54 protein-coding genes (2 of these 54 running past the window's edge) are annotated in these 56,805 nt (G+C 62.7%); 30 read left to right on the forward strand and 24 right to left on the reverse strand.

The features are described 5' to 3' along the window. The 4 genes in view from BLU35_RS14210 to dnaQ are tightly spaced (each overlapping or abutting the next) and all read left to right on the forward strand, a layout consistent with a single transcriptional unit that may run on beyond the window. A protein-coding gene (locus BLU35_RS14210) for a Maf-like protein (protein ID WP_093233512.1) crosses the window boundary here: on the forward strand, positions 1-474 show its 3' portion. The gene continues 126 nt to the left of window position 1, outside the view; the window shows 474 of its 600 coding nt (coding positions 127-600); its start codon lies beyond the left edge, outside the window; the stop codon is at positions 472-474. Next, on the forward strand, positions 467-1,324 hold the full coding sequence (locus BLU35_RS14215; protein ID WP_093233481.1) for a shikimate dehydrogenase: 858 nt from the start codon (positions 467-469) through the stop codon (positions 1,322-1,324). The genes BLU35_RS14210 and BLU35_RS14215 overlap by 8 nt, the downstream gene beginning before the upstream one ends. Further along, complete coding sequence (gene coaE / locus BLU35_RS14220) at positions 1,324-1,926, forward strand: dephospho-CoA kinase (protein ID WP_057252023.1); 603 nt, start codon at positions 1,324-1,326, stop codon at positions 1,924-1,926. Before BLU35_RS14215 ends, coaE begins: the two co-directional genes overlap by 1 nt. Beyond that, a complete protein-coding gene (gene dnaQ / locus BLU35_RS14225; protein WP_093233482.1) occupies positions 1,919-2,623 on the forward strand; it encodes a DNA polymerase III subunit epsilon in 705 nt (234 codons plus the stop codon). Before coaE ends, dnaQ begins: the two co-directional genes overlap by 8 nt. Before the next feature lie 61 nt (positions 2,624-2,684). On the opposite strand, the gene secB is transcribed toward dnaQ, so the two are convergent. Together secB and BLU35_RS14235 are read right to left on the reverse strand one after the other, a co-directional pair. Further along, the gene (secB, locus tag BLU35_RS14230) at positions 2,685-3,188 is read right to left on the reverse strand and encodes a protein-export chaperone SecB (RefSeq protein ID WP_057252025.1); all 504 of its coding nucleotides are present in this window, start codon (positions 3,186-3,188) and stop codon (positions 2,685-2,687) included. Between the two features lie 182 nt (positions 3,189-3,370). After that, on the reverse strand, positions 3,371-3,877 hold the full coding sequence (locus tag BLU35_RS14235) for an FxsA family protein (protein WP_093233483.1): 507 nt from the start codon (positions 3,875-3,877) through the stop codon (positions 3,371-3,373). A gap of 211 nt (positions 3,878-4,088) precedes the next feature. Between BLU35_RS14235 and BLU35_RS14240 the strand changes: the two genes are divergently transcribed. From BLU35_RS14240 to gyrB, 5 genes are all read left to right on the forward strand, one after another. After that, a complete protein-coding gene (locus tag BLU35_RS14240) occupies positions 4,089-4,793 on the forward strand; it encodes a Tim44/TimA family putative adaptor protein (protein WP_057252027.1) in 705 nt (234 codons plus the stop codon). Positions 4,794-4,808: 15 nt separating this feature from the next. Then, entirely contained in the window at positions 4,809-5,909 is a 1,101-nt protein-coding gene (gene mltA / locus BLU35_RS14245) for a murein transglycosylase A (protein ID WP_093233484.1), read from the forward strand. Next, entirely contained in the window at positions 5,902-6,468 is a 567-nt protein-coding gene (locus BLU35_RS14250) for a Smr/MutS family protein (protein ID WP_058327487.1), read from the forward strand. Before mltA ends, BLU35_RS14250 begins: the two co-directional genes overlap by 8 nt. Beyond that, positions 6,465-6,842, forward strand: coding sequence for a helix-turn-helix domain-containing protein (locus tag BLU35_RS14255; protein WP_093233485.1), 378 nt, complete (start codon positions 6,465-6,467; stop codon positions 6,840-6,842). The genes BLU35_RS14250 and BLU35_RS14255 overlap by 4 nt, the downstream gene beginning before the upstream one ends. A 135-nt stretch (positions 6,843-6,977) precedes the next feature. Beyond that, entirely contained in the window at positions 6,978-9,413 is a 2,436-nt protein-coding gene (gene gyrB, locus BLU35_RS14260; RefSeq protein ID WP_058321613.1) for a DNA topoisomerase (ATP-hydrolyzing) subunit B, read from the forward strand. A gap of 59 nt (positions 9,414-9,472) precedes the next feature. Here the strand turns inward: gyrB and BLU35_RS14265 are convergent, their stop codons facing one another. Then, positions 9,473-10,069: a nitroreductase family protein gene (locus BLU35_RS14265; protein WP_093233513.1), complete on the reverse strand. Its 597-nt coding sequence runs from the start codon at positions 10,067-10,069 to the stop codon at positions 9,473-9,475. 256 nt (positions 10,070-10,325) lie between these two features. Here BLU35_RS14265 and gabD point away from each other — a divergent pair, with 256 nt between their 5' ends. Together gabD and BLU35_RS14275 are read left to right on the forward strand one after the other, a co-directional pair. Next, positions 10,326-11,780 carry an NADP-dependent succinate-semialdehyde dehydrogenase gene (gabD, locus tag BLU35_RS14270; protein WP_093233486.1) on the forward strand — a complete coding sequence of 485 codons (1,455 nt, stop codon included), beginning with the start codon at positions 10,326-10,328 and terminating at the stop codon, positions 11,778-11,780. 254 nt (positions 11,781-12,034) lie between these two features. Then, the gene (locus tag BLU35_RS14275) at positions 12,035-12,841 is read left to right on the forward strand and encodes an aldolase/citrate lyase family protein (RefSeq protein WP_093233487.1); all 807 of its coding nucleotides are present in this window, start codon (positions 12,035-12,037) and stop codon (positions 12,839-12,841) included. Here BLU35_RS14275 and BLU35_RS14280 read toward each other — a convergent pair. Then, on the reverse strand, positions 12,835-13,923 hold the full coding sequence (locus tag BLU35_RS14280) for a mannitol dehydrogenase family protein (RefSeq protein WP_058321611.1): 1,089 nt from the start codon (positions 13,921-13,923) through the stop codon (positions 12,835-12,837). The two genes, BLU35_RS14275 and BLU35_RS14280, sit on opposite strands and share 7 nt — an antisense overlap. Before the next feature lie 19 nt (positions 13,924-13,942). Next, positions 13,943-14,821, reverse strand: coding sequence for a GntR family transcriptional regulator (locus BLU35_RS14285; RefSeq protein ID WP_058321610.1), 879 nt, complete (start codon positions 14,819-14,821; stop codon positions 13,943-13,945). A 204-nt stretch (positions 14,822-15,025) separates the two neighbouring features. Between BLU35_RS14285 and BLU35_RS14290 the strand changes: the two genes are divergently transcribed. The 9 genes from BLU35_RS14290 (at position 15,026) to BLU35_RS14330 (ending at position 25,510) form a co-directional block, all read left to right on the forward strand. Continuing rightward, the gene (locus BLU35_RS14290) at positions 15,026-16,543 is read left to right on the forward strand and encodes a UxaA family hydrolase (RefSeq protein WP_502688155.1); all 1,518 of its coding nucleotides are present in this window, start codon (positions 15,026-15,028) and stop codon (positions 16,541-16,543) included. A 40-nt stretch (positions 16,544-16,583) separates the two neighbouring features. Then, a complete protein-coding gene (locus BLU35_RS14295; RefSeq protein ID WP_093233488.1) occupies positions 16,584-17,603 on the forward strand; it encodes an aldo/keto reductase in 1,020 nt (339 codons plus the stop codon). Positions 17,604-17,770: 167 nt separating this feature from the next. After that, positions 17,771-18,760, forward strand: coding sequence for an ABC transporter substrate-binding protein (locus tag BLU35_RS14300; RefSeq protein WP_058327480.1), 990 nt, complete (start codon positions 17,771-17,773; stop codon positions 18,758-18,760). Positions 18,761-18,852: 92 nt separating this feature from the next. Further along, positions 18,853-20,406 carry a sugar ABC transporter ATP-binding protein gene (locus BLU35_RS14305; protein ID WP_093233515.1) on the forward strand — a complete coding sequence of 518 codons (1,554 nt, stop codon included), beginning with the start codon at positions 18,853-18,855 and terminating at the stop codon, positions 20,404-20,406. Positions 20,407-20,446: 40 nt separating this feature from the next. Beyond that, positions 20,447-21,424 carry an ABC transporter permease gene (locus BLU35_RS14310; RefSeq protein WP_093233489.1) on the forward strand — a complete coding sequence of 326 codons (978 nt, stop codon included), beginning with the start codon at positions 20,447-20,449 and terminating at the stop codon, positions 21,422-21,424. A 32-nt stretch (positions 21,425-21,456) separates the two neighbouring features. Next, complete coding sequence (locus tag BLU35_RS14315) at positions 21,457-22,479, forward strand: zinc-binding alcohol dehydrogenase family protein (RefSeq protein WP_093233490.1); 1,023 nt, start codon at positions 21,457-21,459, stop codon at positions 22,477-22,479. 333 nt (positions 22,480-22,812) lie between these two features. Beyond that, positions 22,813-24,087 carry a polyhydroxyalkanoate depolymerase gene (phaZ, locus tag BLU35_RS14320; protein WP_093233491.1) on the forward strand — a complete coding sequence of 425 codons (1,275 nt, stop codon included), beginning with the start codon at positions 22,813-22,815 and terminating at the stop codon, positions 24,085-24,087. A gap of 146 nt (positions 24,088-24,233) precedes the next feature. After that, complete coding sequence (locus BLU35_RS14325) at positions 24,234-24,653, forward strand: DUF2852 domain-containing protein (protein WP_057252042.1); 420 nt, start codon at positions 24,234-24,236, stop codon at positions 24,651-24,653. Between the two features lie 104 nt (positions 24,654-24,757). Continuing rightward, the gene (locus BLU35_RS14330) at positions 24,758-25,510 is read left to right on the forward strand and encodes a M48 family metallopeptidase (protein ID WP_093233492.1); all 753 of its coding nucleotides are present in this window, start codon (positions 24,758-24,760) and stop codon (positions 25,508-25,510) included. 28 nt (positions 25,511-25,538) lie between these two features. Here the strand turns inward: BLU35_RS14330 and BLU35_RS14335 are convergent, their stop codons facing one another. After that, positions 25,539-25,733, reverse strand: a complete 195-nt coding sequence (locus tag BLU35_RS14335) for a YqaE/Pmp3 family membrane protein (protein WP_065376351.1) — start codon at positions 25,731-25,733, stop codon at positions 25,539-25,541. A 158-nt stretch (positions 25,734-25,891) separates the two neighbouring features. Between BLU35_RS14335 and BLU35_RS14340 the strand changes: the two genes are divergently transcribed. The 5 genes from BLU35_RS14340 to BLU35_RS14360 all read left to right on the forward strand — a co-directional run bounded on the left by BLU35_RS14340 (position 25,892) and on the right by BLU35_RS14360 (position 31,051). Beyond that, positions 25,892-26,566, forward strand: coding sequence for a phosphoribosylanthranilate isomerase (locus BLU35_RS14340; RefSeq protein WP_093233493.1), 675 nt, complete (start codon positions 25,892-25,894; stop codon positions 26,564-26,566). Further along, on the forward strand, positions 26,563-27,783 hold the full coding sequence (trpB, locus tag BLU35_RS14345) for a tryptophan synthase subunit beta (RefSeq protein WP_093233494.1): 1,221 nt from the start codon (positions 26,563-26,565) through the stop codon (positions 27,781-27,783). The genes BLU35_RS14340 and trpB overlap by 4 nt, the downstream gene beginning before the upstream one ends. Before the next feature lie 4 nt (positions 27,784-27,787). Further along, on the forward strand, positions 27,788-28,627 hold the full coding sequence (gene trpA, locus BLU35_RS14350) for a tryptophan synthase subunit alpha (protein WP_058327475.1): 840 nt from the start codon (positions 27,788-27,790) through the stop codon (positions 28,625-28,627). A 50-nt stretch (positions 28,628-28,677) separates the two neighbouring features. Further along, complete coding sequence (gene accD, locus BLU35_RS14355) at positions 28,678-29,592, forward strand: acetyl-CoA carboxylase, carboxyltransferase subunit beta (RefSeq protein WP_093233495.1); 915 nt, start codon at positions 28,678-28,680, stop codon at positions 29,590-29,592. Between the two features lie 115 nt (positions 29,593-29,707). Then, on the forward strand, positions 29,708-31,051 hold the full coding sequence (locus tag BLU35_RS14360) for a bifunctional folylpolyglutamate synthase/dihydrofolate synthase (RefSeq protein WP_093233496.1): 1,344 nt from the start codon (positions 29,708-29,710) through the stop codon (positions 31,049-31,051). A gap of 96 nt (positions 31,052-31,147) precedes the next feature. On the opposite strand, the gene trxA is transcribed toward BLU35_RS14360, so the two are convergent. The 12 genes from trxA to chvI all read right to left on the reverse strand — a co-directional run bounded on the left by trxA (position 31,148) and on the right by chvI (position 48,926). Beyond that, positions 31,148-31,471, reverse strand: coding sequence for a thioredoxin (gene trxA, locus BLU35_RS14365; protein WP_057252049.1), 324 nt, complete (start codon positions 31,469-31,471; stop codon positions 31,148-31,150). Between the two features lie 86 nt (positions 31,472-31,557). Next, a complete protein-coding gene (gene addA, locus BLU35_RS14370; RefSeq protein ID WP_093233497.1) occupies positions 31,558-35,124 on the reverse strand; it encodes a double-strand break repair helicase AddA in 3,567 nt (1,188 codons plus the stop codon). After that, on the reverse strand, positions 35,114-38,296 hold the full coding sequence (gene addB / locus BLU35_RS14375) for a double-strand break repair protein AddB (protein ID WP_286161522.1): 3,183 nt from the start codon (positions 38,294-38,296) through the stop codon (positions 35,114-35,116). The genes addA and addB overlap by 11 nt, the downstream gene beginning before the upstream one ends. Before the next feature lie 2 nt (positions 38,297-38,298). Further along, a complete protein-coding gene (locus BLU35_RS14380; protein ID WP_057252052.1) occupies positions 38,299-39,030 on the reverse strand; it encodes a nucleotidyltransferase family protein in 732 nt (243 codons plus the stop codon). Between the two features lie 10 nt (positions 39,031-39,040). Continuing rightward, positions 39,041-40,552, reverse strand: a complete 1,512-nt coding sequence (gene tsaE, locus BLU35_RS14385) for a tRNA (adenosine(37)-N6)-threonylcarbamoyltransferase complex ATPase subunit type 1 TsaE (RefSeq protein ID WP_057252126.1) — start codon at positions 40,550-40,552, stop codon at positions 39,041-39,043. Further along, positions 40,552-43,032 (reverse strand): PAS domain-containing sensor histidine kinase, encoded by a 2,481-nt coding sequence (locus BLU35_RS14390; protein WP_057252053.1) that lies wholly within the window; start codon positions 43,030-43,032, stop codon positions 40,552-40,554. Before BLU35_RS14390 ends, tsaE begins: the two co-directional genes overlap by 1 nt. 305 nt (positions 43,033-43,337) lie before the next feature. Continuing rightward, positions 43,338-44,738, reverse strand: coding sequence for an adenosylhomocysteinase (gene ahcY / locus BLU35_RS14395; protein WP_057252127.1), 1,401 nt, complete (start codon positions 44,736-44,738; stop codon positions 43,338-43,340). Positions 44,739-44,903: 165 nt separating this feature from the next. Further along, positions 44,904-45,194: an HPr family phosphocarrier protein gene (locus BLU35_RS14400; protein ID WP_057252054.1), complete on the reverse strand. Its 291-nt coding sequence runs from the start codon at positions 45,192-45,194 to the stop codon at positions 44,904-44,906. Next, positions 45,194-45,595 carry a PTS sugar transporter subunit IIA gene (locus tag BLU35_RS14405; protein WP_057252055.1) on the reverse strand — a complete coding sequence of 134 codons (402 nt, stop codon included), beginning with the start codon at positions 45,593-45,595 and terminating at the stop codon, positions 45,194-45,196. The genes BLU35_RS14400 and BLU35_RS14405 overlap by 1 nt, the downstream gene beginning before the upstream one ends. Before the next feature lie 156 nt (positions 45,596-45,751). Further along, positions 45,752-46,207, reverse strand: coding sequence for an HPr kinase/phosphorylase (locus BLU35_RS14410; protein WP_093233499.1), 456 nt, complete (start codon positions 46,205-46,207; stop codon positions 45,752-45,754). Further along, entirely contained in the window at positions 46,204-47,934 is a 1,731-nt protein-coding gene (locus BLU35_RS14415; protein WP_286161524.1) for a sensor histidine kinase, read from the reverse strand. The genes BLU35_RS14410 and BLU35_RS14415 overlap by 4 nt, the downstream gene beginning before the upstream one ends. Before the next feature lie 266 nt (positions 47,935-48,200). Beyond that, a complete protein-coding gene (gene chvI / locus BLU35_RS14420; RefSeq protein ID WP_093233501.1) occupies positions 48,201-48,926 on the reverse strand; it encodes a two-component system response regulator ChvI in 726 nt (241 codons plus the stop codon). 324 nt (positions 48,927-49,250) lie between these two features. Between chvI and BLU35_RS14425 the strand changes: the two genes are divergently transcribed. The 5 genes from BLU35_RS14425 (at position 49,251) to BLU35_RS14445 (ending at position 53,024) form a co-directional block, all read left to right on the forward strand. Then, a complete protein-coding gene (locus BLU35_RS14425; RefSeq protein WP_093233516.1) occupies positions 49,251-50,861 on the forward strand; it encodes a phosphoenolpyruvate carboxykinase in 1,611 nt (536 codons plus the stop codon). Positions 50,862-50,976: 115 nt separating this feature from the next. Continuing rightward, complete coding sequence (gene arfB, locus BLU35_RS14430) at positions 50,977-51,411, forward strand: alternative ribosome rescue aminoacyl-tRNA hydrolase ArfB (protein WP_058327468.1); 435 nt, start codon at positions 50,977-50,979, stop codon at positions 51,409-51,411. A gap of 78 nt (positions 51,412-51,489) precedes the next feature. Next, positions 51,490-51,963, forward strand: coding sequence for a peptidoglycan-binding protein LysM (gene lysM, locus BLU35_RS14435; RefSeq protein WP_093233502.1), 474 nt, complete (start codon positions 51,490-51,492; stop codon positions 51,961-51,963). Positions 51,964-51,965: 2 nt separating this feature from the next. Further along, on the forward strand, positions 51,966-52,403 hold the full coding sequence (locus tag BLU35_RS14440; protein ID WP_286161523.1) for a hypothetical protein: 438 nt from the start codon (positions 51,966-51,968) through the stop codon (positions 52,401-52,403). A 9-nt stretch (positions 52,404-52,412) separates the two neighbouring features. Beyond that, positions 52,413-53,024: an alpha-ketoglutarate-dependent dioxygenase AlkB gene (locus BLU35_RS14445; RefSeq protein ID WP_093233503.1), complete on the forward strand. Its 612-nt coding sequence runs from the start codon at positions 52,413-52,415 to the stop codon at positions 53,022-53,024. A gap of 16 nt (positions 53,025-53,040) precedes the next feature. Here the strand turns inward: BLU35_RS14445 and coaA are convergent, their stop codons facing one another. The 6 genes in view from coaA to BLU35_RS14475 are tightly spaced (at most 29 nt apart) and all read right to left on the reverse strand, a layout consistent with a single transcriptional unit that may run on beyond the window. Continuing rightward, positions 53,041-54,033 (reverse strand): type I pantothenate kinase, encoded by a 993-nt coding sequence (coaA, locus tag BLU35_RS14450; protein WP_058321592.1) that lies wholly within the window; start codon positions 54,031-54,033, stop codon positions 53,041-53,043. Beyond that, entirely contained in the window at positions 54,030-54,353 is a 324-nt protein-coding gene (locus BLU35_RS14455) for a phosphoribosyl-ATP diphosphatase (RefSeq protein ID WP_057252063.1), read from the reverse strand. Before BLU35_RS14455 ends, coaA begins: the two co-directional genes overlap by 4 nt. Positions 54,354-54,368: 15 nt before the next feature. Continuing rightward, positions 54,369-55,145, reverse strand: a complete 777-nt coding sequence (gene hisF / locus BLU35_RS14460; RefSeq protein ID WP_058321591.1) for an imidazole glycerol phosphate synthase subunit HisF — start codon at positions 55,143-55,145, stop codon at positions 54,369-54,371. 2 nt (positions 55,146-55,147) lie between these two features. Next, positions 55,148-55,885 carry a 1-(5-phosphoribosyl)-5-[(5-phosphoribosylamino)methylideneamino]imidazole-4-carboxamide isomerase gene (gene hisA / locus BLU35_RS14465; RefSeq protein ID WP_058321590.1) on the reverse strand — a complete coding sequence of 246 codons (738 nt, stop codon included), beginning with the start codon at positions 55,883-55,885 and terminating at the stop codon, positions 55,148-55,150. Between the two features lie 29 nt (positions 55,886-55,914). Next, complete coding sequence (gene hisH, locus BLU35_RS14470) at positions 55,915-56,565, reverse strand: imidazole glycerol phosphate synthase subunit HisH (RefSeq protein ID WP_058321589.1); 651 nt, start codon at positions 56,563-56,565, stop codon at positions 55,915-55,917. Beyond that, positions 56,565-56,805 carry the 3' portion of a DUF2628 domain-containing protein gene (locus tag BLU35_RS14475; RefSeq protein ID WP_057252067.1) on the reverse strand. It continues 230 nt past the right edge of the window, so 241 of the gene's 471 nt are visible here — the last part of the coding sequence; its start codon lies off the right edge, out of view; it ends in the stop codon at positions 56,565-56,567. Before BLU35_RS14475 ends, hisH begins: the two co-directional genes overlap by 1 nt.

The raw sequence follows: 56,805 nt of genomic DNA on the forward strand, positions 1-56,805 counted from the left end.
GAAGCCGGTGCTGCACCCGAAACCGTAGCGCTCGCGCTGGCAGAGGCAAAGGCGCGCGACGTCGCCCGACATTTTGGCGACGCGTTGGTGATCGGCTCCGACCAGACCATGTCTCTGGAAGCACGGGTCTATCATAAGCCGAAGGACATGGCGGAAGCGGCTCGGCACTTGCTGTCGCTGTCCGGCAAGACCCATCGCTTGAACAGCGCCATCGTGCTTTTGCGCGGTGAAGAGGTTGTCTGGCGGCACGTTTCTTCCGCCCACATGACCGTGCGGCCGCTGACGGCAAGTTTCGTCGATCGCCACTTGCAATGTGTGGGCGAAAAGGCGCTTTCGAGCGTCGGCGCCTATCAGCTGGAGGGCGAGGGGATCCAGCTCTTCGAAAAGATCGAAGGCGACTACTTCACCATCCTCGGTCTTCCGATGCTGCCGCTGCTCGCCAAACTTCGCGAACTGGGAACGATCGATGCGTGATTCACGTGAAACATTTGTTAACCACGCCTTCGTCACCGGCTATCCGATCAAGCACTCCCGGTCGCCTCTGATCCATGGCTATTGGCTGAATGAGCTCGGTCTACCCGGCAGCTATCGCGCGTATGAGGTCAGGCCGGAAGATTTTTCCGCTTTCATCGAAAGCCTCAAGGACGGAACGTCCGGCTTCTGCGGCGGCAATGTCACCATCCCGCACAAGGAGCTCGCCTGTCGCCTGGCGGATCGGCCGGATGAGCTGAGCCAGGAGCTCGGCGCCGCCAACACGCTTTGGCTCAGGGATGGAGAGGTGCACGCCACCAACACCGATGGCCGCGGCTTCGTTGCCAATCTCGATGAGCGGGCGGCTGGCTGGGACAAGACGTCGACCGCAGTCATCCTCGGCGCAGGCGGCGCCAGCCGTGCGATCATTCAGGCCGTCCGTGATCGCGGCATCAAGACGATCCACGTCATCAATCGGACGGTCGAGCGGGCGAAGGAACTCGCCGATCGTTTCGGTCCGGCGGTCGAAGCGCATCCGATGGGCGCGCTCAAAGACGTGATGGCGGGTGCCGGCCTGTTCATCAACACCACGTCACTAGGCATGGATGGCAGCGAAGCGCCCTCGCTCGATTTCGGCGTCATGGCTTCCAGCGCCGTCGTCACGGACATTGTCTATGTTCCCCTGAAGACGCCGATCCTTGCGCAGGCAGAGGCGCAAGGTTTTGCGATCGTCGACGGTTTGGGCATGCTCCTGCACCAGGCCGTGCCCGGCTTCGAGCTCTGGTTCGGCTGTCGGCCGACGGTCGACGCCACGCTTCGACAACGCATCATCGATGACATGGAAAGACACTGATGATTGTCCTTGGGCTCACGGGATCGATCGCCATGGGCAAGTCGACGACGGCCCAGATGTTCCGTGATTTCGGCGTTCCGGTGAACGATGCCGACGAGGTCGTGCACCAACTTTATCGCGGCGAGGCGGTTGCAGCGGTTGAAGCGGCTTTTCCCGGAACGACGAAAGACGGCGAGATTGACCGAGCCGAACTGTCGCGCCAGCTCATGGAGGCGCCGGGACGGCTGTCCGAACTCGAGGCGATCGTACATCCGCTCGTGCGCAAGAAGGAACAGGAATTCCTTGCAAAGTACGCGGCCACGGCTGCGCCTTTTGTCGTCCTGGATATCCCGCTGCTGTTTGAAACGGAAGCGGAAAAACGGGTCGACCGCGTCGTCGTGGTGACCTGCTCGGCCGAGCTCCAGCGCGAAAGGGCGCTGAAGCGCCCGGGAATGACAGAGGAAAAACTCGCAATGATCCTTGCGCGGCAGGTGCCGGACAGCGAAAAGCGTAAACGCGCCGACTACATCATCGATACCAGCGACAGTTTCGACGTCACCCGCGGCCAGGTGAAGGCCGTCGTCGACGAACTCGCAGCCAGAAACGGAGACGCGGATGCGTGAGATCATCTTCGATACGGAAACGACGGGCCTCGACAATCGCGAGGACCGGGTGATCGAAATCGGCGGTGTCGAACTCGAGAACCAGTTTCCGACCGGCCGCACGCTGCATATCTTCATCAATCCCGGCAGCCGCAAGGTTCATCCGGATGCGCTCGCCATCCACGGGATCAGCGACGACTTCCTGAAGGACAAGCCGCCCTTCGCCGATGTCGTCGATGAGATCCTAGATTTCTTCGGTGATGCGCGTTGGGTCGCCCACAACGCCACCTTCGACATGGGCTTCGTCAACGCCGAGTTCGCGCGTCTGGGACTGCCGCCGATCGCCATCGATCGGGTGACGGACACATTGGCGCTTGCTCGCCGCAAGCACCCGATGGGGCCGAACTCGCTCGATGCGCTTTGCCGTCGTTACGGCATCGACAATTCGCACCGCGCGAAGCACGGCGCTCTTCTCGACTCCGAACTGCTCGCCGAAGTCTATATCGAGATGATTGGTGGTCGGCAGGCAGCGCTCGGCCTTGTCTCGACGAAATCGGCGGGGCAGTCGATCGATCTCGATGATGTGCCGATCGTCATCGGCCAGCGTCCGCGTCCGTTGCCGAGCCGGCTGTCGGAGGACGATCATGCGGCTCACGCTGCGCTGATTGCCAAGATCGGCGCTAAGGCGATCTGGGCAAAATACGATCCCCAGGAATAACCAGGCATCAAAAAAGCCCGGCGCGAGCCGGGCTTCATCGTTTCAGCGTTCTGATTTTCGATCAGTTCGCGGTTTCGTTCGAGTTCGAAACCTGAGCACGGACCTTTTCTTCAGCCATGCGCTGCGCGAACATCTGCGCGAAGTCGATCGGGTCGATCATCAGCGGCGGGAAGCCACCGTTGCGGGTCGCGTCGGCAACGATCTGGCGCGCGAACGGGAACAGCAGGCGCGGGCACTCGATGAAGAGCAGCGGCAGCATGTGCTCCTGCGGGAAGCCTGCAACGCGGAAGACGCCGCCATAAGCGAGCTCGACGTTGAAGAGAACGCGGTCGCCGTCCTTGGCTTCGGCGTTCAGTGACAGAACGACGTCGAAATCGTTCTCTGCGAGCGGGTTGGCGTTGACATTGACGTTGATGTTGATCGACGGCGCCTTGTCACGAGCCTGCAGCGAACGCGGTGCGCCCGGGTTTTCGAAGGAAAGGTCCTTGATATACTGGGCGAGGATGTTCAGCGACGGGCTCTGCTGCGCGCTGCCGTTGCCGTTGGATGCGGTATCAGTCGTCATAAGGGTTCCTCGACATCAATTCGGTGAGGCCATCTAGCATTTCGGCCTAGGGCTTACAACCCTGCGAACCCGGCGCTTTCAGGCGGATGCGCGTACCTTTGCTCCAAACCGCCAAGCCGAGATTACGCTCCGGAATGTGGGCGACAGAGTGCCGGATGCGCATTCCGCCAAACGCTCCTCGTCTAGGGGCGATCGCGGTCCCCACCTTGCGGCGGATCCTCGTCGTCCGTCCGCGAGAATTCGCCGTCGTTAAGGTCGATGACGCGCGTCGAGGGTCGTGGCTGCCGCGGGTCGTCTTGTGGGCACCAGTTCGTCCCGGATGCCGCCGTCACGATCGTCATCCTCTTGCGCAGATAGGCGGCCACGGCGTTGCGGACAAAGGGCAGAAACAGGAGGAGACCGATCACGTCGCTGACGAAGCCCGGTACGACGAGCAGGATCGCCGCGACGAACAGCAAGGCGCCGCCGATCACCTCCCGGCCTGGGTCACTGCCTGTGCGGGTGGCATCCTGCATCCTGCGGATGACGGTAAATCCCTGGACTCGGAGCAGGATCACACCCACAAATGCGCTTGCAAGCACCAGAAGCAGCGTCATCAAAAGTCCGATCTCTCGGCCGACGATGACGAAACCGGCGATCTCGGCGAGCGGAAGCCCGAAGATGACAAGGGGAATAAGAAATGAGCGCATCAATCTGCCCGAAAATGAATCCTGGTGTTCCCTTAAATCGTCTCCGACTTAAGAGCAAAAACATGCAGCAACTCTAAAGCGCCACAGCGACCTTTGTGCGTCTTAAAAGACGTTCGGCGCTGTAAGGGTGCGACATCGCCATTTGAATGATCTATTCTTGCGGACTATATGGAATAGCCACGAGAAATTCTAACAGCGGTTCCGGGTGGAAATGGGCTCTTTTGACTTTATCACGTTTTTTTTCCTGATCGCCGCGGTGGTCATCTTCCTGCAACTGCGCAGCGTTTTGGGCCGCCGGACAGGAAGCGAACGGCCGCCATTCGATCCCTATTCGCCGCGTGACATGAGCCAAGGGCCGGAAAACGGCGACAAGGGCAAGGTCGTGCAATTGCCGCGACGCGAGAGCGCGGAAGAAGAAGCGGGTCGTTACGAATCGATCGATGCCTTCGCCAAGGCTGGCACAACACTGAACACCCAGCTTCGGGCGCTGAGCGACGCTGATCCGAGCTTCGATCCCAAGGAATTCGTCAACGGCGCCAAGATGGCCTACGAGATGATCGTCATGGCCTTTGCTGACGGTGACCGCAAGACGCTGAAGAACCTGTTGTCCCGCGAGGTCTATGAAGGCTTCGACGCGGCGATCACCGACCGCGAGCGCAAGGGCGAAGTCGTCAAGTCCACCTTCGTCGGCATCGACAAGGCCGACATCATTCACGCCGAAGTGAAGGACAGCGAAGAGAACATCACAGTCCGTATCGTCAGCCAGCTGATTTCGGCGACCTATGACAAACAGGGTGGCCTGATCGACGGCGATGCCGAGTCGGTTGCCGAGGTCAATGATCTCTGGACCTTTGCGCGCGACATCCGTTCGCGGGATCCGAACTGGAAGCTGATCGCCACCGAATCCGAAAATTGAGCGGCCGTGGCGACGATGTCCTTTCGACTTGAACCCGTCAGTTTCGACGATCTTCCGGGCTGGCGGGACGACGACCCGACCAAGGTGATAGAGGCGATGCGCCGCTGTCAGAAGCACGTCTCGACCAAGCCCTATCGCACCGGGTCGATGGGGATTTCGGTCGATGATCTTATGCCGGCCTTCTCGGCTTCGTCAGCCGACGTCGACACAGCTGACGGCGCACGGGCCTTCTTCGAGAAGCACTTCGCACCGTTCCGGATCGAACCGGAAGCCGGTTCCGGCTTTGTCACCGCCTTCTACGAACCGGAAATCGAGGTTCGCGCGGAAGCGGACGAGACCTATCGCTATCCACTCTACCGACGCCCTGCGGATCTGGTCGATATCGACGATACCAACCGGCCTGACGGGATGGATCCCTATTTCGCCTTTGGTCTTTCCGCGGATGGCCGGATCAGCGAGTATCCGGACAGGCGGGCAATCGAGCAGGGCTACCTTGCCGGCCGCGGCCTGGAGATCGCCTATGCGAAGTCCAAGGTCGAAGTTTTCTTCGTTCATGTCCAGGGCGCGGCACGGCTCCTATTCCCGGATGGTTCGCGCCGTCGCGTCACCTATGCCGCCAAGACCGGCCACTATTTCTCAGCCGTCGGCAAACTGCTGATCGAACGCGGCAAGATCGATGCCGCGACCGTGTCGATGATGAGCATTCGCGACTGGCTGGAGGCGCATCCGGACGACGTCGATGAGGTCCTCTGGCACAACCGGTCGTTTATCTTCTTCCGCGAGGCCGCGGTCGAGGACGAGCATCTGGGTCCGATCGCCGCTGCCAAGGTCTCGCTCGAGCCGGGTCGTTCCTTGGCAGTGGACCGGCTGATCCATACCTTCGGCGTGCCCTTTTATATCGCGAGCGAGAGCCTGACACGCCTCGATGACGGAAAGCCTTTTCAGCGCCTGATGCTGGCGCTCGACACGGGTTCGGCGATCGTCGGTCCAGCGCGCGGTGACATCTTCACCGGTTCCGGCTTCGAGGCGGGCGAACGGGCCGGGGCGGTTCGCAATCCGGCCGACTTCTATGTTTTCGTTCCCAAGGCGGCCGCGGCACGATACGGCCATGCCTAAGAAAAAAGAGCTTTCGTCCGAAGATCGCATTCTCTGGGGCAAGGTTGCCCGCTCGACGAGACCGATGCCGGGTCGGCTCGACGATCTGATGGACATGTTGGCCGAGGACGAAAAGCCAAGGGCGCAGGAAGAACCGAAAGCCAAGCAGCAACAGAAATCGACCGGCGCCGTCGAACAGCCGGGTATCGCGCTGACGAAAAAGACCGGCGAGAAACTGCATCATCCGCTTGAGAAGCCGGTTAAGCGCAAGCTCGCCAAGGGGCGCCTGACACTCGAAGCGCGGATCGACCTGCATGGAATGATCCAGAGCGAAGCGCATGGTTTGCTGTTGCAGTTTCTCTTGAGGGCGCATGACCGCGGGCTGCGCCATGTGCTCGTCATAACCGGCAAGGGCACCTCGTTCGGCAGCGACGGTGCTTTGAAGCGGGCGGTACCGCTCTGGTTCTCCTTGCCCGAGTTCCGGCCACTGATCTCATCCTACGAGCAGGCCGCCCGCAACCATGGCGGCGAGGGTGCTCTCTATGTTCGCCTGGCGCGCGTGAGGGGAAGCGCGATATGACACCCTTCGGCGAGGCGCTGCGCGAACTCAGGCGCAGGAAGGGCGTGTCGCAGAAACAGATGGCAGTGGCGATCAACGTTTCGGCCGCCTATCTTTCAGCCCTCGAACACGGAAAGCGCGGCGCGCCGAGCTTCGATTTTCTCCAGCGCGTGGCCGGATATTTCAATGTGATCTGGGATGAGGCAGAGGAATTGTTTCGTATCGCCAACGTCTCCGCACCGAAAGTCGTGTTGGACACGTCGGGCCTGACGCCGGAGCACACGGCATTTGCCAACCGGCTCAGCGAAAAAATCCGCGCTTTGTCGCCTGAGACGATCCGCGCCCTGGAAGATGTTTTGGAAAAAGCCACATTTCCTGATAATGACAGGGGATGAATGCTTGTTTCCGGCCGCTGCCCCGCGGTCCGGGATTTGGAACCGTGGACAAATTTTCTATAGTCCACGAGGCGTCCGAGACGTGATTCGCAACGAATCACCCTGTCCGAACAACCTGGAAAGACCCGTAGCTGAATGACCGACAATCCTGAGACCGAAACCGGCGCCAGCGCCGAATATGGTGCCGATTCCATCAAGGTGCTGAAGGGCCTGGATGCCGTGCGCAAGCGGCCGGGCATGTATATCGGCGACACGGATGACGGTTCCGGTCTGCACCACATGGTGTACGAGGTCGTCGACAACGCGATCGACGAGGCGCTCGCCGGCCACGCGGATATCGTGACGGTGACGCTCAACCCGGAGGGCTCGGTGACGGTGACCGACAATGGCCGTGGCATCCCGACCGACATCCACAAGGAAGAAGGCGTCTCGGCAGCCGAGGTCATCATGACCCAGCTGCACGCCGGCGGAAAATTCGACCAGAACTCCTACAAGGTTTCGGGCGGTCTGCACGGCGTCGGCGTCTCCGTCGTCAACGCCCTGTCGGTTTCATTGAAGCTGAAAATCCGGCGCGCGGGCAAAATTCACGAGATGAGCTTCACGCACGGCGTCGCCGATGGCTCTCTGGCCGTTACCGGCGACGCAGGCGACGCGACCGGAACCGAGGTGACGTTCCTGCCGAGCAGCGAAACCTTCACCAAGACCGAGTTCGATTACAACACGCTGGAACACCGCCTTCGCGAACTCGCCTTCCTCAATTCAGGCGTTCATATCATTCTGACCGACAAGCGCCATTCGGACATTCGCCAGGACGAGATGATGTATGAGGGCGGTCTCGAGGCCTATGTCGCCTATCTCGACCGGGCGAAGAAGCCGCTGGTGCATAAACCCGTGTCGATCCGCGGCGAGAAGGACGGCATCACCGTCGAAGTCGCGATGTGGTGGAACGACAGCTACCACGAAAACGTGCTCTGCTTTACCAACAACATTCCGCAGCGCGACGGCGGCACCCATATGGCGGGCTTCCGTGGCGCGCTGACGCGCCAGGTCACCTCCTACGCGGATTCCTCGGGTATCACCAAGAGGGAAAAGGTCACGCTCCAGGGCGAGGACTGCCGCGAAGGCCTCACGGCTGTTCTTTCGGTGAAGGTTCCAGATCCGAAGTTCTCTTCGCAGACGAAGGACAAGCTGGTGTCCTCGGAAGTGCGCCCGGTTGTCGAAAGCCTCGTCAACGAGGCGCTCAGCACCTGGTTCGAAGAGCATCCAAGCGAAGCCAAGATCCTCGTCGGCAAGGTGGTCGAAGCGGCTGCTGCCCGCGAAGCCGCCCGCAAGGCCCGCGAACTGACGCGCCGCAAGGGTGCGCTCGATATCTCGTCGCTGCCCGGAAAGCTTGCCGATTGCTCCGAGCGTGACCCGGCCAAGTCCGAAGTCTTCCTGGTGGAAGGTGACTCTGCAGGTGGCTCCGCCAAGCAGGGCCGCTCGCGCGAAAACCAGGCGATCCTGCCGCTGCGCGGCAAGATCCTCAATGTCGAGCGTGCGCGCTTCGACAAGATGCTGTCGAGTCAGGAAATCGGTACGCTGATCACCGCGCTGGGTACGTCGATCGGCAAGGACGAGTTCAACGCCGACAAGCTGCGTTATCACAAGATCATCATCATGACGGACGCCGACGTCGACGGCGCCCATATCCGCACCCTGCTGCTCACCTTCTTCTTCCGCCAGATGCCGGAATTGATCGAGCGCGGGCATCTCTATATCGCCCAGCCGCCGCTCTATAAGGTGACGCGTGGCAAGTCGGCTCAGTACCTCAAGAACGAGCAGGCACTGGAAGACTACCTGATCACGATGGGTCTGGAAGAAGCCACGCTGGAGCTGGAATCAGGCGAAGTGCGCGCCGGCCAGGATCTGCGCGAAGTCATCAATGATGCACTCCGCCTGCGCAATCTGATGAACGGGCTGCATTCGCGCTACAACCGCTCGATCGTTGAGCAGGCAGCGATTGCCGGCGCGCTGAATGTCGAGCTCAACGGCCAGCGTGATGCCTATGAGGCGGTCGCTGCGGAGGTTGCTCGTCGCCTCGACGTCATCGCCGAGGAAACCGAACGCGGCTGGAGCGGTGCGGTCACGGCAGAAGGCGGTCTTCGCCTCGAGCGCATGGTCCGCGGCGTCAAGGAAGTCGCGGTGCTCGATATGGCGCTGATCGGTTCGTCCGATGCCCGCTACATCGACCAGCTCACCGCGAAGCTCAAGGAAGTCTATGCTGCCCCGCCGGTCCTGCGGCGTCGCGACGGTACCCTGGAGATCAGCGGACCGCGTGCGCTTCTCGATGCGATCTTCGCGGCCGGTCGCAAGGGTCTCTCGATGCAGCGCTACAAGGGCCTCGGTGAAATGAATGCCGAGCAGCTCTGGGAAACGACGCTCGATCCGAACGTCCGCTCGCTGCTGCAGGTCCGCGTCACCGACGCCACCGATGCCGACGGCCTGTTTTCGCGCCTGATGGGCGACGAGGTCGAGCCGCGCCGCGACTTCATCCAGGAAAACGCACTGAGCGTCGCCAACCTCGACATCTGATCTTCTCGGATATCGTGACCACTTGGAATCCCGGTGCCTTGCGGCGCCGGGATTTTTCGTTATTCGCCCTTGAACTGGCCTTCGAAGGCGAACTCGCTGACCGGCTTGCGCTGGCTCGGGATTTCGCGTGCGCGCAGGTCGTCCGGTAGCGTCGAGGGGTCAGCCAGCCGTCCGATCGCCACGGCGGCCTCGACCCGGTGATGCTCGGGAACGTTCAGAACGCGCATCGCCTTGTCGCGGTCGATGCCGGCCATGCCATGGGTATGCCAGCCGCCAAGGGAAGCCTGCAGAGCGAGGCTGTACCAGGCCGAGCCCGTGTCGAAGGCGTGGGTATAGGCCGGCCGCATCTCGCCGTTCTGTGCCTGGTTGTTGGTTCTTGAAATAACGATCAGAAGCGCGGCAGCGTTCTTCGCCCAGCGCTGGTTGCCTTCATCGAGCGTGTCGAGCAGCACCGGAAAGTGCTCCGTTCCGCGACGGGCATAGACGAAGCGCCAGGGCTGTCGGTTGCTCGCAGACGGCGCCCATCGGGCCGCTTCGAAGAAGGAAAGCAGTTCGCGTTCCTCGATCTCCTCGTTGGTGAAGGCGCGGGGCGACCAGCGCTCCAGGAACATGGCATCGATGGGATAATCGGCTTTTCTGTTGTTGGTCGCCGTCATGGACATGCCTCTTCTATGTGTTCTCTATATCCTCGGCCGATCTTCGGTGCCTGATCTGTCACCTGCGCCTATGGCTCGATTCGTTTCGGACGCTACATGAGGACGGGTGTGGATGAAACCGGGTTGGACGCACGGGAACGCGAGCGCGGTCGGTACGCGAGGCGCGCCAGGAAAGTGCAGAAACGGTCGCGTGGGTCATTGCCGTTTCCAAGAAAAAAGTTGTATAAGTTCTGTAGACTTTGAGAGAGGACGGATCATGTCGTTTAAAGACCCATCATTGTTTCGCCAGGCAGCGCTCGTCGGCGGCGAGTGGATCGAGGCGGACGCGGCGAACGCGATCGAGGTGAACAACCCGGCGACCGGTGAGATCATCGGCCGGGTGCCGAAGCTCGGCGCCAAGGAAACCAGGGCGGCGATCGAGGCGGCGCGCGTGGCCCAGAAGGGCTGGGCGGCGCGCACGGCCAAGGACCGCGCCGGCGTTTTGCGCAATTGGTTCGAGCTGATGATCGAGAATAAGGAAGATCTCGGCCGCATCCTGACGCTGGAGCAGGGCAAGCCGCTTGCCGAAGCAACGGGCGAAATCGTCTATGGCGCAAGTTTCGTCGAGTGGTTCGCCGAAGAGGCGCGCCGCCTCTATGGCGACCTGATCCCCGGTCATCAGCCCGATAAGCGCATCCTGGTGATGAAGCAGCCGATCGGCGTCGTCGCGGCAATCACGCCCTGGAACTTCCCCAATGCGATGATCACCCGCAAGGCCGGCCCGGCTTTCGCTGCAGGTTGCGCGATGGTGTTGAAGCCGGCGGCACAGACGCCGTTCTCGGCAATCGCGATCGCCATTCTCGCCGAACGCGCCGGCTTGCCGAAGGGCCTGTTCAGCGTCATCACCGGCTCGGCCCGCGAGATCGGTGCCGAGATGACCTCCAACCCCGTCGTGCGCAAGCTGACCTTCACCGGCTCGACCGAAGTCGGTGCCGAGCTCTATCGCCAGAGCGCCGCCACCATCAAAAAGCTCGGCCTCGAGCTTGGCGGCAATGCTCCCTTCATCGTCTTCGACGATGCCGATCTCGATGCGGCGGTTGAGGGCGCGCTGATCGCCAAGTTCCGCAACAACGGCCAGACCTGCGTCTGTGCTAACCGCATCTATGTGCAGGACAAGGTCTACGACGCCTTTTCCGACAAGCTCGCCAAGGCGGTCGCCAAGCTGAAGATCGGCAACGGCCTCGACGAGGGCGTGATCCTCGGGCCGCTGATCGACAAGGCGGCGCTGGAGAAGGTCGAGGAGCATATTGCCGACGCCACCTCCAAGGGCGCGCGCGTGATCCAGGGCGGTAAGCGTCACACGCTCGGCGGCACCTTCTATGAGGCGACGGTTCTGGCCGATGTCACCCAGGCGATGGCGGTGGCGCGCGAAGAGACCTTTGGCCCGGTGGCGCCGCTCTTCCGCTTCGCCGATGAGGCGGATGTGGTCGAACAGGCAAACGACACTGAGTTCGGCCTTGCCTCCTACTTCTATGCCAAGGACCTGGCGCGGGTTTTCCGGGTGGCCGAAGCGCTGGAATACGGCATGGTCGGCGTCAACACCGGCCTGATCTCGACGGCGGAAGCGCCGTTCGGGGGCGTGAAACTCTCCGGTCTCGGCCGCGAGGGCTCGCGCTACGGCATCGAAGAGTTCACCGAGATCAAATACGTCTGCCTCGGCGGCGTGGCCTGAAACAGGCGAAAATCCGACTTGCAACAAACCGGCCAACGTTTTGGCCGGTTTTCTTTTGCCAGCAAGGCGTTAGTCTTCGCAGTCGAATCCATCGATGGCGTGAGATTGCCCCTCACCCTAGCCTCTCCCCGCAAGCGGGGCGAGGGGACTTGAGTCGGTGCGGCATCGTCCGTCCTCCTTTTTCCAGGACGAAGGTGCCGGCAGGCGGATGAGGGGCGAAGCTCGATCCCACGCTAAGTTTAAGGAGAGTCAGCATGCCGGCACCGAAGAACCCCTTTAAAGCGGCTCTGCGCGAAAACCGCTTCCAGCTCGGGCTGTGGGTGGCGCTCGCCAGCCCATACGCGGCGGAAGTGGTTTCCGGCAGCGGCTATGACTGGCTGCTGATCGACGGCGAGCATGCGCCGAATGACATTCCCTTGCTGTCGGCGCAGTTTCGCGCGGTCTCGGCATCGGCGAGCCACCCGATGGTTCGCCTGCCGGTCGGCGACACGGTGCTGATCAAGCAGATTCTCGACACCGGTGTGCAGACCCTGCTGATCCCGATGGTCGAGAGCCTGGCGCAGGCACAGCAGCTGGTGCGCGCCACCCGTTATCCGCCGCATGGCGTTCGCGGCGTCGGCGCCGCCCTCGGTCGGGCCTCGCAATTCGGCCGCATCGGCGACTATCTCCAGACCGCCGGTGATGAAATCTGCCTGATCCTGCAGATCGAGAGCCGCGCGGGTCTTGCTGCGATCGATGAGATTGCCGCGCTTGATTGCGTTGACGGCCTCTTCATCGGCCCTTCCGACCTGGCGGCCGACATGGGTTATCTCGGCAAGCCGGGCCATCCGGAGGTGCGCGCGGCAATCGCCGACGCGTTCGAGCGTATAAAGAAGGCCGGCAAGGCGAGGGGCATCATGACGCTCGATCTCGGTCAGGCACGCGACTACCGCGAGATGGGCGCCGATTTCATGGCGATCGGCACGGATGTCACGTCGCTCGTGCGCGCGACGACGGCGCTGCGCCAGGAGTTTCTCGGCGAGGTGGCGGTGGCACCAAAGAAGCAGGAATCCGGCTACTGATCCGAGATTGCCGTGAGCTCGGGCATTGCTACGCCCGGGCTCCAGAGCCGGAGGTCGCCGATCCGGCGCGCGATCTTTTCGCGGTGATGGTTGGCGATATCGCTTAGGCGATGATTGAGGAACGGGTTTCTGAAGCGCTCCAGCGTCGCAGCGACATAGTCCGTCGCTTCGCTTTGCAGGTCCTTCGCGGCGAAAGCGGGAATGACTTCGGATCGATAGATGCGGTCGAGATATGCTGCTACGCGGGCGTCGGCGAGCGTCTCCCGGACGGTCTCATGCGGGTTACGGCCCTCCCTCAGCCAGAGATCGGCCAGCACGGTGTGGCCGAGATTGAGGATGTGAAGCTTCAGCTTCTCGTAAGGCGTCAGGTCATCAACGAGCTTCACGGACGGATGAATGCACGGAAGGTGCAAGCCGGGCTGGTTTTCGATCGCCCAGAGCGCATAGGGTTCGGCAATCGCACCGGCGGGCTCCAGAGGCTCGGAGACGATGCGGTCGACCAATGTGTTTGCCCAGACGACACCTGTGTTCAGCCAGTTCGTGAAAGCGGTGTCTTTGGCCCGCTCCGCCGCGAGCCCCAGCATCAGCGCCTTCAGCACATCGCCGTTGCGTGACACGAGCTCGCAAGGAAGTATCGTCAGGGCGCGCCCACCCGCTTCAAAGCGGGCCTTCAGGAGCAGGAGCAGCTTGCCGGGAAAGGAACGGGGAATGTCCGTGACCAGGTCGTCGTCGGTGATCCGGTAACCCGTATCGCCGGTATTGGAGATCAGGATTTCCGCTTCCTGGGCAACAATCTCCCGGACCTCGCTCCAGTTTTCAGCGGTTGAAAGCGCCCGCGTCACGCTCGTCACCCGCTGCGTCGCGTCGATCCGCTCCCCGTCTTGGATGCCGCGGATGATGACGGGAAAGCCTTCGGGGCGCGCGAGCGCCGCAAGACGTCCGGAACGCTCGCTGGATCCGGTTGTCTGCACGATCGTGATCGGGCCTGGTGCCTTTCCCGCCTTCAGCGCGTCGCTGACGAAGAGATCGGCATGCGCTTGAAGAAAGCGGCTGGTTCCGAATTGCACGATCGGCGTCGGCATCTGTGGCTCCGGTAGCTGGCTATGGAATGGATTGAAGGAGAGTTTCGCGAGCGGACTGGAGGTGTCGCCGACAGGCCTGTTCCGCCTTGGCCGGGTCGTGCGAACGCAGTGCTTCGATATAGGCGAGGTGTTCTTCCAGCGCGCGAGCGTTGCGCTGGCGGGCATTCGTCTTGTTCCACTGGTAGTGATAGTGGAAGACGATCGCGATGATGTCGTAGAAATCGACGATGAAGCGGTTGCTCGATGCCTTGTGCACCAGCAGGTGAAACTGCTCGTCGAGTTCGGAGAACTCCCGGTAGCGATTGTCGATGTCGGCGAGGATGTCCCGGTGCAGGGTCTCGATTTCCCTGAGCTCCTCCCAGGCCGGGTGATCATCCGGAAGCGAGACGAAACGTGCGGCCGAGCGCAGCTCGAACATCTCGCGCACTTCCGTCAGCTCCAGCGCGAATTCACGCGTGAAGCCTTTCAGGATCCAGTGGCTGTTCGGCCGTTTTTCGATCAGGCCGAAGCGGCTGAAGCGGATCAGGAACTCGCGCACACTGGTCGTTCCGGTGCCGATCTCGCGCGCCAGTTCAAGCTCGTTGATCTGCATGCCGGGCTCGGCGCCGCCGGCGAGAATCCGGCGCATGAAACTGCGCTCGATGATTTCGGCGAGCGAATCGGTCTCTTCCGTTGGGAAGTAGTCGTCGGGGCGGGGCTGCCGCAGCACGTTCTTCTTGCGCTTGTCCCAGGCGATGAGCTGCGCCTCCTCGAAGCGGCTGAGGATCGCGCGCACCGTCGTCCGGCTGACGCCGAGCACCTGCCCAAGTTCCGGCTCGGAGGGCAGCGAGGATGTTTCCGCCAGAAGCTTCAGGCAGCGGTTATAGGCATCCTTGAAGACGGTGTTCTGTTTTGCCATGGCAAGATCCGGCCGGTTCGAAATTGTCTGCGCTTGGACGCTCCTCTATCGCGGCGATCCGGTTTTGTCTCCGTCTGTCGTCAACATCTGTTCCTCCCGTTCACCCGGTCGTTGGCACGGCGTCGTCGCCGATGTTTTCGCTATAATACCCATTGACGACGATCTGTCTATTGTAGATAAAAGACAGAACAGACGATAACAATCATGGAGAAATCGGTGTCTGCGCCGTCCACCATCCTGCTCGCACCGGAGGACAACGTCGTCGTGGCGACATTGGCGATTGCCGCCGGTGATGCCTTGCCGAACGGCGCTCGCGCAGCAGTGAAGGTCGATGCCGGCCACAAGATTGCGATCCGTCCCATTCGCGCCGGCGAACCGGTCGTCAAATACGCCCAGGCGATCGGACGGGCGACCGCCGACATCGCGCCGGGCGACCATGTGCATTCCCACAATCTTGCCTTCGACCGGGATCGTCTGGCGATCGGTCCACAAGGGACGCCGGAGGCGGCAAGCGATGCCGACAAGGCACGCACCTTCAAGGGCTATCGCCGCGCAGATGGCCGGGCTGCGACGCGAAACTATATCGGTGTCGTCGCCAGCGTTAACTGTTCCACCACGGTCTGCCGTGCCATCGCCGAGGAGGCGAACCGCCGCATCCTGCCGAAATACGAAGGCATCGACGGCTTCGTGCCGATCGTGCACGATCAGGGCTGCGGCATGTCGTCGACCGGCGACGGAATGGCCAATCTGCACCGCACGCTTGCCGGTTACGCCCGCCATGCCAATTTCGGCGGCGTGCTGATGGTGGGCCTCGGCTGCGAGGTCAATCAATTGACGCTCTATGGCCAGAGCGGCGCTGGCGCGGAGAAACGTCATTTCAACATTCAGGAAGCGGGCGGCTCGCGCCGCTCCGTGGAAAAGGCACTCGGCATTCTCGAAGAAATCGCGGCCGAAATCGGAAAAGAGCGCCGTATTGCCATTCCGGTCAGCGAGATCATCGTCGGCTTGCAATGTGGCGGGTCGGACGGGCTTTCGGGCATCACCGCCAATCCGGCGCTTGGCGCCGCCGTCGATATCCTTGCTGCAGCCGGCGGCACGGCGATCCTCTCGGAGACCTCTGAGATCTATGGTGCCGAGCACCTGCTACGCAGCCGGGCGGTGAATGAGGCCGTAGCGGTGAAACTCGACGGCCTGATTGCCTGGTGGGAGAACTATGTGGCGATGCATGGCGCATCGCTCGACAACAATCCTTCGCCGGGCAACAAACGCGGTGGACTAACCACCATTCTTGAAAAATCACTCGGTGCTGTCGCCAAGGGTGGCCGGTCGCCGCTGAACGCAGTCTATCGGTATGCCGAACGGGTCACCGAGCACGGGCTCGTCTTCATGGATACGCCCGGCTACGATCCGGTATCTGCCACCGGCCAGGTTGCCGGCGGTGCCAACGTCATTGCCTTTACCACCGGCCGCGGCAGCTGTTTCGGCTGTACGCCGGCGCCGTCGATCAAGCTTACCAGCAACACGGCGCTGTTTCGGGCGATGGAAGAGGACATGGACTTCGATTGCGGGGTGATCGCTTCGGGGGAGGTGAGCATTGCCGGGCTTGGCCGGGAGATCTTCGACCTGATCGTCGAGACCGCCTCTGGCCGCAAGACCAAGAGCGAGCTTTTCGGCTACGGCGACAACGAGTTCGTGCCCTGGCATCTGGGGGCGACGCTCTAGACATGTGGCGACTGGCATCCTTGGAGGAGGAGAACAGGGAATGCAGACGAGACGGATCGGTCGAACCGGACTATCGGTGACCGAGTACAGCTTCGGCGCCGCCGGTCTCGGCGGGCTCTACCGGGAGTGCACCCGCGACGCTGCCATGGCGACGCTGGACGCGGCCTGGCAGTCGGGTATGCGCTACTTTGATGTGGCGCCTTTTTACGGCCTCGGGCTTGGAGAACGCCGGGTCGGCGACTTCCTGCGCGACAAGCCGCGCGACGAATTCGTGCTCTCCACCAAGGTCGGCCGGCTCCTCCATCCGGTGCCGGAAGACAAGGTGCCAGACTATTCCTATGTGAAGCCGCTCAATTTCGATGTCAGATACGACTACAGCTATGACGGCATCATGCGCTCCGTCGAGTTCAGCTACGCCCGGCTCGGACTCGGCCGCATCGACATCCTCTATGTCCACGACATCGGCGGCTACACCCACGGTGCCGCCCGCAATGCCGTCTATATCAGGCAGTTGCTGGAGGGTGGCCTGAAGGCGTTGGAGGAGCTGAAATCCTCTGGAACGATCGCCGCCTATGGTCTCGGTGTGAACGAGGTACCGGTCTGTCTGGAGGTCATGCGGTGGGCCGATATCGACTGCATCCTGCTGGCCGGCCGTTACACGTTGCTCGATCGCTCGGCCGTCGCCGAACTGCTGCCGCTCTGTGAAAAAAAGCAGACCTCGCTTGTCGTCGGCGGGGTCTTCAACTCGGGAATCCTGGCAACGGGTCCGGTCGAGGGCGCGCATTTCGATTACATGCCGGCAACGGAAGATATCCGGCAAAAGGTCGCTGCCATGGAGGCGGTTGCGCGCGGCATGAACGTGCCGCTTGCCGCGCCAGCCATGCAGTTTCCGCTGAGCCATCCCATGGTCGCCTCCGTGCTGCTCGGCACCGCCAAGCCGGAGAGTCTGAGGCGCAACATGGCGCTCACCGAACACCGGTTTTCAGCGGCCGATTTCGCGGCTTTCGAACCGTTCACGCTGGTCGCGCCGGAGCTCGGCGACGAGGCGGTTCGCGTATAGCGGGCGGGAGCCGCGTTTCGATCTGAAATGCTGTTCCGGCAGCTTGCCAAGCCGGAATTGTCGTATTAGCATTCCAATATGTTTTTTATCGATAAAAGGTCGATAGCTAGCACCTGCGATCGATCTCCAAGAAGTGGAACACGGTGCACTGAGAGGAGAAACCTGGGATGAGCATTCTAAAAAGCAGCCTTACCCGTCGTGCCTTCACCGCTTTGGCGAGCGCTGCGATGATCGCCGGCATGACGCCGGTGGCATCCTTCGCGCAGGACGTGACGATCCCGATCATCGTCAAGGACACCACGTCCTTCTACTGGCAGATCGTGCTGGCGGGCGCGCGCGCTGCAGGCAAGGACCTGGGTGTCAACGTGCCGGAACTGGGCGCTCAGGCCGAGTCCGACATCAACGGCCAGATCAGCATTCTTGAGAATGCGGTGGCTGGCGCTCCGGCTGCCGTCGTCATTTCGCCGACGGAGTTCAAGGCGCTTGGCAAGCCGATCGATGAGGCGGCCAAGGCGGTACCGATCATCGGCATCGATTCCGCCGCAGACTCGAAGGCATTCTCGTCGTTTCTGACGACCGACAACGTCCAGGGCGGGCGCATCGCTGCCGACGGGCTCGCCGCAGCTGTGAAAGAAATGACCGGTAAGGAAGAGGGCGAAATTGCCATCATCACCAACCTTCCGGGCGTCGGTTCGCTCGACCAGCGCCGCGAAGGTTTCCTCGATCAGGTCAAGACCAAGTATCCGGGCTTCAAGGTCGTTGCTGATAAATACGCCGACGGTCAGGCGACCACCGGCCTCAACATGATGACCGACCTGATCACCGCCAACCCCAATCTGGTTGGCGTCTTCGCCTCCAACCTGATCATGGCGCAGGGTGTCGGCCAGGCGATCGCCGAAAACAAGCTCGGTGACAAGATCAAGGTGATCGGCTTCGACAGCGACGACAAGACCGTCGGCTTCCTCAAGGAAGGCGTTCTTGCCGGCCTCGTCGTTCAGGATCCCTATCGCATGGGCTATGATGGCATAAAGACGGCGCTCGCCGTCTCCAAGAAGGAGAAGGTCGAGGCGAATGTCGATACCGGTGCCAACCTGGTGACCAAGGCCAACATGGCGGACCCGAAGATCGACGCTCTCTTGAACCCGAAGATCAAGTGACGATGGCGCGGCGGGCCTCCGGCCTGCCGCACCGCGCTTGCGGCCGGAGCGAGGACCGGCCGCAGGCGATCGCTGTCATGGGAGGAATGCGCATGACCGAGTTGCAAGAGGCACGCGACGTCAGGACCGAAGGGCTGCATGTGGCGACGCGCCACCCGGTTCCGAAAGGCGAGCCGATCCTGGAGCTGCGCGCCCTGCAGAAGAAATACGGCGCCGTGGAGGCCTTGAAGCCGGCTTCGCTGACCTTTCTTTCCGGTGAAATTCACGCGATCGTCGGCGAAAACGGTGCCGGCAAGTCGACGCTGATCAAACTCTTGACCGGCGTCATCAAGCGCACGTCAGGCGAAATCGTCTGGTGCGGCAAACCCGTCCAGCTCGGCACGCCACAGGAGGCGATCGAACGCGGCATCAACGCCGTGCACCAGGAGGTCGTGCTCTGCGCCCACCTGACCGTGGCGGCCAACATGTTCCTCGGCGACGAGATCAATCGCAACGGCCTGTTGCGCAAGCGCGCCATGACCGATGCGGCACAGCGCGTGCTCGACGATCTCGGCTTCAATCTGCCGGCCGGCGCGGTGCTCGGCAGTCTCACCATTGGCCAGCAGCAGCTCGTCGCCACGGCGCGCGCCGCCATGCGTGGCACGCAGTTCCTGATCTTCGATGAGCCGACCGCCTATCTCACCCGACAGGAATCGGCGCAGCTCTTCCGGCTGATCCAGAGGCTTCAGGCCGAAGGCGTGACCATCGTCTATATCAGCCACCGAATGGAGGAGGTCTTCGAGATTGCCGACCGCGTCTCGGTGCTGCGCGACGGCACCCATGTCGGCACCCGCAAGATTGGCGAGACGAACGAGGCGGAGCTGATCGCGTTGATGATCAACCGCACCATAGAGCAGATCTATCACAAGGAGCATTTTCCGCCCGGCGAGGTCATCGTCGAAACGCGGAACTTGAGTGGCCCCGGTTTTCAGGATGTATCGCTGACCGTTCGCGCCGGCGAGATCGTCGGCCTTTATGGGCTGATCGGAGCGGGGCGCAGCGAGTTTGCGCTCGGCCTCTATGGTCGGCATCGTCCAAGCGCCGGCGAGGTCTATTGGAAGGGGCGCAAGGTCGAGATCGCCAGCGAGCGTGTCGCCATGAATCTCGGCATCGCGCTCGCGCCGGAAAGCCGCCGCGATCAGGGCCTGTGCCTCAATCTGCCGATCGGCCTCAACATCAATCTTCCGGTGTTCAACCGGCTGACGCGTGGCCTGACGATCAACGGCCAGCAGGAGCGGGAGAATGCCGACCGGCAGATCCGCGACCTGAAGATCAAGACGCCGTCGCGACGAGTCCTGGCGTCGGCCATGTCCGGCGGCAACCAGCAGAAGATCGTTATCGGCAAGTGGCTGAGCCATGGCGCCAAGCTCTTCATCTTCGACGAGCCGACCGTCGGCGTCGATGTGGGCACCAAGGCCGAGATCTACCGCCTGTTCGCGCGGCTTCTGGAGAACGGGGCAGGCATCATCCTGATCTCGTCCTATCTGCCTGAAGTCTACGAGCTTGCGGACAGGTTGCACGTGTTCCGGCGCGGGCGGCTGGTTGCTAGCCACGACTATCGCGCCGCGAGCCACGAGGAAGTGCTGTCGCAGGCGATCGGTGTTTGAACACATAAAAAGAAATCTGAGAGACGCAGGGAGGAAGACGATGAGTGCGGAAACGGTGGAAAGCGGCGCCAGTGCGGCGCCACGCAAGGGCGTGAGCATTCTGTTCGGCCTCACCCTCCTGGGGCTGCTTCTGTTCCTCTGGCTGCTGCTGGGCCTCGCCACCAACAGTTTTTGGACGCCAAACAACATCAGCAACCTGTTGCGCCAGGGGGCGATGACGGCCATCCTCGCGGTTGGCCAAACCTTCGTCATCATCACCGCCGGCATCGATCTTTCGGTGGGGGCCGTGGTCGGCTTCACCAGCGTCATCGTCGCCTGGCTGCTTGCGGCTGGCGTGCCGCTCTGGGCCGCCGTCATCCTCACGCTCGCCTTCGGGGTGCTGATCGGCGCCTTCCATGCCTTCGGCATCGTGCGCATGGGTCTGCCGCCTTTCATCATAACACTTGCGACCCTGACATCGCTGCGCGGGATCGGCCTGCTGATCACCAACGGTTCGACGATCTCGATCACCAATGAAGCCTTCACCAACTTCTCTCGCGCGGATTTCCTCGGTGTGCCGAGCCTGTTCTGGATGGTGATCGTGGTGGCGATCCCGGCCTATGTCTTCCTGCACTTGAGCCGCTTCGGCCGTTATCTCTTCGCGGTCGGCTCCAACAACGAGGCGGCGCGCCTCTCCGGCGTCAACGTGCACCGCACCATCTATCTCGCCTATATCCTGTCATCGACCTGCGCCGCCTTCGTCGGCCTGCTGCTCGCCTCGCGCATCGGCATCGGTAACGCGACGCAAGCCGAGGGATGGGAACTGCAGGCGATCGCCTCGTCGGTCATCGGCGGCACCAGTCTGTTCGGGGCAGTCGGCTCGGTCCATGGGCCGCTGCTCGGCGCTTTCATCCTTGCGACGATCAACAACGGTGCCAATCTCCTGAACGTCAACTCGTTCTGGCAGCGTATCATCACCGGCGCGCTGATCATCGTCATCGTCTATTTCGACCAACTCCGGCGCCGCAGCGCCCGCTAGGCGCTGCCACCGAACATTCCGCGGGAACTGCCATGAAAGCCGTGCTCTGCCTCGAACCCGGCCGCCTGGAGGTCGTCGACCGTCCACCGGCTGAAGACGTGCCTGACGGTTGGGTGCGTCTATCCGTCAGCCATGTCGGCATCTGCGGTACCGACTACCATATCTTCGCCGGCAAACATCCGTTCCTCGAATACCCGAGGGTCATGGGTCACGAGATCTCGGCAACGGTCATTTCCGGTGGCCGCGGCACTGAGGTCGCGCCCGGTACGCTTGTGGTGGTCAACCCCTATCTCTCCTGCGGCAACTGCGTTGCCTGTCGCAAGGGCAAGCCGAACTGCTGCACCGCCATCAAGGTTCTCGGCGTGCATACGGATGGCGCCTTCTGCGAAGAGATCATCGTGCCCGAGGGTAATCTTTATCCGGCGCACGGTCTGTCTGCCGAAGCTGCGGCAACGGTCGAATTCCTGGCAATCGGTGCCCATGCGGTGCGCCGAGCATCCACGGATGCGGGTTCACGGGCGCTGGTCATCGGCGCAGGGCCGATTGGCCTCGGCACCGCGATCTTCTCGCGCATTGCCGGCCATCAGGTGACGCTCGTCGATACCAGCGACGAACGGCTGGATTTTGCTGCCGAGAAGCTCGGCTTTGCCAATGGCATCGTCGCGGGAACCGATATGGGGTCACGCATAGCCGAAGCGACGGGAGGGGATGGGTTCGACGTGGTCTTCGATGCCACCGGGTATAGTGGCTCGATGCAGGCCGCCTTCGCCTATGTCGCCCATGGCGGCACGCTGGTCTTTGTCAGCGTCGTCAAGGACGAGATATGCTTCTCCGATCCGGAGTTTCACAAGCGGGAGATGACCTTGGTCGGCAGCCGCAATGCGACCCGCCAGGACTTTGATCACGTCGTTGCATCGATTGCTTCCGGCCTCGTGCCGGTCGAGGCGTTGATCACCCACCGCACGACGCTGGAGGGCGCGGTTGCCGATCTGCCGCGATGGGCGGAAGAAAAGTCGGGTCTGGTCAAGGCAATCGTCAAGGTGGCAGCAGCATGAGCGATGGCGGCTTTGCTGCATTGCCGCAGAGGTCGCGCCTGACGGTCGCTCTTCGGAGTCGCCATTTTCTCCCCGAAAATGCCCGACATCGGCACTCAACGCACGAAAATTGCGGAAAACCGCCAGTTTCGGACAAGCTCGTTTGCAAATCGTCAGGAATCCAGATTCATTCTGGCCTGAGGCCTTGTATCGAGGCGAGACGGGTATATTTGTTGCACTGCACAAGAAAAGTGGTAGTCTGGCAGAGATTGCGGACACCAAGACAAACAATCGCAAGCTTGCGTCCGACCGGGAGCGGCGTTGTCGTCGATTGAACCAAGGGGTACGCTTCCCATGTTCTACCAGCTCTATGAATTGAACCATGCAATGATGGCGCCGTGGCGTACGGCCGCCGATGCCATGCGGCTTGCCTTCAGCAATCCGATGAACCCCATCTCGCACACCTATTTCGGCCGTGCCGCTGCCGCCGGGCTCGAAGTGTTCGAGCGCTCCACCCGCCGCTATGGCAAACCGGAGTTCGGACTTCCCGCGACAGAGGTCGACGGCATGTCCGTCTCCGTCTACGAGCGCATCGTCTGGCGCTCACCCTTCTGCAACCTCATCCATTTCGAGCGCGCCTTGCCCAAGGGGCGTGCCGCCGATCCGAAGGTTCTGGTCGTGGCGCCGATGTCCGGCCACTACGCGACGCTGCTGCGCGGCACCGTGGAAGCCCTGCTGCCGCATTCCGACATCTACATCACGGACTGGATCGACGCCCGCATGGTGCCGCTCAGCGAAGGCACTTTCGATCTCGACGATTACATCGACTACGTCATCCAGATGCTGCACTTCCTGGGCCCGAACACCCATGTGATCGGCGTCTGTCAGCCGGCAGTGCCTGTGCTCGCCGCCGTCGCCCTGATGGAAGCGGCGGACGATCCGCTGTCGCCGGCGACGATGACGCTGATGGGCGGACCGATCGACACCCGCATCAATCCGACGGGCGTCAATCAGCTTGCCGAACAGCGGCCGATCGAATGGTTCCGCGACAACGTCATCATGCCGGTGCCGTGGCCGCAGCCGGGCTTCATGCGCATGGTCTATCCGGGCTTCCTGCAGCTCTCTGGCTTCATGTCGATGAACCTCGACCGGCACCTGATCGCCCACAAAGAGTTCTTCGCGCATCTGGTGAAGAACGATGGTGACGCCGCCGAGAAGCACCGGGACTTCTATGACGAGTATCTGGCCGTCATGGACCTGACGGCCGAATTCTACCTGCAGACCGTGCAGGTGGTCTTCATGCAGCACGCGCTGCCGAAGGGCGAGATGATGCATCGCGGCAAGCGCGTCGATACGACGGCGATCAAGAAGGTCGCGCTGCTGACCGTCGAAGGCGAGAACGACGACATTTCCGGCGCTGGCCAGACGAAGGCGGCGCAGACGATCTGCACCAACATCCCTGATCACATGCGCATGCACTACATGCAGCCGGATGTCGGCCACTACGGCGTCTTCAACGGATCGCGCTTCCGCCGCGAAATCGCGCCGCGCATCGTCGCTTTCCACCGCGAGCACTCGCGGCACGTGAAGCCGGTGAAGCAGCTCATCAAGGGCGGCAAGTTGGCCTAACCTCGCGATCGGGGCCGTTTTGACCGCGTAGAGTCAAGGGTTTGTTCGAATCCGGGGGAGGGCGTCTTGCACAGCCAAGGGCGCCTTCCCACATCGTTTTCATCGGGCCGCATGGGTGGCCCGGATGATTGCGAGGAATCCTGAAGATGAACCAATCTGCAATGATCCGTCCGGATTGGACGCCCGCGACCATCGCCCTGATGGTGCTCGGCTTCGTGGTCTTCTGGCCACTGGGTCTGGCCATGCTCGCCTATATCCTGTTCGGCGAAAAGCTGAAGACTTTCAAGAAAGACGCCAACGACACGGTGGATGGCATGTGCTCTGCATTCAAGCGCAATGGACGCCGTTCCAACTGGACGCATCGCACCGGCAACGTCGCCTTCGACGACTGGCGTGAAGCCGAGCTTGCCCGCCTCGACGAGGAACGCCGCAAGCTCGACGCGATGCGCGAAGAGTTCGACACCTATGTGCGCGAGCTTCGCCGCGCCAAGGACCAGGAAGAGTTCGACCGCTTCATGCGCGACCGCAAGAACGGCGGCTCCGGCCCGGTGGTCGAAGCCCACTAATCCAAAGACAACGCTTCCGGCGTTTCACATGAAACGCCGGATTATCCATTGCGCGCCTTTCGACGCTGTAGGCGAAGCCCCAGCGAATCGGTTAGAAAGCCTGCATGTTCCCTTCATTTAAGCGGCGCATTCAACCTGCTCCACCCGCCATGACGCGGCAGATCGACGTTGCCGGCAAGTCCCTGCCGCTGACGATCAAGCAGAACGCGCGCGCGACCCGCATGACACTGCGCATCGAGCCCGGCGGCCGGGCGCTGAAGATGACGATACCCCAAGGCTTGCCGGAGCGTGAGGTCAACGCCTTTCTCAACCGCCATCAGGGCTGGCTGATGACGAAGCTCGCGCGTTTCTCCGGCGAAAGCCAGATCGAGGAGGGCGGCTCCATCTTGATCCGAGGCATCTCCCACCGGATCGAGCGTACCGGCAATATCCGCGGTCTGACGGAAGCGGTCTTGATCGATGACGAACCGGTGCTGCGCGTCAACGGCGGCGAGGAGCACCTGAACCGGCGTATCGTCGATTTCCTCAAGAAGGAAGCCCGTCAGGATCTCGATCGGCTGGTGGCGATCTATACCGGTCGCATCGGTCGGCGCGCAAAGTCGCTGTCGTTGAAAGATACCCGCAGCCGCTGGGGATCCTGCTCGGCCGATGGGGCGCTGAGCTTCTCCTGGCGCATCGTCATGGCGCCGCCGAAGGTCATCGCCTATCTCGCAGCGCACGAGGTCGCACATTTGCAAGAGATGAACCACGGCCCCGATTTTTGGGCGCTGTGCGGGAGGCTGTGCCCGGATACGGAGGATGCCAAGCGCTGGCTCCGCCGCAACGGCACGATGCTTCACGCGATCGACTTCGACTGAACCAGACGGAGACGACCTTACCTGCGTGTTATGCGCGGTAACGCAGAGCGTCGCGGATCTTCTCGTCGGTCTTGTATTGGCTGAGCGCATAGACCGACCAGATCGCTGCCGGAACCCAACCAATCAGGGTGAGCTGCAGGATCAGGCAGATGAGGCCGGCAAAGGGACGGCCGATCGTGAAAAACTGCAGCCAGGGCAGGATTAGCGCGAGCAACAGGCGCATCAGTCTCTCCATTGTGGTAAAATGCATATGGTGAAACCTCGCCTGTCGCGCAAGGGGCGCAACGGCCGTCGGGCCCATCGTTGTAGGGGGCGCTGGCGGGGCCTTGCGCGTCGGTTTTTGGCTCGACTCGCGCGACATTTCATGCAAGGTCGCTTCTCATGAAAACCGAAGTGAAGATATGCGGGCTGAAGACCGCGGAAGCGGTTGAGCGTGCTGTCGCGCTCGGTGCATCCCATACCGGCTTCATCTTTTTTCCAAAGAGCCCCAGGAACATCGAGCCTGACGATGCCGGCCATCTGGCAGACCGCATTCGCGGCCAGGCAAAGATCGTCGCGGTCACGGTCAATGCCGACAATGACGAGCTTGATGAGATCGTTTCGGCGCTCAACCCGGATATCCTGCAGCTTCACGGCAGCGAAGATCCGGAACGGTTGCTGACGGTCAAGGCGATGTACGGGCTTCCTGTCATGAAGGCCCTTTCGGTGCGCGATGCATCGGACCTCGAAAGGATCGACCCCTATATCGGCATTGCCGATCGCTTCCTCTTTGATGCCAAGCCGCCTCAAGGTTCCGATTTGCCCGGCGGTAACGGCGTTTCCTTTGACTGGAAGCTGCTCGACGCGCTTGACGGAAGCGTCGATTACATGCTTTCCGGTGGTCTCAACGCCAGTAACATTGGCGAGGCCATGGTGCAGACCCGCGCCCGCGCCATCGATATCTCCTCCGGCGTCGAGAGCGCGCCGGGCGTCAAGGATCTGAAGCTCATGGAATCGTTTTTCAATGCCGTTCGCCAGGCGGAGGCGGGCATGCCACGGTCAGGGAGCAGGACGTGAACCAGGCGCCAAAGTTGAATTCTTTCCGGGGCGGTCCCGACGAGGACGGCCGTTTCGGCATTTTTGGCGGCCGCTTCGTGGCCGAGACATTGATGCCCTTGATCCTCGACCTGCAGGCCGAGTGGAACAAGGCAAAGGACGATCCGGCCTTCAAGGCGGAACTGGCGCATCTCGGCGCTCACTATATCGGCCGGCCGAGCCCGCTTTATTTCGCCGAGCGGCTGACGGCTGAGCTCGGCGGCGCCAAGATCTATTTCAAGCGCGAAGAGCTGAACCACACCGGCTCGCACAAGATCAACAACTGCATCGGCCAGATCCTGCTGGCTAAGCGCATGGGCAAGACGCGCATCATCGCCGAAACCGGTGCCGGCCAGCATGGCGTTGCTTCGGCGACAGTCGCGGCCCGCTTCGGCCTGCCTTGCGTCGTCTACATGGGCGCGACCGACGTCGAGCGCCAGGCGCCGAACGTTTTCCGCATGAAGCTGCTCGGTGCCGAGGTCAAGCCGGTAACCGCCGGCAGCGGCACGCTCAAGGACGCGATGAACGAGGCCCTGCGTGACTGGGTCACCAATGTCGACAACACTTACTATCTGATCGGTACGGCCGCCGGCCCGCATCCCTATCCGGAAATGGTCCGCGATTTCCAGGCGGTCATCGGCCAGGAAGCCAAGGAACAGATGCTCGCCGCCGAAGGTCGGCTGCCGAATCTCGTCATTGCTGCCGTTGGCGGTGGCTCCAACGCGATCGGCATCTTCCATCCGTTCCTCGATGATGAAAGCGTCAAGATCGTCGGCGTCGAAGCCGGCGGCAAGGGCACCGAGGGCGACGAGCATTGCGCGTCGATCACCGCCGGTTCGCCCGGCGTGCTGCATGGCAACCGCACCTATCTGCTGCAGGACGGCGACGGCCAGATCAAGGAAGGCCACTCGATTTCTGCCGGCCTCGACTATCCCGGCATCGGCCCGGAACATGCCTGGCTGAACGATGTCGGCCGCGTCGAATACGTGCCGATCATGGACCACGAAGCGCTCGAGGCGTTCCAGACGCTGACCCGCCTCGAAGGTATTATCCCGGCGCTCGAGCCGTCGCATGCGCTTGCCGAGGTCATCAAGCGCGCACCGAAGATGGGCAAGGACGAGATTATCCTGATGAACCTCTCCGGTCGCGGCGACAAGGACATCTTCACCGTCGGCAAGTTACTGGGAATGGGGCTGTAAGATCATGACCGCACGCATGGACAAGAGATTTGCCGATGTGGCGGCCGAGGGACGGCCGGTCCTCGTCACCTATTTCATGGCCGGTGATCCGGATTTCGAGACGTCGCTCTCGATCATGAAGGCGTTGCCGAAGGCCGGCGCCGACGTCATCGAACTCGGCATGCCCTTCTCTGACCCGATGGCCGATGGCCCGGCCATCCAGCTTGCCGGTCAACGCGCGCTGAAGGGCGGCCAGACGCTTGCCAAGACGCTCGAGATCGCGCGCCGCTTCCGCGAGGACGACCAGCGCACGCCGATCGTGCTGATGGGCTACTACAATCCGATCTACATCTACGGCGTCGACCGCTTCCTGACGGATGCGCTCGCCGCCGGCATCGACGGCCTGATCGTCGTCGACCTGCCGCCGGAGATGGATGATGAGCTCTGCATCCCGGCGCTTGCGAAGGGCATCAACTTCATTCGCCTGGCGACGCCGACCACGGACGACCGTCGCCTGCCGAAGGTGCTCGAAAACACCTCCGGTTTCGTCTATTACGTATCGATGAACGGCATCACCGGTTCGGCTCTGCCCGATCCGTCGTTGATTGCCGGCGCTGTCGGCCGTATCAAGGCGCACACCAACCTGCCGGTTTGCGTCGGTTTCGGCGTCAAGACGGCGGAGCATGCAAGGGCCATCGGAGCATCCGCCGATGGCGTGGTCGTCGGTACGGCGATCGTCAACCAGATCGCATCGAGCCTGACCGAAGAGGGCAAGGCGACGGACGCGACGGTTCCGGGTGTTGAAGCGCTGGTCAGAGGGCTCTCGGCAGGCGTGCGGTCCGCACGCCTCGCAGCAGCCGAATAATTGCCTATATTAGCGCGCACAACCCGAAGGAAATCTTCAGGAGTTACTAAGTGAACTGGATCACAAACTACGTTCGGCCGAAGATCAACTCGATGCTGGGCCGCCGGGAAGTTCCGGAAAATCTCTGGATCAAGTGCCCGGAAACCGGCGAGATGGTGTTCCACCGCGATCTCGAAGAAAACAAGTGGGTCATCCCGCAGTCCGGCTTCCACATGAAGATGCCGGCCAAGGCTCGGCTGAAGGACCTGTTCGACGGCGGCATCTATGAAGCGTTTCCGCAGCCGAAGGTTGCTCAGGACCCGCTGAAGTTCCGCGATTCCAAGAAGTACTCCGACCGTCTGCGCGACAGCCGCGTGAAGACCGAGCTCGAAGACACGATCGTCGCCGGTCTCGGCCGCGTTCAGGGCGTCAAGCTTGTCGCCGTCGTGCACGAGTTCAACTTCATTGGCGGTTCGCTCGGCATGGCTGCCGGCGAGGCGATTATCAAGGCCTTCGAAAGAGCGATCGCCGAGAAGTGCCCGCTGGTCATTTTCCCGGCATCGGGCGGCGCCCGCATGCAGGAAGGCATCCTGTCGCTGATGCAGCTGCCGCGCACCACGGTTGCCGTCAACATGCTGAAGGAAGCCGGTCTTCCCTATATCGTCGTGCTCACCAACCCGACGACCGGTGGCGTCACCGCATCCTATGCGATGCTTGGCGATATCCATATGGCCGAGCCTGGCGCCGAAATCGGCTTTGCCGGCAAGCGCGTGATCGAGCAGACGCTGCGCGAAAAGCTGCCGGAAGGCTTCCAGACGTCTGAATACCTGCTGGAGCACGGCATGGTCGACATGGTCGTCAAACGCCATGATCTGCCGTCGACGCTTGCCCGGGTCCTGAAGATCCTGATGAAGAAGCCGGCGGAAGCCTCGAAGCTCAACGGCGGCACGCAGCCGGCTGCCTTGCCGGTCGCGGCAAACGCTTAAAGGCAATTGCGGGAAAGGCGTGAACCGATTTTCCCGCAGTTGCGCAGAACGAGAATGAACATCTCTGCCAGACCGGAGATGTTTGGCAGTCAAGCTTGTCGGGTCGGGGTGAGAGATGACAGCGGTGGAAGCCAGCGAAGCGGGCTATGAGATCGAAAAACTCCTTGCCCTCCACCCCAAGGGGTTTGATCTGTCGCTGGACAGGATCACCCGGCTGCTCGCCGCGCTCGGCAATCCGCAGGACCGCCTGCCACCGGTGATCCATGTCGCCGGCACCAATGGCAAGGGTTCGGCAACCGCGTTTTCGCGGGCGATCCTGGAAGCGGCCGGTCTCAGCGTTCACGTCCACACGTCGCCGCATCTCGTCAATTGGCACGAGCGTTACCGCCTCGGCGTCAAGGGCGGCAAGGGACGGCTCGTCAGCGACCCCGTTCTGGCCGATGCGGTGCGTCGCGTCGCCGAAGCCAATGGCGGCGAGAAGATCACCGTCTTCGAAATCCTGACCGCCGTCACCTTCCTTCTCTTTGCCGAGCATCCGGCGGATGTCGCGATCATCGAGGTTGGCCTCGGCGGCCGCTTCGACGCCACCAATGTCATTGCCCGACCGGCCGTATCCGTCATCATGCCGATCTCGCTCGATCACCAGGCCTATCTCGGCGACCGGGTGGAACTGATCGCTGCGGAAAAAGCCGGTATCATGAAGTGCGGCTGCTCCGTCGTGATCGGTCAGCAGGAAGAAGAGGCTGCGCGCGATGTGCTGATCTCGACGGCCGAGCGGCTCGGCTGCCCGATGTTCGTCTACGGCCAGGACTTCATGGCGCATGAGGAATTCGGCCGCCTTGTCTATCAGGACGAAAGCGGTCTCGCCGATCTGCCGCTGCCGAAGCTGCCGGGACGCCACCAATACGCCAATGCCGCCGCGGCCGTTCGCGCTGTGCGGGCTGCGGGCTTCGACGTTTCGGAGGCGGCGATCGAGAAGGGGCTTGCCGGCGTCGAGTGGCCCGGGCGCCTGCAGCGCCTGACCAGCGGCAAACTTACGCGTTACGGTCCGGCCGATGCGGAAATCTGGGTCGACGGCGGCCATAATCCGGGTGCCGGCCAGGTGATCGCCGAAGCGATGGCGACCTTCGAAGAACGCGAATCGCGCCCCTTGTTCCTGATCATCGGCATGATCAACACCAAGGATCCGGTCGGCTATTTCCGGGCGTTTATGGATCTTGCCGAACAGGTCTTCACCGTTCCGATCCGTGGTTCCGATGCAGGTCTTGATCCGGTGGCGCTTGCAAGCGACGCGGCTGCTGTCGGATTTGAGGCTGCGGCTGTCTCTTCCGTCGCCGAAGCGCTGACGATCGTTGCCAATCTGGTCGATGAGGATCCGGCGCCGCCGCGCATCCTGATCGGCGGCTCGCTCTATCTGGTGGGCGACGTTCTCGCCGACAACGGTACGCCGCCGAAGTGATCCGGAGGTGGCTCCGCCATCCCGATAGCAGCCAAGTTCAAGACAAGAAAAAAGCCCGGCATGCCGGGCTTTCTGCTGCGGTAGTCAGCGAAGGTCTCAGGCGACCGCCGTGGAGATCCACGAGGAAAGGGCCGTCTTCGGCGCAGCACCAACCTTGATGTCGGCCACTTCGCCGGCCTTGAACATGGCGAGCGTCGGGATCGAGCGAACGCCGTACTGGGCAGCCAGTTCCGGGTTTTCGTCGATGTTGAGCTTGACGACCTTGACCTTGCCGGCGAGCTCGTTCGAGATTTCCTCGAGGCTCGGCGCGATCATTTTGCAGGGGCCGCACCATTCAGCCCAGAAATCGACAACCACGGGCTCGGCGGAGTTCAGCACTTCCTGCTGAAAATTGGACGTATCGACCTTTACGGTAGCCATAGGCTGCTCCTTGCGTTCGGGATGGCAGTATCCAGATGTTGTGTCTCATGTGAGATGGCACCGCTGGATATTCAATATCGGGTATCTCACTTTGTCGCGAGGTCTTCAAGGCTCCTGTCGAGCGCCTGATCCCTAACCACGTGGATTGCCGGTCCTTCGGTGAAGATCAGCACGCATCGGAATGCGTGCCCGGGATAGAGCGGCCGCAACAGCTCGCGATAGATCGCAAGCTGTGCCCTGTAGGCGAAGGGTATGTCACCCTGCGAAGCCGGCACCTGCCGGTTCGTCTTGAAATCGGCAATGGTCACGATCCCGTCGCTGACGGCGAGCCGATCGATACGGCCGGAGACCGCGTGCTCGCGCGTGCCGAGGGTCAGCGTGCCCATGACCGAGACTTCGGCGCGGCTGCCGGCCGAGAAGAGCGCCTGAAGATCGGGATGGTCGAGCACATTCTCGACAGCGTCAATCAGCGCGGCGCGCTGCTCCGGCGACCAGCGGGGCACGGAACGCACGAGGTAGCGCTCGGCCGCGGCGCGGCGATCGTTGCCCGCAATGGAGGGCAGGACCTGCAGCAGGCGGTGCAGGATGGCACCGCGCAACATCGAGAGATTTGCCGGTGCCTTCTCAGAAAACAGGGCGGATCCGACAAGCCCATCGCCGTCGTCCTCGTCGATGGCGATACCGACGCCGGAGGGGCTGAGCGGCCGCGGCAGCCGCTTTTGCGGTGGCAGCGGCGTCGAAAGGGCCTTCGGCAGGCCGGTGGCCGGGCGGCTGGCGTCCGGCGTGGGCGCTTGCTTGGAGGGAAGGTCGCGCTCGAGCTGCTTCTCGCGCCAGGCATGGCCGGACCATTCCTCGCCGCCGGTGTGAAAGGTCTTCGGGTGGCCGCGGCCATTTTCGTCCCCGGCGAGGCTCGCCTGAACCATGGCATGCCATGTTTCGGCGACGGCCCGCTGTCCGCGATAGCCACAGACGATCAGGCGGTCGGCGGCACGGGTCATGCCGACATAGAGCAGGCGTCGATACTCTTCCTCGGCGAGCGTCTTCAGGCGATCGCTGTCGGCGGCCACGAGCGTGTTCGATTCCGAGCCCGGTGCGCGCCACACCGGCAACGACAGGACGGCGCCATCCCTTTGAGCGAGCTCGAGGAAGCGAAGGGAAGGGACATGCTGGTTGCTGAACGGCGCACCGCCGCCGTCGACGAGGAAGACGACCGGCGCTTCGAGACCCTTGGCGGCGTGCACCGTCATGATCCGGACTTCGTCGCGTTCCTTGTCCTGCTCGCGCTTGACCGTCGGCGCTTCCATTTCCAGCGTCGAAACGAAGGCCTGCAGCCCCGGGAGGCCGCTTCTTTCCTGATCGAGCGCGAAGGTGAGGAATTCGTCGAGAATGTCGCTGACCTCGGTGCCGAGCCGCGCGAGGAAGGCGGCCCGGCCGCCATGCACGCCAAGAATGCGAGCGTAGAAATCATGCGGAGCAAGCGCGTTTGCAAGCGCCACATAGCTTTTCAGCGCCCTTGCTGCCTGGTGGAACAGGATGCCCTCGGCCGCCTCGGCCTGGAGCCGCTGCCAGAGGCTTTCGCCTTCCTTGCGTCGCGCCGCGAGCTCGAACAGCGCGTCTTCGCCGAGATTGAACAGCGGGCTTTTCAAGAGCGCGGCGAGTGACAGGTCGTCCTGCGGCAAGAGGACGAAGCGCCCGAGCGCGAGCAGGTCCTGAACGGCAATATGCTTGGTGAGCACCAGCCGGTCGGCGCCGGCGACCGGAATGTTGTTGCGGCGCTTGAGCGCCCGGGTCAGCGCATTGACGAAGGCGTCGCGCTTGCGGACCAGCACGATCACGTCGCCCGGACGCATCGGTCGGCGAATACCCTTCTCGACGATCGTTTCCTTGCCGATCCAGCTCTCCAAGACGCCGGCGATCCGGCGTGCGAGGATATTGACCGGTGCGCTCTCAGGTGTCGCGTCGAAGGCTGCCGTCCATTCTTCGTCCGTGTCGATCGGTTCGGCGGCAATCACGTCCCAGATATCGACGGCACCGGGGTGTCCGATACGGTTCGAAGCGTGAACGATGGGCTCGTTGCGGGCGCTGAGGCCCCGTGCATGCGCCGGATTGGCGAAGACCGTATCGACGGCCGAGAGCACGTCGACCGTCGAGCGGAAGGAGAGCTGAAGACGGATGGGCTCGAAGGCCTTGCCGCCGTCGCGCACCCGCCGTTCCGTTTCCTGGCTCTCATGCGAGAACCGTTCCGGCCGCGCGCCTTGGAAGGAGTAGATTGACTGTTTCTCGTCGCCGACGGCGAACATGGTGCGGTTGGCGCCACGGGCGCTTTCGCCGGAGAAGAAGTCAGCCGCCAGCGCCTGGATGATGGTCCATTGCGCCGGGCTGGTATCCTGAGCCTCGTCGACGAGGATATGGTCGATGCCCTGGTCGAGCTTGTAGTGGACCCAGGCGCTGACATCGCCGCGGGCAAAGAGCGCCGCCGTGCGGTTGATCAGGTCCTCGAAATCGAGCTGGCTGCGTCGCCGCTTCAGCTCCTCGTAGTCGACGTTGAGCCTTTCGGCGAGGGTCAGAGCCGCCAGCGTCGCCTCGAACATCCTAAGAATGCTGATGTGATCGATGCAGGCGACGACATGGCGGTAGGCTTCGTCCACCAGGTCTATGAGATCGGGGGCCGCCTGCTGCATCGCCCTGTTGAGGAAGGCCGATTGTGCCCGGGGCTTGCCGGTGCCGGTGAAGAACAAATGCCTGAGACCGTCATAGCGCGCGCCCAAGTCAGTGAGCTTGGAGACGGTCCGAAGTCCCTCTGCAAATTCCAGAACCTTCGTTCCGCCAACGCTCGTGGCGAGTGAGAAGTAGCGTTCCAGGGACGCACCGTTCAGGCCCGCCAACGGCCAGATCGCGGCCAAGGCGCTGTCGACGCTTTCATCCGGCGCCAGCTTCAGGGCGCGGCGCAACTCGGCCTCGGTGCCGCCGAGCGCGTCGGCATGTTCGAGAAAGGACTGGATCGCGGTGCGGTTCTCGACGATCGCCGCGAGCAGTTTTTCAAGCCCGGTATCGTCGGCGAGGTCGAGCACGGTGGCGAAAGCGCGCGCCAGTTCCGGATCGTCCTTGGCCGCCGTCGCCGTCAGCAGCATGCGGCGCGCATCGGCAAGCAGCACGGCGGCAGCGCGGTCGTCGAGAACAGAGAAATGTCCGGCGACGTTGGCTTCCAGTGGAAACTGATGCAGCAGCGCCTCGCAGAAGGCATGGATCGTCTGGATCTTGAGGCCGCCGGGTGTCTCCAGCGCGCGGGCGAACAGGCGGCGTGCCTCCTGCAGCTTCAGAAGACCAGGCCGCTCGCCCTCGATCGCCTCGATCCGTTTTTCGAGCGTCGCGTCGTCGAGCGTTACCCATTCGGCCAGCCGTTCGAAGACGCGGTTCGACATTTCGGAGGCCGCCGCCTTGGTATAGGTCAGGCAGAGGATCGCCGAGGGTCGGCAGCCCGCAAGCAGCAGCCGGATCACCCGCTGGGTCAGCACATGTGTCTTGCCGGATCCGGCATTGGCCGAAACCCAGGCAGAACGCGCGGGATCGGAGGCTAGCGATTGCCGACGCGAGGTCCAGTCGAGCCAGGCTTGCGGCGTCGCCTGGTCGGGGCCGAGGCTGTCATCCCTCATCGCCGTCCTCCTCCTCGCTATCGGCCGTCGACCATTCGGCAACGCGTGCCAAATGGTCGTATTCACCGCCGTAGTCGCGCTCTTTCTGAACAATCACGCGCGATGCAAAGCCGTGCTTGCCCGAAAGCAGCGCACTCAGCAGCTTTCTGAGCTCGGTGAGGGATTCGTCCGCGAGCTGGTCGGCGGATTTGGTTTCCTTCGCCTTACTGCCCTCGTTGTTCACGGTCTCCTGCTTGAAACGCGATCCAGGCTTCAGCCGGACATAGAGCAGCGATTGCGGATGGCTCGGCGGCATATCCTTGAAGGCGCCGGCCTTGAGGGCTGCGGCTTCGAGGGCGAGCTGCGGGTCGAGCAGCACTCGGGCTTCCTTGACCGATGGGCTGGAGCCGGTCTTGTAGTCGATGATCTCCACGCTGCCGTCGGTCAGCATATCGAGCCGGTCGGCAATGCCCGTCAGCCGCATATCGGCGACGCCGAGCTCCATCGATGCCGGAGCTTCCGTGCGCGAGCGGCGGATGAAGCGTGCGCGGTCCCGCTCCCATTTGATGAAAGCCAAGCCGACGGCGGCGAAGCGTGGCCGCCAGATCGTGTCGATATGTGTGGGCAGCCGCGCCTCGTCGAAGGCCTCATTCAGCAGCCGATGCATGGCCTCTTCGGCTGCGGGGGACATGAGGTCGAAGCCGCCGCGAACAAAGCGCTCGACGATCTGGTGATAGAGCGTGCCGCGCTCGGCCGGACCGGGATCGCTGTTGAACGGCAGCAGCGGATGCAGGCGAAGAATGCGCCGGGCGTAGATCGCGTAGGGGTCGCGCCTCAGCCGCGATACCTCGCTAAAAGAATATTTGCGCGGCTGCAGGTCCGCCGGCGGCTTGGGCGCAGGGCGTTCGGCAAGCGGCTGCCGCCCTCCGTCGTCGAGCATCCGGGCCCAGGCCAGATAGTCGGCGCCATTGGCCTGCAAGGCCGCAGTCAGCCGTTCGCCGCCAAGCGCGAGCAGCCGCTGCAGCCAGCGCGAGGCAACGGTGGGTGTTGCTCCCTGGCGCATCGAGCGGGTGAAGATCAGCCGCCGTGTGCCGCAGGCCATCTGGAAGTCATGCGCGAGCTGGCCGATGCGCCGCTCGGGGGGCTCGAGACCGATGCCCGTCTTCATCGTGCGCGACAGGAACGGGTCGTTGGCGGTCTGGCCTGGCCAATTGCCCTCGTTCATGGCGCCGAGCACCACGAGATCCATGCTCTGCAGGCGTGATTCCAGCGCGCCGAAGATGAAGACCCGCGGATGGCGCATGGACCGCGGCTTGACCGCTGCACCTGCAGCAAGCGCCTCCATGACGTCGCACCATTGCGGCCCGTCCGCCGTCATCTGGCCATCGGTTTCGATAATGCCGCGAAGCAGGGTCGCCAGCGTATCGGCCGCCTCGCCGGACCAGAGCCCACCGAGATCGCCGCGCTCGTCGGCCGAGGCCGCTTCCAACGCCTGGCCGGTACGCGTCGCCCAGTCGGCAAAGGTGAATTCGTCCGAGAACACGCGGCTGCCGTCCTTGCTGCGCGTGAGCGCGGAAGCCAGCGGCGCCACCGCGAGGCCGATCTTGATCGCCAGATCGCGTGCTGCCTGAAGCTCCTCGGCGCCGATGCCGGCACGCCATTCCGGCGGGTGGCGATCGACCTTGTGGCCGGCAATCGCCGCATCGAGCAACGGCTCCAGGGCGAGGATATCGACGGTTGCGGTGCTGCCGCGCAGCGCCATGCGTTCGAGCGCGTCGGCGCCCTGGCGCATCTCATCACGCGAAAGCCCGAAGCGCGCCAGCGGGTGCTTGAGCAGCGCAACGAAGGGCACGGGATCGCCGGGGCGCAGGCTTGCCTCCAGAAGCAGACGCATGAAGCTGCCCTGGGGCGTCGAGGACAAAGGCGTGCCGGCGGAATCGTCCGCCTCGATGCCGAAGCGGGCGAGCTCGGCGCCGACCCGCCGCGCGAGATTTCGGTCGGGCGTGATCAACGCCGCCTGGCTATCCTCGCTGCCTTCCAGCGCAAGCCTTAGCGCAACGGCAATCGCCGCCGCCTCCTCGCGTTCGTTGGCGGTTTCGATGAGAGCCGTATCGCCGAAGGCAGCGCGCAGCAATTCGCCGTCGAGTTCGCTGCGCATTTCGGTCCAGGCATCGGTGGCCTTTGCCGGCAAAAGGGCGTGCGAGAGGATCGCCGCGCGGAAATCGAGGTCGGTTTGGGCGCCGGCTAGCGCGCCCACATCCGAGCGGATGACGCCCATGCGCTTCAGCAGCCTGTAGAAGCCGTATTGCGGGTGGCTGCGGCTTGCCGGGTCCGGCCTGCCGTCAAAGGCAGCGTCGGCGACGATCATGTCCCATTCGGCATCGCTCATCGTCTGGTCGAGACCAGGCAACACGATCGTGCCGTTCTGAAGCTTCTGCACGGCGGCAATCAGCGCGGCCGTGGCGGGAATGGAACCGGTCGAGCCGGCGATGATGATCGGGCCTTCGATCTTGCCGCCGGCGATGCGCTGCGTTTCGGCCTGAAGGATGGCGTTGCGATGGCGTGCGGGCGAGGATTGCTTGAGTTCCTCGAGCCGTTCCGGCCAGTAGGTTCGGGCGATCTTGAGGAATTCGAGCGTCAGCTGCCACCACAGCGCATGCTCGCCGGCGTCGAGCCGGTCGAGCGCGTCCCAGTCCAGCTCTTCCGTCTCCATCGCATCGATGAGATCGGCAAGATTGCGTGCCAGCCAGATCGCATCGGCAGGACTTGCCGGCGCGATCAGCGGGCTTTCCGCATGGATGTCGAGCACGACCTTTGGTAGCCGGTTGCGCCAGGCGAGAATCAGCCGGCCAAGCTCGATCAGCCGTGCCGTGCCCGGCAGCGGCGGCGCGAGATCGAGGATTGCCGGTACTTCGGCGTCGAAGAAGCCACTGTCATCATCGGTCTCGCCGAGCGCCTTGATGGTGGGCAGGATGGTGGAGCGGCCGCCGAGCAGGTCGACGAATTCGGATCTGAGCACACGGGCCGAACGCCGCGTCGGCACGAAGATCGTGACGCCGGCAAGCGGCAAGGGATCGGCCGGATCGTAGCGGAAGTCCGGAGTCAGGATACCGTCGCAAAGCTTTTCGGCGAGCGTCTTCAGGAAGGGGAGGCCAGGCGGGATCGTGAAGACGTTGGACCGGCGGCCGCGCACGCTCATCCTCCTGGCTGGTGGCGGCGGATCGCCGCTTCCGCTTCGCCGATCGCGTCGGGCGTGCCGACCGTCATCCAGTGGCCATCGAGCAGGAGGCCGTGGAGGCGCCCTTTTTGGGCAGCGCGATCGAAGTAGATGTTGAGGTTGAAGGCATCATCAGGCGCGTCGGCAAAGAGCCGGGAGTGAAGCGCGATCGCGCCGGCATAGACCACCGGGTTTGGCAGACCTTCGGTGTATCGCGTCAGCTTGCCGTCGGCACCGAGCGAAAAGTCCTTCTTGCCGTTGTGACCGGTCGTGTCCTCATCGCGCACGCACAGGAGCAGCATGTCCATGCGGTCCGCATCGAAGGCTGCGGCGAGGCGCGTCAGGTTGCTGGGAACGCCGACCGGTTCCCCGACCCAGAAGAGGTCGGCATTCATCACCAGTACGGGGCCTTCCGGCAGCAGTTTCAGGCCCTTGGCCAGGCCGCCGCCGGAATTCATCAGCGCATCGCGCTCGTCGGAAATCAGGATCTCCGGGCTTCTTCTCTGGCTGAGATGTCCTTCCATCTGGTCGGCGAAATGATGCACGTTGACCGCGGCCTTGGTGATGCCGGCCTCTGCCAGCAGATCCAGCACGTAGTCGATCATCGGCTTGCCCGCGATCTCTACGAGCGGCTTCGGCATGGTGTTGGTGATCGGGCGGAGCCGGGTGCCGAGGCCCGCGGCGAGCACCATCGCATTGCTGATCGACATTGCTTCTCTGTCAGTTCGCTGATTCGGAATCTAGGATTCCGGTCTTCATACACCAGTCGTGCAAGGGTTTCAGCGATTCATGTGTGAGCGCCGCCTGAAGATAGGCGAAAGTGCGGGGCATATGTTTCATGTAGCCGGGTTTGCCGTCCCGCTGCATCAGCCGCACCCAGATGCCGACGAGCTTGCAGTTGCGCTGCGCCGACATCAAATGCCAGTCGCGCAAGAAAGTCGCCTCGTCGAAGTTGCCGCTTGCCTGCCGTTCGGCGAGATAGGTTTCCATCATCCGGTTGGCGAGCGGAGGCGCGACGGTCACGCGCGCGTCCTGCACCAGCGATGCCACGTCATAGGCCGTCGGGCCGATCATCGCGTCCTGGAAATCGATGAGGCCAATCCGGTCCAATCCCTGGCGCTCTCCGCGCCAGATGATGTTCGGCGAGTGAAAATCTCGCAAGAGCAGGTTCGTCTCGGAGGTCTGGAGAAGATCAATCAGCCCGTCCCAGATCTCTCCGTATTCACGTTTTTCGTCATCGCTTGCCGGCGCACCGCGCTTCCACGGCAGGTACCAGTCGGTCAAAAGCCGCGTCTCGATCTTCATCGCCGTCCGGTCGAAATCCGGAATGCGGTGGATGACCGCTCTGTCGAGGTTGATCTCCCTGTCGGTCTGCTTGGCATGGAGGCGGGCGAGCAGTCGTACGCTTTCGATGTAGCGCTCGTCGATCGGCTGGCCGGCCGCGTCGAGAACGCCATCCGACCCAAGGTCCTCGATCAGCAGGATGCCCTGGTCGAGATCGCGGGCGTAGATCGTCGGCGCTGCAAAGCCGCGTGCAATGAGCAGCTGGTCGATCGCGACGAAGGGAACGACGTCTTCGGCGATATGCGCGAGCTGCTGGTAGTATTTTCCGTCCTGGAGGACGGGGCCGGGCTTGTGTCGTGGCGAATCCATCAGAATCCGGCTAACGGAGCCGTCTGCCGGGTAAATGCGCTCATAGGCCCGGATCGAGGCGTCGCCGCTGAGGTGCCGGCGCCGTGCGTTTGGGTGATCGTTCTGATCGAGGAAGTCGCGGATCGCCAGCGTGCGGGCGATGCGCTGCAGCTTTTCGTCCGGACCGGAAATTTCGACGCGGCGACCATCGCCTTCATGGGTGATGCTCAGCGTGATGCGGCTGGTGGGTAGGGCGTCGTCAGCCCGTTCCGGCCATTCGACGAGACAGACGCCTAGCGATAGCGCCTCGTCGAAGCCGAGTTCGTCCAGTTCGCTGGAATCAGCCAGCCGATAGAGATCGAAATGCGCGACCGGAATGCGCAGTTCATAGGATTGGACCAGCGTAAAGGTCGGGCTGGGGACCTCCAGCCCGTCGTCATCGGCAAGCGCCCGAAGGAAGGCGCGCGCCAAGGTCGACTTGCCGGCTCCGAGATCACCCGAGAGCGCGACGCAGTCGCCGGGCTTCAGGGCCAGCGCCAGATCTTCGCCGAGCTCGATCGTTGCCGCCTCGTCCGTCAGGAAGCGTTCGATCGCCGACATCATTCGGCCGCGACGATCGCCGGCACTTCGGCCGAGGGTATGCGGCAGGTCACTTCCGTGCCTTCGCCTTCCTTGCTGCGGATGGAGACGGTGCCGTGGTGCAGGCTGACGAAGCTCTCGACGATCGAAAGGCCGAGGCCTGCGCCGCCGCGCTGGCCGTAGCTTTCGAAGCGGTTGAACACTGTATCGAGCACGTCCTGCGGTATGCCGGGGCCGCTGTCTGAGACAGAGAAGATGAAGTCGCTGCCCTCGCGGCGGCACTTCAGGTCGATGGCGCTGCCGTCGGGCGCAAAGTTTGCGGCATTGGTGAGCAGCTTGACGAAGATCTGCTTCAGCCGCTGCTGGTCGGCGACCATGCGGCCGAGATTGTCAGGGGCGGCGATCCTGAGGGTCACGCCGCTCTCGAGCAGCCGGTCGGCCATCTGGTGGGCAATATCATCGAGGAAGTCGGTGAGACTGATCTCGGACATGTCGAGCTGGACGATGCCGGCATCGACGGTCGCGAGATCCAGGATGTCGTTGACGATCGTCAGCAGCAGCGACGAGGAGGTGGCGATGTGGTCGACATACTCCGCCTGCCGCTCGTTGAGATCGCCGAAAGCCGGCGTCTTCAACAGGTCGGCGAAGCCGATGATGTTGGTGAGCGGCGAACGCAGTTCATAGGAAACGTGGTGCACGAAGTCGTTCTTCAGCGCATCCGCCTTGCGCAGCGCCTCGTTCTTTTCGGTGAGCGCGCGCTCGACCCGGACGCTGTCGGTGATGTTGACGAAGGTCAGCATCGTCTGCGCGTTCGGCAGCGGGATGACGGCGTAGTCGAGGATCAGTCCGGTTCGAAGCTCAAGGATGCCGCGGCTGGAGGGCCGTTCGTCGTCGAAGCTGGTGATGATGTGGGTGAAACGTTTCCACCCGTCAGGCTGGTCGTAGGAGATGAGGCAGGCCTGCTCGATCGCCCGGATATGGGTGCCGGGCTTGGCCTCCGCCTCGCTGATGCCCCAGATCGCCCGGAACGCCGGGTTCGAGAGACGAATGCGGCCGTCGGGCCCGAACACAGCTACGCCTTCCGCGAGATGGTCGATCGTCTCGCCTTGAACCTGAACGAGCGTATTGTAGCGCGTTTCGAGATCGACCTTCTCGGTCAGGTTCTCGAACACCCAGGTGACCCCGCCCTGTGGGCGGGCGGTCGCGAAGACGCGCAGCGTCTGGCCGTTCGGCAGGTGCCAGAGGTCGCTCTGCGTGTCGAGCGCCTGATAGACGGAAAGCGCGGTGGCCTTCCACTGTTTCCAGTTGAGCTGCTCCGGCAGCTGGCCGCCGGCGCGCAGCCGGTCAAGCACTTCGCCGTTGTCGGGCTTGCGCTCGAGGAAGCCGATGTCGAGGTTCCACAGACGCTGGAAGGCCTGGTTGTAGAACTGCAGGCGCTGATTGCCGTCGAAGATCGCGACGGGGGTCGCCAGATGATCGAGCGTTTCGGCATGGCTCTTGAGCGTCCGGTTGAGTTCCTCGCGCACGGCCTCGATGCCGGATACGTCGACGGCGACGCCGGCCGAGCCGGCAGGGCTGCGGGCATCGACGACTTCGAAGAAGGTGCGGTTACCCCTGACGACGGTCGAAACCTTGTCGCGGAACGGTGTGTCGAAGGTGGAAACCGCGCGGATCTTTTCGCGCGCGACGGTTGCGAGCAGCTCGCGCCCTTCGGCAACCGCGACCGCGACATCAGGAGCCTCGACGGCGTCGGCATAGGCCTCGTTGACCCAGGTGAGGGCGCCATCCGTGCCGCGTTGCCACACCGGCAGATCGATGGCGTCGAGAAGGGTGCGGAAGGACACGAGCGCAGTATTGAGCCGATCGTGCTCAAGCTTCAGCTCAGCGAGTTCTGCGCGCATATTGTTGAGAGCGATGAAGCGTACGAAAGCGCGCCCGCCCGAGACCCGTCCCTGGGCCTCCAGGACTTCGTTGCGCTGCGTTTCGAGCACCAGGTCGAAGCTGCGCGCCTGGGTGCGCAGCGCGTCGATCGCATTTTCCAGTTCCCCGGCGGATTGCGCCTTGATCCAGCGGCCGAAGGCCAGGAACTCGCGGTCGTCTGCCGGCGCGCCGGTTTCGGGCGGCAGCTGGCCGAGCAGCTCAGCCCGCTCGAGCAGCCCGTCCCAGACGACGATCCGGCGGTTCTTGTCGGCCACCAGCGCCTGATAGCGCGAGAGGCGCTGGTTGGCGTCCGACAGATCGGAGCGCAATTCGCGGTTCTCGGCTTCGATATTGCCGCGCTGGCGGATCAGCCAGATCGCCGAAATCATCGCTGCGGAAACGACGCCGATGAGCACGGAGAAGGTGACGACCTCCGACGAGCCGAAGATATTTGCCTTCTGCGGCGCGACCTGGGCGAGCGCATCTGTTGCTGCAAAGAGAGTGGTACCGGCCAGAAGGTGGCGCAGGAACTTCGGGCCCTTGCGGCGGGTGCCCGGAATAGCTGTTTGGTCTCTGTTCATGGCGCTGCCATCCCCGTCTGTCCGAAGGGTGCTGCCGGCCTTGTTGCGCCTTGCACAGTTCCATCGAGGCCCTGGTCAAGGGCCTGCGTCAGTTCCGATTGCATCCCCGGTCTGTCTCCGTCTGTTTGCCGCTTATCGACAAGACATCCCATCCGCGATGTCCAAGGTCCGCACCGACATCACGAATCAATGGGTTAGAGCATACTTCCTAGTCGAATCGTCGGGAAGGGAGAGGCCCAAAAAAGCGGCCGCGCTCTCTTGTCAAGAACGCGGCCACAAGATGTTGTGGATTGCCCGGGTAAGGATTAGTACCGGTAGTGCTCAGCCTTGAACGGGCCCTGCGTCTTCACGCCGATGTAGTCGGCCTGCTCTTCGGAAAGTTCGGAGAGCTTAGCGCCGAGCTTCTTCAGGTGCAGGCGAGCGACCTTCTCGTCGAGCGCCTTCGGCAGGACGTAGACTTCGTTCTTGTACTTCTCACCCTTGGTGAAGAGCTCGATCTGCGCCAGGACCTGGTTGGAGAACGAAGCCGACATCACGAAGGACGGGTGGCCGGTGGCGTTGCCGAGGTTCAGCAGGCGGCCTTCCGAGAGCAGGATCATGCGGTTGCCCTTCGGGAACTCGATCATGTCGACCTGCGGCTTGATGTTTGTCCACTTCAGGTTACGCAGTGCGGAGACCTGAATTTCGTTGTCGAAGTGGCCGATGTTGCCGACGATCGCCATGTCCTTCATCTCGCGCATGTGGTCCATGCGGATGACGTCCTTGTTGCCGGTCGTCGTGATGAAGATGTCGGCCGACGAGACGACGTCTTCGAGTTGAACGACTTCGAAACCGTCCATCGCCGCCTGGAGCGCGCAGATCGGGTCGATTTCGGTGACCTTGACGCGGGCGCCGGCGCCGGAAAGCGAAGCTGCCGAGCCCTTGCCGACGTCGCCGTAACCGCAGACGACGGCGACCTTGCCGGCCATCATCACGTCGGTGCCGCGGCGGATGCCGTCAACGAGCGATTCCTTGCAGCCGTACTTGTTGTCGAACTTCGACTTGGTGACCGAATCGTTGACGTTGATCGCCGGGAAGGGCAGCAGGCCCTTGGCCTGAAGCTGGTACAGGCGGTTGACGCCGGTGGTGGTTTCTTCGGTCACGCCCTTGATGGCGTCGCGCTGCTTGGTGAACCAGCCCGGCGAAGCCTGGAGGCGCTTCTTGATCTGTGCGACGAGGATCTCTTCTTCTTCGGAGCCCGGGTTGGAAAGTACGTCTTCACCGGCTTCGGCGCGGGCGCCGAGCAGGATGTACATGGTGGCGTCGCCACCATCGTCGAGGATCATGTTCGAGACGCCGCCATCGGCCCACTGGAAGATCTTGTCCGTGTAGGTCCAGTATTCTTCGAGCGTTTCGCCCTTGACGGCGAAGACCGGAACGCCGCTTGCGGCGATGGCAGCGGCAGCGTGATCCTGGGTCGAGAAGATGTTGCACGAGGCCCAGCGCACGTCGGCGCCGAGGGCAACCAGCGTCTCGATCAGAACGGCGGTCTGGATGGTCATGTGCAGCGAGCCGGTGATGCGCGCGCCCTTCAGCGGCTTTGCAGCGCCGAACTCTTCGCGGCAGGCCATCAGGCCCGGCATTTCCGTTTCGGCGATCGCAATTTCCTTGCGCCCGAAATCGGCGAGACCGATGTCGGCGACGATATAGTCCTGAGTGGTGGTCATGGAATTCTCCGGGCTGATCTCTTCAAGCCGCATGGCTTCAACCGAACTGCGGCGCGATTATGCCTCCCGCGCCTACCGACACGGTGAGAGTGCGACCGATCTATCAGGAATCAGGGGAGAGGGCAATATCGATATAAAGAAGTCTTTATATCTTTATATTGTCCGTCACATTTCTTCGCCGAACTTGTCGGCGACCAGCGCATCAAGCGCGTTCAATGCTTCTTCGGCTTGCGCGCCGCTCGCGGTCACGCACACGCTGCAGCCGGTGCTGGCAGCCAGCATCATCAGGCCCATAATGGACGTTCCGCCGACCGTCATGCCGTCCTTCGACACGGTAATCTCGGCTTCATAGGCCTCGACCGTCTGTACGAACTTCGCAGATGCCCGCGCGTGCAGGCCTCGCTTGTTGATGATCAGCAGTTCGCGCGTCAGCGACATGTCGGGGCGATGATCCATTACTTACCACTCAGGACGCGGCTGGCGACGTTGATGTATTTCCGTCCGGCTTCCGAGGCCTCGACCAACGCCTTGTCCATGTCGCTCTCGCCGCGCACGCCGGCAAGCTTGATCAGCATCGGCAGGTTGACGCCGGCTATCACTTCAACCGAGCCGCTGCGCATGACCGAGATGGCAAGGTTGGAGGGCGTTCCGCCGAACATGTCGGTCAGGATAATGACGCCGTGGCCCTCGTCGACCTTGGTGACCGCGTCGAGGATATCCTGCCGACGCTGGTCCATGTCGTCCTCGGGACCGATGCAGACGGTCTCTATAGCTTTTTGCGGACCGACGACATGCTCGAGTGCAAGTCGAAATTCCTCAGCCAGCTTGCCATGGGTGACAAGCACAAGTCCGATCATGGGTATCTTCGCTCCAACTGCACGCGCAATTCACTGATGGCCAGATATCGCAATGCAGCAATTTCGTCCACCTGTTGGGGCGGCCATCTTGGCAAGGAAAAGGGGAAGTGCAAGCCAAAAATGCTGAAAAACCAGCCTCGCTGACGGTAAATCGGGCTAGGATCCTATTTTTTCAGCGATGAGCGTATGCAAAATATTGAGAACATACGCCCCCTCTTCAACGGGAACGCGAACAATCGGGAGTACTCGCCCGAGTGGTAAGGGCAACGTCTCGTCTTCCAGCGGTAATCGCGGGTCGAAAGGCGCACTCACGGGCAGCATGGCCCAGTCCATCACCGCGGCAGGCACGGTTTCGATCTTGCCGATTCCGGCGCCGCGTATTTCAATCAGGCCGTGAATGGAGGGCGGACAGCGGGCGACGATCCTGTCATGTTCCAGGCTCAGATCCACCCGATCGTCGGCGACGAGTGCCGCAAAGTGCCCGGCCTGTCGTGCGGCCGTGATGCATGCAAGCGCCAGCCTGGATTTGCCGATGCCGGAAGGGCCCGTGATCAGGAAGCCGCGCGTCCCGAGCACGATGGCAGTGCCGTGGACATTGGCGCCCGTCGTCACGCGTGCGGCTCGGCGGGTAGCGACAGGATGAAGCGCGCGCCGCTGACGTGGCCGTCCTGCGCGACGATGTTTTCCGCCTTCAGCGTACCGCCGTGGGCTTCGGCGATCTGCCTGGAAATCGACAGGCCGAGGCCGGAGTTCTGGCCGAAATCCTCTCCTTCCGGCCGATCGGTGTAGAAGCGTTCGAAAATGCGGTCGATGTCTTCCGCCTGGATTCCGGGGCCGTTGTCCTCGACATAGACGAGGCAGCGCGATCGCGACCGTGTGAGGCGCACGACGATCCGCCCGCTGTCTTCGGGAACGAAGGACCGGGCGTTCTCGATCAGGTTGGTGATAATCTGGCCGATGCGCAGGTCGTGGCCGTTGACGGCGAAGCGGGCCTTGGGACTGTCCTTGCGGTCGATGACGAAATCGAGCAGCACCGTCTTCTTCTTGCTGCGGACCTGGCGCGAAATATCGACGAGGTCGCCCAGAAGTCTTTCGAGGTCGATGATCCTGGCATCGCTGCGGGCAAGTTCCGCGTCGAGGCGCGAGGCGTCCGAAATATCGCTGATCAGGCGATCGAGGCGGCGGACGTCATGCTGGATGACGTCCATCAAGCGCTTCTTCGATTCGTCGGTCCGCGCAAGCGGCAGGGTCTCGACGGCGCTGCGCAGCGAGGTGAGGGGGTTTTTCAGCTCGTGACTGACATCGGCCGCGAAATTCTCGATCGCCGCGATCCGATCGTAGAGCGCGGTCGTCATTTCCCGGAGCGCGACGGACAGGTTGCCGATCTCGTCCTGGCGAGAGGAGAAATCCGGGATCTCCTCGCGCTCCTTGGCACCGCCGCGCCGCACGCGGACTGCCGCCGCTGCGAGCCTTCGAAGCGGGTTGGCGATGGTCGAGGAGAGAAGCAGCGACAGGATGATGTTGACGAGGGCAGCCACGCCGAAGACGCGGATGATGGCGAGGCGCTCGGCCTGGACGATCTTGTCGATGTCGCCGGCTTGCGTCGAAAGCAAGAGAACGCCGAGCACGGCGCGGAACCGCTGGACGGGAACGGCCACTGAAACGATGAGCTCGCCCTTCTCGGTGACGCGTTCGACATAGCCGCGCACGCCGGTCAGCGCGTTGGTGACCTCAGGATAGATCGAGCCGTTGCCACCCGGCGGTTCCTTGTAGAGTGGCAGATTGCCGGGCTGCAGCAGCTTGTTCAGCCAGCTGTTGAGCTTTTCGCCGATGCCCGTCGATTCCGGCTCGATCGGCGGCAGGTCGAAGCGCAGCACCTGGCCGCCGCTATAGAGATGCCGGGAATCGAGCAGCAGGTCGGCATCGGCGTCGAAGAGGCGGGCGCGGGTGCGCGTCGGCGAGATCAGCCGCCTGAGAACCGGCGCAACGCGTTCCTGGATGATCGGGAAATCGAGATCCTCGTCGCTCGGCAGCGGCGTTATGCTCTGGCCGGCCTGCAGTTCGAGCAGTTTTTCGGGATCGATGGTGATCGAGTTGGTATCGACCGAGGCGGAAGCCGAGATGGCACCGGCGATGATTTCGCCCTGGGTCAGCAGGCTTTCGACACGGGCGTCGATCAGTCCCTCGCGGAACTGGTTGAGATACATGATGCCGCCGACGAGGACGACGAGTGCCACCAGGTTGAAGAAGACGATACGGCGGGTGAGGCTCGAGAAGACGGCATTGCCGAACAGGCGGCGAATCAGCGTGAAAGGATGTGCCCAGCGGCGCTGGCCCATATGTGCCTGCGCACGTCCGTCACTGTCTTCGATGTCGCCCTGCAAGACTTCTACCAAATGTCCCGCTCCCGCGCGGACTTCCGTCACGTTCTCTCGATTGCAACGCTGACACGGCCCGAGTGCCGGGCGCGACGCCGTCGTTCACTTTGTGTGGTTCCGGCCCAGAGGTCCGATGGCGCGGCGGGGTTTCAAAGGCAGCCTTGGCCGTGCTCCCGTCGCGCCGTTTCTGAATGCGCCACAATCGGCGCGATGGCAAGTCCCGCGGCTCAGGCTGTCTCGCGGAAACGATAGCCGACACCGTAGAGGGTCTCGATCATGTCGAAGTCGTTGTCGACCATCTTGAACTTCTTGCGCAGCCGCTTGATGTGGCTGTCGATGGTGCGGTCGTCGACATAGACCTGCTCGTCATAGGCGGCGTCCATCAGCGCGTCGCGGCTCTTCACCACGCCCGGGCGCTGGGCAAGCGAATGGAGGATGAGGAATTCGGTCACCGTCAGCGTTACCGGCTCGCTCTTCCAGGTGCAGGTGTGGCGCTCCTGGTCCATCACCAGTTGCCCGCGCTCGAGCGAGCGCGAGGGCGCGTCGGAAGCCTTGGCGGGATTCGTCGGGTTGGCGGCAGCCGCTTCGCGGTTTGCGGCGCGACGCAGGATCGCCTTGACGCGTTCGACCAGCAGGCGCTGCGAGAAGGGCTTGGTGATGAAGTCGTCGGCACCCATCTTCAGACCGAAGAGTTCGTCGATCTCTTCATCCTTGGAGGTGAGGAAGATCACTGGCAGGTCGGACTTCTGTCTCAGGCGGCGCAGCAATTCCATGCCGTCCATGCGCGGCATCTTGATGTCGAAGATCGCAAGCTGCGGCGGCCGGGCGAGCAGGCCCTCAAGCGCGGAAGCACCGTCGGTATAGGTCTCGACCTTGTAGCCTTCTGCCTCCAGGGCGATGGATACGGACGTCAGAATATTCCGGTCATCATCGACAAGCGCGATGGTCTGCATCGTGTTCAACTCCGTCTTTTGAGGTGCCGGTCTCGTCCCCGAAAACTCCGGCATTCGCGAGTCACGGGTGCGTTAGTGAGTATAAAGGTGGAACAAATTGTGGCGAAGCCCAAAAAGTACCTGTCGTAACGATAGGATAGGTCCTGTCAGATCGGTGTCCGGCAGGCCGAATTCAACCGATTAAAAAAACGATAATTTTCTTTAAATCGATTAATATACTGAAATCATTATTCTTTTTTTGACGCCGCCTTGTTTTTGAGCGAGCATGCAAGTATGGTCCGGCGAAATTCAACGCCAATGGCCAAACACGAAGGAAGCTTGACCATGGAGCAACTCGGCACTCGCAATCTCGCGAACGGCTTGGAAAAACTCGGCTTTACCGACCTGGAAACGGTCCGGTACAACCTCGAAGCCGCAGAGCTTTATGAGGAAGCTCTTCGCCGCGGCGAGGCTGAACTGACGGCACACGGGGCGCTTGTTGCCCGTACCGGCCAGCACACCGGTCGTTCGCCGAAGGACAAGTTCGTGGTTCGCGATGCGAACACCGACGACCAGATCTGGTGGGACAACAACAAGCCGATGTCTCCGGAGCATTTCGCCCTGCTGCGAAAGGACATGCTCGATCACGCCAAGGGCATGTCGCTTTATGTGCAGGATCTCGTTGGCGGCGCCGATGCCGACAACGCCCTTCCGACCCGCGTTGTCACCGAATATGCCTGGCACTCGCTGTTCATCCGCAATCTCCTGATTCGTCCGGCCCGCGAGGCACTCGGCTCCTTCCTGCCGAAGCTGACGATCATCGATCTCCCAAGCTTCAAGGCTGACCCGGAGCGCTACGGCTGCCGCACGGAGACGGTGATTGCCTGCGACTTCACCAACGGACTGATCCTGATCGGCGGCACGTCCTATGCCGGCGAAATGAAGAAGTCGGTCTTCACCGTTCTCAACTACCTGCTGCCCAAGAAGGGCGTGATGCCGATGCATTGCTCGGCCAATGTCGGCCCAGCAGGCGACACGGCGATCTTCTTCGGTCTCTCCGGCACCGGCAAGACGACGCTTTCGGCCGACCCGACCCGCACGCTGATCGGCGACGACGAGCACGGCTGGGGCGAGCACGGCGTCTTCAACTTCGAAGGCGGCTGCTACGCCAAGGCGATCCGCCTGTCGGAAGCTGCCGAGCCGGAAATCTACGCGACGACCCGCCGCTTCGGCACGGTCATGGAAAACGTCGTGCTCGATGAGCGCCGCGTTCCGGATTTCGACGACGGTTCGCTGACGGAAAACACCCGCTGCGCCTATCCGCTCGACTTCATCCCGAATGCCAGCGCCACCGGCACCGCGCCGCAGCCGCGCACGATCATCATGCTGACGGCCGATGCCTTCGGCGTGATGCCGCCGATTGCCAAGCTGACGCCGGAACAGGCGATGTACCACTTCCTCTCCGGCTACACCGCCAAGGTTGCCGGCACGGAAAAGGGCGTCACCGAGCCGGAAGCCACATTCTCGACTTGCTTCGGCGCGCCGTTCATGCCGCGGCATCCGTCGGAATACGGCAACCTTCTGAAGGACCTGATCGCCAAGAACGGCGTTACCTGCTGGCTGGTCAACACCGGCTGGACAGGCGGCGCCTACGGCACCGGCAGCCGCATGCCGATCAAGGTGACCCGCGCTCTGCTCGCCGCAGCCCTCGACGGCTCGCTGAACGCCGCTGAACTGCGCACCGACGCCAACTTCGGCTTCGCCGTTCCGGTCTCGGTCCCCGGCGTCGACGACGGCATCCTCGATCCGCGCTCGACCTGGGCCGATGGTGCGACCTATGATGCCCAGGCCCGCCGCCTCGTCGATATGTTCATCGCCAACTTCGCCAAGTTCGAAGAACATGTTGATGGCAGCGTCCGCGACGCGGCTCCCGGCACCAAGCTTGCCGCCGAATAAACATCGTCAGCTATGATTCACGTGAAACCCGGCCTCCCACGGCCGGGTTTTTCGGTTTTGTGGCGAATGTTTTCAAGAGGTTCGCTCTGTGCCATAGATCGGGGCGAGGTGAACCATGGCTAGCGACACGCTCTACATAAACGACAGCATCGTGATTGCCGGCTGGGAGCTGACGGAGCAATTCGTGCTGGCCGGCGGGCCGGGTGGGCAAAACGTCAACAAGGTGTCGACCGCCGTTCAGCTGTTCTTCAACGTGCTGGCCTCTCCAGCGCTTTCCGATCGCATCAAGGCCAACGCCCTGAAGATTGCCGGGCGTCGTGCCTCGAAAGAGGGCGTGCTGATGATCGAGGCCAGCCGGTTTCGCAGCCAGGAGCGCAACCGCGAAGATGCGCGCGAGCGACTGAAGGAACTGATTCTCAAGGCCGCGGAGCCGCCACCACCGCCACGCAAGAAGACGAAACCGACCCGCGGCTCCGTCGAGCGCCGTCTCAAGGAGAAGTCCGGGCGCGGCGAGATCAAGAAGCTTCGGGGGCGGCCGGCCGGCGATTGATTTCTTTTTTGCCGCTCCTTGCCTTTGGCAGGCGGCGCCCTCTCTTACCGAGCAGTGTTTTCGCAAAAGGAGATATTCATGGGTCTTTTCAGCTTTATCAAGAACGCCGGCAAGAAGCTCGGCATCGGCGGCGACGATGACGCCCCGGATGCCGAAAGCGTTCAGAAGGAACTTGCATCCCACGATCTCGGCACAAAGGACGTGCAGGTCGAAGTGGCCGGTGACAAGGTCGTGCTGAAGGGTGTCGTGAAGGACCAGAGCGTCTTCGAAAAGGCCGTGGTCGCCGTCGGCAACACGCTCGGCGTCTCGGCCGTCGAAGCCTCCGAGCTTAGGGTTGCCGATGCTGGCGCCGCACCGGCACCCGCCAAGGCGCCGGTCTTCTATACGGTCAAAAAGGGCGACAACCTCTGGAAGATCGCCGAAGCGCAGTACGGCAAGGGCAAGGGTGCCAAGCACACCGTCATCTTCGAAGCCAACAAGCCGATGCTGACGCATCCGGACAAGATCTACCCCGGCCAGGTTCTGCGCATTCCGGATCTGGACGCGGCCTGAGCGTGTCGTTCACGCGTCGTCTTGCAATCGCGACGCTGGCGAGCCTTTGGCTTGCCGGCGCTTGTCTGGCGCAACCGTTCCGTGAACCGGCCAAGGGCAGTACTGAGCGTGCCGCCATCCTCGACGCGATCCGTCCGGCGGTGGAGGCCGAAATGCGCGGTCCGGTCGAGTTCGTCGTCACGACGATACGTGCAGCACCCAACTGGGCCTTCCTGCAGGTCGAGCCGCAACGTCCCGGTGGCGGCACTATCGACCTTGCGCAAACCGGGTTGCGTGACGAGGCTGACATGATGGATGGTCTGACGGTGTTTGCACTGGTCAGCTTCCACAATAGCCGCTGGAACCTCGTCGATCACGTGGTCGGGCCGACGGATGTCGCCTATGCCGGCTGGCCGCTTCGCTACGGCGTGCCGGCAGCACTTCTCGGCCTGGAGCAATAGGGGCTTCCAATGCAGGTGCTCCCGAAAGGGATCAGACATATCCCGGGCTATCTCGATCGCACCCGGCAGGAACAACTCGTCGAAGCGATTCGTCGTGTCGTTGCCGAAGCACCGCTCTTCGTGCCGGAAATGCCGAAGACCGGAAAACCCATGTCGGTTCGCATGACCAATTGCGGCTTGCTCGGCTGGGTCACGGATCGCGATCGCGGCTATCGTTACCAGGCTCAGCATCCGGTGACCGGCCGGCGCTGGCCGCCGATGCCGGACATAGTGTTCGAGATCTGGCAGGCAGTTTCCGCCAGCCAAAAGATGCCGGAAGCCTGTCTTGTGAACTTCTATTCCGAGGAGGCCCGCATGGGTCTGCACCAGGACCGCGATGAGCATGATCTGGAAACGGCTGTCGTCTCGATCTCGCTCGGCGACAGCTGCCTTTTCCGCGTCGGCAGCAATCAGCGCGGGGGACAGACCATGTCCTTCCGGCTCGAAAGCGGCGATGTCGTCGTGCTCGGTGGAGAAGGGCGGCTCGCGTTCCATGGCGTCGACCGGATCTATCCGAACACGTCGACGCTGCTGAAGAACGGTGGCCGCGTGAACCTGACGCTGCGTCGCGTCAATCCATGACGGGCTTATCGAGCGCTCAGAGTTTTCTGAGCGCCACCTTTTCCGTCAGGTGGTTCGGGCCCTTTTGCAGGATCAGGTCGGCGCGCGGGCGCGTCGGCAGGATGTTCTGGTGCAGGTTCTTCAGGTTGATGTTGTGCCACAGGCCCTCGGCGATGGCGCGCGCCGCATCCTCGCTGATCGTGGCATAACGATGGAAGTAGGATTCCGGGTTCTTGAAGGCGGTTTCGCGCAAGCGCATGAAGCGGTTGACGTACCAGCTATGGATCAGGCTCTCCTCGGCATCGATATAGATCGAGAAGTCGAAGAAATCCGAGACCATCGGCACGATCTTGCCGTCGGCCGGTAGGTTGCGCGACTGCAGCACGTTGATGCCCTCGAAGATCAGGATATCCGGGCGGTCGATGACGGTGAACTGGTCCGGCAGCACGTCATAGGTCAGGTGCGAGTAGCTCGGCGCCTTGACGTTCGGTTGGCCCGCCTTGATCGCTGACAGGAAGCGCAGGAGCGCGCCCACGTCGTAGCTTTCCGGAAAGCCCTTGCGATCCATCATGTTTTCGCGCTGGAGCACGGCGTTCGGGTAGAGAAAGCCGTCGGTCGTCACCAGATCGACCTTCGGGCTCGATGGCCAGCGCGACAGGAGCTGCGCAAGGATACGGGCCGTGGTCGATTTGCCGACGGCGACCGATCCGGCAATGCCGATGACGAAGGGCGTCTTCGTTTCGGACATGCTGAGGAAGCGCTTGCGCTGCTCGAAGAGCATCTGCGACGATTCCACATGGGTCGAAAGCAGGCGCGATAGCGACAGGTAGATCTGCCGGACTTCACCGAGATCGACGGGGTCGTTCAGCGAGCGCAGCCGCTGCACTTCGTCGGCCGTCAGCGTCAGCGGCGTATCGGCGCGAAAGCGCGACCATTCCTCGGCGGTGAAGAAATGATAGGGGGAATAGTCCCGCTGCTGCAGATTGTCCGGCAGGTCCGCCGCTTCGATGTCTTTGGCCGCTATCGTCATGGGGTCTGCCGATTTGCCTTTTCCTGCAGGCCAGATTGGTTGGTTCGCCGCGCGAGCTCGTTCAGCACATCCTGCAACGGAACGTCGGCGATCTTCAATACGACCATCAGATGATAGATGAGATCGGCGCTTTCGGCGACGAGATTCGCGCGGTCGTTGCTGACGGCCGCGATCACCGTCTCGACCGCCTCTTCCCCGAGTTTCTTGGCCGCCTTCGGCTGGCCGCTCGCGACCAGCTTTGCCGTCCAGGATTCGTCCGGCGCCGCCTTCGCGCGTGTCGCGACGATGGCCTCGAGATCGGAAAGTGTGAAGTCAGCCATGGAAGATCCTGAAGCTCAGTCGAGGCGCATGGCGATGCCATGCTCCGCCATATAGCGCTTGGTTTCGCCAATGCTATAGGTGCCGAAGTGGAAGATAGAGGCGGCGAGCACGGCGGTTGCATGACCGTCGCGGATGCCGGCAACCATGTGATCGAGGTTTCCGACGCCGCCGGACGCGATGACTGGGGCACGCACCGCATCGGCCACGGCACGGGTGAGCGCGATGTCGTAGCCGCTCTTCGTTCCGTCGCGATCCATCGAGGTCAAAAGGATCTCGCCGGCGCCGAGGTCGACGACGCGGCGGGCAAACTCGATCGCGTCGATGCCGGTCGGCTGGCGTCCGCCATGGGTGAAGATCTCCCAGCGGTCCGCTTCGCCGTCCGTCGACACCTTCTTGGCGTCGATGGCGACGACGATGCACTGGTTGCCGAACTTGTCGGCGGCTTCCGCAACGAAGTCCGGGTTCTTCACGGCAGCGGTATTGATCGACACCTTGTCGGCGCCGGCAAGCAGCAGCTTGCGGATGTCGGAGACCTGGCGCACGCCACCGCCGACGGTCAGCGGCATGAAGCACTGTTCGGCGGTGCGGGCGATGACGTCAAAGATCGTCTCGCGATTGTCCGACGAGGCGGTGATGTCGAGGAAGCAGAGTTCGTCGGCGCCGGCGGCATCATAGGCGCGGGCCGCCTCAACCGGGTCGCCGGCGTCGATCAGGTCGACGAAGTTGACACCCTTGACCACACGACCGTCCTTGACGTCGAGGCAGGGGATAACGCGGGCTTTGAGGGACATGGTCAGGCCTTTCTCGCGGCGCGGATCAGATCCAGCGCTTCCTGCGGGTCGATGCGGCCGTCATAGAGCGCGCGGCCGGAGATGGCACCTTCGAGTTTGTGTGCGTCCGGGGCAACCATGCGGCGGATGTCGTCCATCGAGGCAAGACCGCCTGACGCGATGACCGGAATGGAAACCGCATCCGCCAGCTCCAGCGTCGAGGGCCAGTTGATGCCGGTCAGGATGCCGTCGCGGTCGATATCGGTATAGATGATCGCCGAAACGCCGGCGCCCTCGAACTTCTTGGCAAGCTCGATCACGCCGAGCTCGGAGGCCTCGGCCCAGCCCTCGACGGCGACCTTGCCGCCCTTGGCGTCGATGCCGACGGCGACCTTGCCGGGGAACTTGCGGCAGGCTTCTATGACGAGTGCCGGATCGCGCACAGCGACCGTGCCGAGGATGACGCGGGCAAGGCCGCGCGACAGCCAGTTTTCGATATGGTCAAGCGTGCGGATGCCGCCGCCGAGCTGCACCGGGTTACGGGTCGCCTTGAGGATGGCGTCGACGGCCGCGCCGTTGACCGTCTCGCCGGCAAAGGCGCCGTTGAGGTCGACCACGTGCAGCCATTCGAAGCCCTGTTCTTCAAAGGCGCGGGCCTGGGCCGCCGGGTCGGGGTTGTAAACCGTCGCCTGGTCCATGTCGCCGAGCTTCAGGCGTACGCATTGCCCGTCTTTCAGGTCGATCGCGGGAAATAGGATCATGGGTCTGTCCAATCGAGAGAGGCGAAAGCTCAGGGCTTCCAGCGCAGGAAATTCGAGATGAGGGCAAGGCCGAGGGCCTGGCTCTTTTCCGGGTGGAACTGCGAGCCGGCCTTGTTGCCGTTGGCGACGAAGGCGGTGACCGGACCGCCGTAATCCGCTTCGGCGACAACGTCGCCGGCGTTCTCGGCGGCCAGATGGTACGAATGCACGAAATAGGCGTGCAGGCCGCCTTCGCCAACCCGGATGCCGTCAAACAGCGGATGTTCGCGCTTGAGCGTGAGCGTGTTCCAGCCGATCTGCGGGATCTTCAGTGCGGTATCAGTGGGCGTCATCTCGACGACATCGCCGGGGATCCAGCCGAAGCCGTGGGTGATGGTCTTTTCGAGCCCGCGCGACGACATCAGCTGCATGCCGACGCAGATGCCGAGGAACGGCCGGGCGGCCTGTTCCACCGCTTCGGTCAGCGCCTGCTCCATGCCGTCGACGGCGGCAAGGCCACGGCGGCAGTCGGCATAGGCACCGACACCCGGAAGCACGATGCGGTCGGCGCTCGCCACCCGCTCCGGCTTGTCGGTGAGGTCGATCTCGGCTGAAATGCCGGCTTCGCGAGCGGCCCGTTCGAAGGCCTTGGTGGCTGAGCGCAGGTTGCCCGAGCCGTAGTCGATGATGGCGACGCGCATCAGCGTTCTCCGTAGGAATCAAAAAGGCCGAGGCCGGGTCCGCCGTTTGAGGGCTTGCGCGCGGTCCAATCGGCCGGGGAAGGGGTGGCGGGCTTTGTCTCGCCCGGTGCCACGCTCGTGAAATAGATCTCTTCCGCCGTCTCCAGATTGGGTGCCGGCACGATGGAACGAAGCGTCCAGTCACGAGCCGTCAGGCTGCGTGCCACCAGAACTGGCCCTTCCAGCGCGACGAGCAGCCGC

The sequence above is a fragment of the Sinorhizobium sp. NFACC03 genome, assembly GCF_900103435.1.
GTDB lineage: Bacteria > Pseudomonadota > Alphaproteobacteria > Rhizobiales > Rhizobiaceae > Ensifer.

Coding starts and splice junctions, on each gene's coding strand:
- BLU35_RS14215 (WP_093233481.1), top strand. CDS start 467: ATGCGTGATTCACGTGAAACATTTGTTAACCACGCCTTCGTCACCGGC.
- coaE (WP_057252023.1), top strand. CDS start 1,324: ATGATTGTCCTTGGGCTCACGGGATCGATCGCCATGGGCAAGTCGACG.
- dnaQ (WP_093233482.1), top strand. CDS start 1,919: ATGCGTGAGATCATCTTCGATACGGAAACGACGGGCCTCGACAATCGC.
- secB (WP_057252025.1), bottom strand. CDS start 3,188: ATGACGACTGATACCGCATCCAACGGCAACGGCAGCGCGCAGCAGAGC.
- BLU35_RS14235 (WP_093233483.1), bottom strand. CDS start 3,877: ATGCGCTCATTTCTTATTCCCCTTGTCATCTTCGGGCTTCCGCTCGCC.
- BLU35_RS14240 (WP_057252027.1), top strand. CDS start 4,089: ATGGGCTCTTTTGACTTTATCACGTTTTTTTTCCTGATCGCCGCGGTG.
- mltA (WP_093233484.1), top strand. CDS start 4,809: ATGTCCTTTCGACTTGAACCCGTCAGTTTCGACGATCTTCCGGGCTGG.
- BLU35_RS14250 (WP_058327487.1), top strand. CDS start 5,902: ATGCCTAAGAAAAAAGAGCTTTCGTCCGAAGATCGCATTCTCTGGGGC.
- BLU35_RS14255 (WP_093233485.1), top strand. CDS start 6,465: ATGACACCCTTCGGCGAGGCGCTGCGCGAACTCAGGCGCAGGAAGGGC.
- gyrB (WP_058321613.1), top strand. CDS start 6,978: ATGACCGACAATCCTGAGACCGAAACCGGCGCCAGCGCCGAATATGGT.
- BLU35_RS14265 (WP_093233513.1), bottom strand. CDS start 10,069: ATGACGGCGACCAACAACAGAAAAGCCGATTATCCCATCGATGCCATG.
- gabD (WP_093233486.1), top strand. CDS start 10,326: ATGTCGTTTAAAGACCCATCATTGTTTCGCCAGGCAGCGCTCGTCGGC.
- BLU35_RS14275 (WP_093233487.1), top strand. CDS start 12,035: ATGCCGGCACCGAAGAACCCCTTTAAAGCGGCTCTGCGCGAAAACCGC.
- BLU35_RS14280 (WP_058321611.1), bottom strand. CDS start 13,923: ATGCCGACGCCGATCGTGCAATTCGGAACCAGCCGCTTTCTTCAAGCG.
- BLU35_RS14285 (WP_058321610.1), bottom strand. CDS start 14,821: ATGGCAAAACAGAACACCGTCTTCAAGGATGCCTATAACCGCTGCCTG.
- BLU35_RS14290 (WP_502688155.1), top strand. CDS start 15,026: ATGGAGAAATCGGTGTCTGCGCCGTCCACCATCCTGCTCGCACCGGAG.
- BLU35_RS14295 (WP_093233488.1), top strand. CDS start 16,584: ATGCAGACGAGACGGATCGGTCGAACCGGACTATCGGTGACCGAGTAC.
- BLU35_RS14300 (WP_058327480.1), top strand. CDS start 17,771: ATGAGCATTCTAAAAAGCAGCCTTACCCGTCGTGCCTTCACCGCTTTG.
- BLU35_RS14305 (WP_093233515.1), top strand. CDS start 18,853: ATGACCGAGTTGCAAGAGGCACGCGACGTCAGGACCGAAGGGCTGCAT.
- BLU35_RS14310 (WP_093233489.1), top strand. CDS start 20,447: ATGAGTGCGGAAACGGTGGAAAGCGGCGCCAGTGCGGCGCCACGCAAG.
- BLU35_RS14315 (WP_093233490.1), top strand. CDS start 21,457: ATGAAAGCCGTGCTCTGCCTCGAACCCGGCCGCCTGGAGGTCGTCGAC.
- phaZ (WP_093233491.1), top strand. CDS start 22,813: ATGTTCTACCAGCTCTATGAATTGAACCATGCAATGATGGCGCCGTGG.
- BLU35_RS14325 (WP_057252042.1), top strand. CDS start 24,234: ATGAACCAATCTGCAATGATCCGTCCGGATTGGACGCCCGCGACCATC.
- BLU35_RS14330 (WP_093233492.1), top strand. CDS start 24,758: ATGTTCCCTTCATTTAAGCGGCGCATTCAACCTGCTCCACCCGCCATG.
- BLU35_RS14335 (WP_065376351.1), bottom strand. CDS start 25,733: ATGCGCCTGTTGCTCGCGCTAATCCTGCCCTGGCTGCAGTTTTTCACG.
- BLU35_RS14340 (WP_093233493.1), top strand. CDS start 25,892: ATGAAAACCGAAGTGAAGATATGCGGGCTGAAGACCGCGGAAGCGGTT.
- trpA (WP_058327475.1), top strand. CDS start 27,788: ATGACCGCACGCATGGACAAGAGATTTGCCGATGTGGCGGCCGAGGGA.
- BLU35_RS14360 (WP_093233496.1), top strand. CDS start 29,708: ATGACAGCGGTGGAAGCCAGCGAAGCGGGCTATGAGATCGAAAAACTC.
- trxA (WP_057252049.1), bottom strand. CDS start 31,471: ATGGCTACCGTAAAGGTCGATACGTCCAATTTTCAGCAGGAAGTGCTG.
- addA (WP_093233497.1), bottom strand. CDS start 35,124: ATGAGGGATGACAGCCTCGGCCCCGACCAGGCGACGCCGCAAGCCTGG.
- BLU35_RS14380 (WP_057252052.1), bottom strand. CDS start 39,030: ATGTCGATCAGCAATGCGATGGTGCTCGCCGCGGGCCTCGGCACCCGG.
- tsaE (WP_057252126.1), bottom strand. CDS start 40,552: ATGTCGGCGATCGAACGCTTCCTGACGGACGAGGCGGCAACGATCGAG.
- BLU35_RS14390 (WP_057252053.1), bottom strand. CDS start 43,032: ATGAACAGAGACCAAACAGCTATTCCGGGCACCCGCCGCAAGGGCCCG.
- ahcY (WP_057252127.1), bottom strand. CDS start 44,738: ATGACCACCACTCAGGACTATATCGTCGCCGACATCGGTCTCGCCGAT.
- BLU35_RS14400 (WP_057252054.1), bottom strand. CDS start 45,194: ATGGATCATCGCCCCGACATGTCGCTGACGCGCGAACTGCTGATCATC.
- BLU35_RS14405 (WP_057252055.1), bottom strand. CDS start 45,595: ATGATCGGACTTGTGCTTGTCACCCATGGCAAGCTGGCTGAGGAATTT.
- BLU35_RS14415 (WP_286161524.1), bottom strand. CDS start 47,934: ATGGGCCAGCGCCGCTGGGCACATCCTTTCACGCTGATTCGCCGCCTG.
- chvI (WP_093233501.1), bottom strand. CDS start 48,926: ATGCAGACCATCGCGCTTGTCGATGATGACCGGAATATTCTGACGTCC.
- BLU35_RS14425 (WP_093233516.1), top strand. CDS start 49,251: ATGGAGCAACTCGGCACTCGCAATCTCGCGAACGGCTTGGAAAAACTC.
- arfB (WP_058327468.1), top strand. CDS start 50,977: ATGGCTAGCGACACGCTCTACATAAACGACAGCATCGTGATTGCCGGC.
- lysM (WP_093233502.1), top strand. CDS start 51,490: ATGGGTCTTTTCAGCTTTATCAAGAACGCCGGCAAGAAGCTCGGCATC.
- BLU35_RS14445 (WP_093233503.1), top strand. CDS start 52,413: ATGCAGGTGCTCCCGAAAGGGATCAGACATATCCCGGGCTATCTCGAT.
- coaA (WP_058321592.1), bottom strand. CDS start 54,033: ATGACGATAGCGGCCAAAGACATCGAAGCGGCGGACCTGCCGGACAAT.
- BLU35_RS14455 (WP_057252063.1), bottom strand. CDS start 54,353: ATGGCTGACTTCACACTTTCCGATCTCGAGGCCATCGTCGCGACACGC.
- hisF (WP_058321591.1), bottom strand. CDS start 55,145: ATGTCCCTCAAAGCCCGCGTTATCCCCTGCCTCGACGTCAAGGACGGT.
- hisA (WP_058321590.1), bottom strand. CDS start 55,885: ATGATCCTATTTCCCGCGATCGACCTGAAAGACGGGCAATGCGTACGC.
- hisH (WP_058321589.1), bottom strand. CDS start 56,565: ATGCGCGTCGCCATCATCGACTACGGCTCGGGCAACCTGCGCTCAGCC.